The 57006-nt window shown below is 42.0% G+C and carries 60 protein-coding genes, 1 tRNA gene and 1 pseudogene; 23 read left to right on the top strand and 39 right to left on the bottom strand.

The window, feature by feature from the left end:
* Positions 1 to 668: 668 nt before the first annotated feature.
* Both pyrE and rph read right to left on the bottom strand, forming a co-directional pair.
* A complete protein-coding gene (gene pyrE / locus C2M33_RS16355; protein WP_054554229.1) occupies positions 669 to 1313 on the bottom strand; it encodes an orotate phosphoribosyltransferase in 645 nt (214 codons plus the stop codon).
* A gap of 22 nt (positions 1314 to 1335) precedes the next feature.
* Positions 1336 to 2049 carry a ribonuclease PH gene (gene rph, locus C2M33_RS16360; RefSeq protein ID WP_063699765.1) on the bottom strand — a complete coding sequence of 238 codons (714 nt, stop codon included), beginning with the start codon at positions 2047 to 2049 and terminating at the stop codon, positions 1336 to 1338.
* A gap of 181 nt (positions 2050 to 2230) precedes the next feature.
* Here rph and C2M33_RS16365 point away from each other — a divergent pair, with 181 nt between their 5' ends.
* The 6 genes from C2M33_RS16365 to C2M33_RS16390 all read left to right on the top strand — a co-directional run bounded on the left by C2M33_RS16365 (position 2231) and on the right by C2M33_RS16390 (position 8658).
* Entirely contained in the window at positions 2231 to 3091 is an 861-nt protein-coding gene (locus C2M33_RS16365) for a YicC/YloC family endoribonuclease (protein ID WP_105174924.1), read from the top strand.
* Between the two features lie 171 nt (positions 3092 to 3262).
* On the top strand, positions 3263 to 3883 hold the full coding sequence (gene gmk, locus C2M33_RS16370) for a guanylate kinase (protein ID WP_105174925.1): 621 nt from the start codon (positions 3263 to 3265) through the stop codon (positions 3881 to 3883).
* Positions 3884 to 3985: 102 nt separating this feature from the next.
* On the top strand, positions 3986 to 4261 hold the full coding sequence (gene rpoZ / locus C2M33_RS16375) for a DNA-directed RNA polymerase subunit omega (RefSeq protein WP_036973056.1): 276 nt from the start codon (positions 3986 to 3988) through the stop codon (positions 4259 to 4261).
* Positions 4262 to 4391: 130 nt separating this feature from the next.
* Positions 4392 to 6497 carry a bifunctional GTP diphosphokinase/guanosine-3',5'-bis pyrophosphate 3'-pyrophosphohydrolase gene (gene spoT / locus C2M33_RS16380; protein ID WP_063699773.1) on the top strand — a complete coding sequence of 702 codons (2106 nt, stop codon included), beginning with the start codon at positions 4392 to 4394 and terminating at the stop codon, positions 6495 to 6497.
* 11 nt (positions 6498 to 6508) lie between these two features.
* Complete coding sequence (locus tag C2M33_RS16385; RefSeq protein WP_054554223.1) at positions 6509 to 6901, top strand: RidA family protein; 393 nt, start codon at positions 6509 to 6511, stop codon at positions 6899 to 6901.
* Positions 6902 to 7053: 152 nt separating this feature from the next.
* On the top strand, positions 7054 to 8658 hold the full coding sequence (locus tag C2M33_RS16390) for a DUF342 domain-containing protein (protein ID WP_063699775.1): 1605 nt from the start codon (positions 7054 to 7056) through the stop codon (positions 8656 to 8658).
* A gap of 46 nt (positions 8659 to 8704) precedes the next feature.
* Here C2M33_RS16390 and asnA read toward each other — a convergent pair whose 3' ends face one another.
* Complete coding sequence (gene asnA, locus C2M33_RS16395; protein ID WP_105174926.1) at positions 8705 to 9700, bottom strand: aspartate--ammonia ligase; 996 nt, start codon at positions 9698 to 9700, stop codon at positions 8705 to 8707.
* A gap of 197 nt (positions 9701 to 9897) precedes the next feature.
* On the opposite strand from asnA, the gene asnC reads away from it, so the two are divergent.
* Genes asnC through recG form a run of 3 tightly spaced genes read left to right on the top strand, consistent with a single transcriptional unit; the run spans position 9898 to position 13239 of the window.
* On the top strand, positions 9898 to 10356 hold the full coding sequence (gene asnC, locus C2M33_RS16400) for a transcriptional regulator AsnC (RefSeq protein ID WP_062567385.1): 459 nt from the start codon (positions 9898 to 9900) through the stop codon (positions 10354 to 10356).
* A 44-nt stretch (positions 10357 to 10400) separates the two neighbouring features.
* Positions 10401 to 11117 (top strand): tRNA (guanosine(18)-2'-O)-methyltransferase TrmH, encoded by a 717-nt coding sequence (gene trmH / locus C2M33_RS16405; protein ID WP_105174927.1) that lies wholly within the window; start codon positions 10401 to 10403, stop codon positions 11115 to 11117.
* Positions 11118 to 11157: 40 nt separating this feature from the next.
* The gene (recG, locus tag C2M33_RS16410; protein ID WP_105174928.1) at positions 11158 to 13239 is read left to right on the top strand and encodes an ATP-dependent DNA helicase RecG; all 2082 of its coding nucleotides are present in this window, start codon (positions 11158 to 11160) and stop codon (positions 13237 to 13239) included.
* A 105-nt stretch (positions 13240 to 13344) separates the two neighbouring features.
* Here recG and C2M33_RS16415 read toward each other — a convergent pair whose 3' ends face one another.
* Together C2M33_RS16415 and C2M33_RS16420 are read right to left on the bottom strand one after the other, a co-directional pair.
* The gene (locus C2M33_RS16415) at positions 13345 to 14277 is read right to left on the bottom strand and encodes a porin (RefSeq protein ID WP_063699784.1); all 933 of its coding nucleotides are present in this window, start codon (positions 14275 to 14277) and stop codon (positions 13345 to 13347) included.
* A gap of 196 nt (positions 14278 to 14473) precedes the next feature.
* Positions 14474 to 15328: a LysR family transcriptional regulator gene (locus C2M33_RS16420; RefSeq protein ID WP_063699786.1), complete on the bottom strand. Its 855-nt coding sequence runs from the start codon at positions 15326 to 15328 to the stop codon at positions 14474 to 14476.
* 90 nt (positions 15329 to 15418) lie between these two features.
* Between C2M33_RS16420 and C2M33_RS16425 the strand changes: the two genes are divergently transcribed.
* Together C2M33_RS16425 and C2M33_RS16430 are read left to right on the top strand one after the other, a co-directional pair.
* A complete protein-coding gene (locus C2M33_RS16425) occupies positions 15419 to 15793 on the top strand; it encodes a DUF413 domain-containing protein (RefSeq protein ID WP_063699788.1) in 375 nt (124 codons plus the stop codon).
* 78 nt (positions 15794 to 15871) lie between these two features.
* Positions 15872 to 17107 carry a diguanylate cyclase gene (locus tag C2M33_RS16430; RefSeq protein ID WP_105174929.1) on the top strand — a complete coding sequence of 412 codons (1236 nt, stop codon included), beginning with the start codon at positions 15872 to 15874 and terminating at the stop codon, positions 17105 to 17107.
* Between the two features lie 2 nt (positions 17108 to 17109).
* Here the strand turns inward: C2M33_RS16430 and rarD are convergent, their stop codons facing one another.
* A complete protein-coding gene (gene rarD, locus C2M33_RS16435) occupies positions 17110 to 18033 on the bottom strand; it encodes an EamA family transporter RarD (RefSeq protein ID WP_105174930.1) in 924 nt (307 codons plus the stop codon).
* A gap of 225 nt (positions 18034 to 18258) precedes the next feature.
* On the opposite strand from rarD, the gene recQ reads away from it, so the two are divergent.
* The 4 genes from recQ (at position 18259) to C2M33_RS16455 (ending at position 22794) form a co-directional block, all read left to right on the top strand.
* Complete coding sequence (gene recQ / locus C2M33_RS16440; RefSeq protein ID WP_063699795.1) at positions 18259 to 20082, top strand: DNA helicase RecQ; 1824 nt, start codon at positions 18259 to 18261, stop codon at positions 20080 to 20082.
* A 7-nt stretch (positions 20083 to 20089) separates the two neighbouring features.
* Positions 20090 to 20386: a DUF3630 family protein gene (locus C2M33_RS16445; protein WP_063699797.1), complete on the top strand. Its 297-nt coding sequence runs from the start codon at positions 20090 to 20092 to the stop codon at positions 20384 to 20386.
* A 124-nt stretch (positions 20387 to 20510) separates the two neighbouring features.
* Positions 20511 to 22169 (top strand): BamA/TamA family outer membrane protein, encoded by a 1659-nt coding sequence (locus tag C2M33_RS16450; RefSeq protein ID WP_105174931.1) that lies wholly within the window; start codon positions 20511 to 20513, stop codon positions 22167 to 22169.
* Positions 22170 to 22233: 64 nt separating this feature from the next.
* Positions 22234 to 22794, top strand: a complete 561-nt coding sequence (locus tag C2M33_RS16455; protein WP_105174932.1) for a mechanosensitive ion channel domain-containing protein — start codon at positions 22234 to 22236, stop codon at positions 22792 to 22794.
* A gap of 341 nt (positions 22795 to 23135) precedes the next feature.
* Here C2M33_RS16455 and C2M33_RS16465 read toward each other — a convergent pair whose 3' ends face one another.
* From C2M33_RS16465 to C2M33_RS16475, 3 genes are read right to left on the bottom strand one after another with little or no spacing between them, the layout of a single operon-like run.
* Positions 23136 to 24194 (bottom strand): succinylglutamate desuccinylase/aspartoacylase family protein, encoded by a 1059-nt coding sequence (locus tag C2M33_RS16465; RefSeq protein ID WP_063699801.1) that lies wholly within the window; start codon positions 24192 to 24194, stop codon positions 23136 to 23138.
* Between the two features lie 38 nt (positions 24195 to 24232).
* Positions 24233 to 25138 (bottom strand): 30S ribosomal protein S6--L-glutamate ligase, encoded by a 906-nt coding sequence (rimK, locus tag C2M33_RS16470; protein WP_063699803.1) that lies wholly within the window; start codon positions 25136 to 25138, stop codon positions 24233 to 24235.
* Between the two features lie 57 nt (positions 25139 to 25195).
* Positions 25196 to 25618: an ATP-dependent zinc protease family protein gene (locus tag C2M33_RS16475; protein WP_063699806.1), complete on the bottom strand. Its 423-nt coding sequence runs from the start codon at positions 25616 to 25618 to the stop codon at positions 25196 to 25198.
* 148 nt (positions 25619 to 25766) lie between these two features.
* Between C2M33_RS16475 and zntB the strand changes: the two genes are divergently transcribed.
* Positions 25767 to 26738 carry a zinc transporter ZntB gene (zntB, locus tag C2M33_RS16480; protein WP_105174934.1) on the top strand — a complete coding sequence of 324 codons (972 nt, stop codon included), beginning with the start codon at positions 25767 to 25769 and terminating at the stop codon, positions 26736 to 26738.
* On the opposite strand, the gene C2M33_RS16485 is transcribed toward zntB, so the two are convergent.
* Entirely contained in the window at positions 26733 to 26954 is a 222-nt protein-coding gene (locus C2M33_RS16485) for a Rho-binding antiterminator (RefSeq protein ID WP_105174935.1), read from the bottom strand. The two genes, zntB and C2M33_RS16485, sit on opposite strands and share 6 nt — an antisense overlap.
* A gap of 62 nt (positions 26955 to 27016) precedes the next feature.
* Positions 27017 to 27091 (bottom strand) — tRNA-Arg (locus C2M33_RS16490).
* A 220-nt stretch (positions 27092 to 27311) separates the two neighbouring features.
* On the opposite strand from C2M33_RS16490, the gene C2M33_RS16495 reads away from it, so the two are divergent.
* On the top strand, positions 27312 to 27494 hold the full coding sequence (locus tag C2M33_RS16495; RefSeq protein ID WP_054563404.1) for a helix-turn-helix domain-containing protein: 183 nt from the start codon (positions 27312 to 27314) through the stop codon (positions 27492 to 27494).
* On the opposite strand, the gene C2M33_RS16500 is transcribed toward C2M33_RS16495, so the two are convergent.
* From C2M33_RS16500 to C2M33_RS16510, 3 genes are read right to left on the bottom strand one after another with little or no spacing between them, the layout of a single operon-like run.
* Positions 27491 to 28297, bottom strand: coding sequence for a phosphotransferase family protein (locus tag C2M33_RS16500; protein WP_105174936.1), 807 nt, complete (start codon positions 28295 to 28297; stop codon positions 27491 to 27493). The two genes, C2M33_RS16495 and C2M33_RS16500, sit on opposite strands and share 4 nt — an antisense overlap.
* The gene (gene pnuC, locus C2M33_RS16505) at positions 28298 to 28921 is read right to left on the bottom strand and encodes a nicotinamide riboside transporter PnuC (RefSeq protein WP_058583797.1); all 624 of its coding nucleotides are present in this window, start codon (positions 28919 to 28921) and stop codon (positions 28298 to 28300) included.
* 20 nt (positions 28922 to 28941) lie between these two features.
* Positions 28942 to 29199, bottom strand: coding sequence for a YkoF family thiamine/hydroxymethylpyrimidine-binding protein (locus C2M33_RS16510; protein WP_054563401.1), 258 nt, complete (start codon positions 29197 to 29199; stop codon positions 28942 to 28944).
* A 115-nt stretch (positions 29200 to 29314) separates the two neighbouring features.
* Here C2M33_RS16510 and C2M33_RS16515 point away from each other — a divergent pair, with 115 nt between their 5' ends.
* The gene (locus C2M33_RS16515; protein WP_054554201.1) at positions 29315 to 29554 is read left to right on the top strand and encodes a DUF2960 domain-containing protein; all 240 of its coding nucleotides are present in this window, start codon (positions 29315 to 29317) and stop codon (positions 29552 to 29554) included.
* Between the two features lie 5 nt (positions 29555 to 29559).
* On the opposite strand, the gene alr is transcribed toward C2M33_RS16515, so the two are convergent.
* The 17 genes and pseudogenes from alr to radC form a co-directional block, all read right to left on the bottom strand.
* Positions 29560 to 30639: an alanine racemase gene (gene alr / locus C2M33_RS16520; protein WP_105174937.1), complete on the bottom strand. Its 1080-nt coding sequence runs from the start codon at positions 30637 to 30639 to the stop codon at positions 29560 to 29562.
* Positions 30639 to 32018, bottom strand: a complete 1380-nt coding sequence (dnaB, locus tag C2M33_RS16525; protein WP_063699817.1) for a replicative DNA helicase — start codon at positions 32016 to 32018, stop codon at positions 30639 to 30641. The genes alr and dnaB overlap by 1 nt, the downstream gene beginning before the upstream one ends.
* Positions 32019 to 32310: 292 nt before the next feature.
* Positions 32311 to 33251: pseudogene (locus tag C2M33_RS16530) on the bottom strand (DUF4097 family beta strand repeat-containing protein).
* Between the two features lie 11 nt (positions 33252 to 33262).
* Positions 33263 to 33748: a hypothetical protein gene (locus C2M33_RS16535; protein WP_082873943.1), complete on the bottom strand. Its 486-nt coding sequence runs from the start codon at positions 33746 to 33748 to the stop codon at positions 33263 to 33265.
* Complete coding sequence (locus C2M33_RS16540; protein WP_054554197.1) at positions 33735 to 34286, bottom strand: RNA polymerase sigma factor; 552 nt, start codon at positions 34284 to 34286, stop codon at positions 33735 to 33737. The genes C2M33_RS16535 and C2M33_RS16540 overlap by 14 nt, the downstream gene beginning before the upstream one ends.
* Before the next feature lie 142 nt (positions 34287 to 34428).
* On the bottom strand, positions 34429 to 36177 hold the full coding sequence (locus C2M33_RS16545) for a DUF7305 domain-containing protein (protein WP_233999234.1): 1749 nt from the start codon (positions 36175 to 36177) through the stop codon (positions 34429 to 34431).
* Entirely contained in the window at positions 36170 to 36694 is a 525-nt protein-coding gene (locus C2M33_RS16550; protein ID WP_105174938.1) for a prepilin-type N-terminal cleavage/methylation domain-containing protein, read from the bottom strand. Before C2M33_RS16550 ends, C2M33_RS16545 begins: the two co-directional genes overlap by 8 nt.
* The gene (locus C2M33_RS16555; protein WP_063699823.1) at positions 36691 to 37092 is read right to left on the bottom strand and encodes a type IV pilus modification PilV family protein; all 402 of its coding nucleotides are present in this window, start codon (positions 37090 to 37092) and stop codon (positions 36691 to 36693) included. Before C2M33_RS16555 ends, C2M33_RS16550 begins: the two co-directional genes overlap by 4 nt.
* Positions 37089 to 37541, bottom strand: coding sequence for a GspH/FimT family pseudopilin (locus C2M33_RS16560; RefSeq protein WP_082873944.1), 453 nt, complete (start codon positions 37539 to 37541; stop codon positions 37089 to 37091). Before C2M33_RS16560 ends, C2M33_RS16555 begins: the two co-directional genes overlap by 4 nt.
* Before the next feature lie 5 nt (positions 37542 to 37546).
* A complete protein-coding gene (locus tag C2M33_RS16565; protein ID WP_325050858.1) occupies positions 37547 to 37978 on the bottom strand; it encodes a type IV pilin protein in 432 nt (143 codons plus the stop codon).
* Between the two features lie 303 nt (positions 37979 to 38281).
* Positions 38282 to 38734: a 50S ribosomal protein L9 gene (rplI, locus tag C2M33_RS16570; RefSeq protein WP_054554192.1), complete on the bottom strand. Its 453-nt coding sequence runs from the start codon at positions 38732 to 38734 to the stop codon at positions 38282 to 38284.
* A gap of 35 nt (positions 38735 to 38769) precedes the next feature.
* Positions 38770 to 38997, bottom strand: coding sequence for a 30S ribosomal protein S18 (gene rpsR / locus C2M33_RS16575; RefSeq protein WP_002962753.1), 228 nt, complete (start codon positions 38995 to 38997; stop codon positions 38770 to 38772).
* A gap of 12 nt (positions 38998 to 39009) precedes the next feature.
* Positions 39010 to 39312, bottom strand: coding sequence for a primosomal replication protein N (gene priB / locus C2M33_RS16580; RefSeq protein ID WP_036973732.1), 303 nt, complete (start codon positions 39310 to 39312; stop codon positions 39010 to 39012).
* A gap of 67 nt (positions 39313 to 39379) precedes the next feature.
* Positions 39380 to 39721 (bottom strand): 30S ribosomal protein S6, encoded by a 342-nt coding sequence (gene rpsF, locus C2M33_RS16585; RefSeq protein WP_036973113.1) that lies wholly within the window; start codon positions 39719 to 39721, stop codon positions 39380 to 39382.
* Positions 39722 to 39948: 227 nt separating this feature from the next.
* Positions 39949 to 40104 (bottom strand): 50S ribosomal protein L33, encoded by a 156-nt coding sequence (gene rpmG / locus C2M33_RS16590; protein ID WP_022946036.1) that lies wholly within the window; start codon positions 40102 to 40104, stop codon positions 39949 to 39951.
* Between the two features lie 11 nt (positions 40105 to 40115).
* Positions 40116 to 40352 (bottom strand): 50S ribosomal protein L28, encoded by a 237-nt coding sequence (rpmB, locus tag C2M33_RS16595; protein ID WP_036973115.1) that lies wholly within the window; start codon positions 40350 to 40352, stop codon positions 40116 to 40118.
* Positions 40353 to 40625: 273 nt separating this feature from the next.
* Positions 40626 to 41300, bottom strand: coding sequence for a RadC family protein (radC, locus tag C2M33_RS16600; protein ID WP_105174939.1), 675 nt, complete (start codon positions 41298 to 41300; stop codon positions 40626 to 40628).
* A gap of 144 nt (positions 41301 to 41444) precedes the next feature.
* On the opposite strand from radC, the gene coaBC reads away from it, so the two are divergent.
* Positions 41445 to 42638 carry a bifunctional phosphopantothenoylcysteine decarboxylase/phosphopantothenate--cysteine ligase CoaBC gene (gene coaBC / locus C2M33_RS16605; protein ID WP_063699829.1) on the top strand — a complete coding sequence of 398 codons (1194 nt, stop codon included), beginning with the start codon at positions 41445 to 41447 and terminating at the stop codon, positions 42636 to 42638.
* Between the two features lie 112 nt (positions 42639 to 42750).
* Positions 42751 to 43338 (top strand): nucleoid occlusion factor SlmA, encoded by a 588-nt coding sequence (gene slmA, locus C2M33_RS16610; protein WP_063699831.1) that lies wholly within the window; start codon positions 42751 to 42753, stop codon positions 43336 to 43338.
* 177 nt (positions 43339 to 43515) lie between these two features.
* On the opposite strand, the gene C2M33_RS16615 is transcribed toward slmA, so the two are convergent.
* The gene (locus C2M33_RS16615; protein WP_063699841.1) at positions 43516 to 43869 is read right to left on the bottom strand and encodes a four helix bundle protein; all 354 of its coding nucleotides are present in this window, start codon (positions 43867 to 43869) and stop codon (positions 43516 to 43518) included.
* Between the two features lie 257 nt (positions 43870 to 44126).
* Between C2M33_RS16615 and C2M33_RS16620 the strand changes: the two genes are divergently transcribed.
* From C2M33_RS16620 to C2M33_RS16630, 3 genes are all read left to right on the top strand, one after another.
* Complete coding sequence (locus C2M33_RS16620) at positions 44127 to 46889, top strand: S9 family peptidase (RefSeq protein WP_105174940.1); 2763 nt, start codon at positions 44127 to 44129, stop codon at positions 46887 to 46889.
* A gap of 189 nt (positions 46890 to 47078) precedes the next feature.
* A complete protein-coding gene (gene katG, locus C2M33_RS16625; protein WP_063699846.1) occupies positions 47079 to 49292 on the top strand; it encodes a catalase/peroxidase HPI in 2214 nt (737 codons plus the stop codon).
* 187 nt (positions 49293 to 49479) lie between these two features.
* Positions 49480 to 51126: a diguanylate cyclase gene (locus C2M33_RS16630; RefSeq protein ID WP_233999236.1), complete on the top strand. Its 1647-nt coding sequence runs from the start codon at positions 49480 to 49482 to the stop codon at positions 51124 to 51126.
* 44 nt (positions 51127 to 51170) lie between these two features.
* Here C2M33_RS16630 and C2M33_RS16635 read toward each other — a convergent pair whose 3' ends face one another.
* From C2M33_RS16635 to C2M33_RS16665, 7 genes are all read right to left on the bottom strand, one after another.
* Positions 51171 to 52436 (bottom strand): sensor domain-containing protein, encoded by a 1266-nt coding sequence (locus C2M33_RS16635; protein WP_063699850.1) that lies wholly within the window; start codon positions 52434 to 52436, stop codon positions 51171 to 51173.
* A 329-nt stretch (positions 52437 to 52765) separates the two neighbouring features.
* Positions 52766 to 52975 carry a hypothetical protein gene (locus tag C2M33_RS16640; RefSeq protein ID WP_105174941.1) on the bottom strand — a complete coding sequence of 70 codons (210 nt, stop codon included), beginning with the start codon at positions 52973 to 52975 and terminating at the stop codon, positions 52766 to 52768.
* Positions 52976 to 53280: 305 nt separating this feature from the next.
* Positions 53281 to 53634, bottom strand: a complete 354-nt coding sequence (locus C2M33_RS16645; protein WP_105174942.1) for an immunity protein Imm33 domain-containing protein — start codon at positions 53632 to 53634, stop codon at positions 53281 to 53283.
* 106 nt (positions 53635 to 53740) lie between these two features.
* Entirely contained in the window at positions 53741 to 54088 is a 348-nt protein-coding gene (locus C2M33_RS16650; protein WP_062565971.1) for an immunity protein Imm33 domain-containing protein, read from the bottom strand.
* Positions 54089 to 54279: 191 nt separating this feature from the next.
* Positions 54280 to 54927, bottom strand: coding sequence for a HEAT repeat domain-containing protein (locus tag C2M33_RS16655; RefSeq protein WP_105174943.1), 648 nt, complete (start codon positions 54925 to 54927; stop codon positions 54280 to 54282).
* Positions 54928 to 55206: 279 nt separating this feature from the next.
* Positions 55207 to 55488 carry an Imm27 family immunity protein gene (locus C2M33_RS16660; RefSeq protein ID WP_105174944.1) on the bottom strand — a complete coding sequence of 94 codons (282 nt, stop codon included), beginning with the start codon at positions 55486 to 55488 and terminating at the stop codon, positions 55207 to 55209.
* A gap of 173 nt (positions 55489 to 55661) precedes the next feature.
* The gene (locus tag C2M33_RS16665; protein WP_054563381.1) at positions 55662 to 56846 is read right to left on the bottom strand and encodes an NAD(P)/FAD-dependent oxidoreductase; all 1185 of its coding nucleotides are present in this window, start codon (positions 56844 to 56846) and stop codon (positions 55662 to 55664) included.
* Between the last annotated feature and the right edge of the window lie 160 nt (positions 56847 to 57006).

Below are 57006 nucleotides of genomic sequence, written 5' to 3' on the forward strand. Positions count from 1 at the left end.
CTAACTATACAAGTTTTAAAAAGCGATGCCAAAGCGTAAAGGATTCAAAACAACCTAAGTTACTAGCTCGTTTTGTTGGTGGGATGAGTAAGTATAAATCAAAGGGAATACCTTTTGAGTTAAAGTCATACCTGTTACTGGTCGAGCAAACTGGGCGTTGTATTTGTACGGATAAGCCCGGATATATAGAGCATTTGCTCCACTTAGTAAACTAAGCTTCGCTGTTAGAACTCAATCTGTACGAGTGCCCACACAGATGATTGCTTTATATTGTTAAAGAACATTTGATTCACTTTCGCGCCTCAAGGGCTGTGCATTCTACGCAAGCCGTTATTTTTGTCAACACTTAATTTTGAGAAAAGTTTATTTTTTCAAAACTCAGTCTTACTTGACTCAACCAACTCGTCGTTTTGCTTTTCTGTAAGCAGTCCGCCGTGTCGGTGGATGCGCATTATAGGGATGCGGCGAATTAACGCAAGCACTTTTTTGAGAAAACTTTAAAAAAACTGCCTTTTGTATCCTTTTTACTCTAAACACCACAAAAGAGAAACTTTATTAACGCTTCAGTAACTTTTTAACCGTATTTAAGGCCATAAAAGTACAATACTCTAAAAACAAAAAAGCCCAGCAATATAGCTGGGCTTTTAAAAAGTTCGCGTAATTAATTGTTAAGCAATGCCGTATTGATCACGGTATGCTTTTACGGCGGCTAAATGCTCATCCATTGTGCCTTTGGCTTCTAGGTAACTAATTAAGTCAGCTAGTTTTACAATCGAGATAACTTTAGTGCCAAAGTCACGCTCGACTTCTTGAATAGCAGATAACTCAGCTTTACCTTTCTCTTGGCGATCAAGTGCAATTAAAACACCACTTAAGTCTGCACCATTATCCGCAATGATTTCCATCGACTCACGAATAGCTGTACCCGCAGTGATCACGTCATCAACTAACATGATCTTACCTTTAAGTTCAGAACCTACTAATGTACCACCTTCACCGTGTGCTTTTTTCTCTTTACGGTTAAAACAGTAAGGTACATCTTTGTCGTGATGATCAGCTAAAGCAACCGCTGTTGTTGTTGCGATTGGAATACCTTTATAAGCAGGACCAAATAATACATCGTAGTCAATACCTGCATCTTCAAGTGCCGCTGCATAAAAGCGACCTAAACGTGCAAGGTCACGACCAGTATTAAATAAACCAGCATTGAAGAAGTAAGGACTAGTGCGGCCAGACTTTAAAGTAAACTCACCAAATTTAAGCACCTGCTTTTCAAGTGCGAATTCAATAAACTCTTTTTGATAATCTTTCATAACTAATAAACCCACTTCTTTATTATGCTAATGCTTGCTTTTGAACGTCGATAATTTCACGAATTGAGTGCTTAGCTAATGTAAGTAGCTCATCAAGTTCGTCAAATGAGAAAGGCTCGCCTTCAGCTGTACCTTGAATTTCGATAATTTTGCCGGTTTCAGTCAAAATCACGTTCATATCAGTTTCTGCTTCAGAATCTTCTAGGTACTCAAGATCTGTAATTGGCTGACCTTTATATACACCGACTGAGATTGCCGCAATCATATGCTTAAGTGGGTTTGAATTGATCATACCTTTACTACGCATGTAAGTAAGTGCATCAACTAATGCTACGCACGCACCACTAATAGATGCTGTACGTGTACCGCCATCAGCTTGAATAACATCACAATCGATAGTGATGGTGTTTTCTCCTAACGCTTTTAAGTCAACCGCAGCACGAAGTGCACGTGCGATTAAGCGTTGAATTTCCATAGTACGACCGCCCTGCTTACCGCGCGATGCTTCACGGCCATTACGAGTATGTGTTGAACGAGGTAACATACCGTATTCAGCCGTAACCCAACCTTTACCTTGGCCTTTCATAAAGCGTGGTACACCAGCTTCAACCGTTGCTGTACACAAAACTTTAGTGTTTCCAAACTCTACTAATACTGACCCTTCAGCATGCATAGTGTAATTACGTGTAAATGTAACCGGTCTAATTTGGTTAGGTGTTCTTTCGCTTGGACGCATTAACGATCCCCTTAATTCTGAATTTGACACATTATAAGTCGATGTGGTGCTAGATGCCATGTTCATTTACATAATTAACTGCATCAGAAAAGCACATTTCAGAAAATTTACGCTAGAGGTTAAAAGCTGATTCGGTATAATCAGTCAACTTTGTAAATTTAATAACACTAGGAAATCATCCATGATCCACAGCATGACAGCTTATGCGCGTCGCGAAATTAAAGGCGAATGGGGCACTGGCACTTGGGAAATTCGTTCAGTTAACCAACGTTACCTTGAGACTTTTATCCGCGCACCTGAGCAATTCCGTGGCATGGAACCGGTTATTCGTGAGCGTTTACGTAAGCATTTACAACGCGGTAAAGTTGAAGTTTTCTTAAAATTTGCAGCAAACCCAGCTCATGTTGGCGAGTTAACCATTAACGAATCTCTTGCTGAGCAATTAATTAAAAGTGCTCAATGGGTGCAAAATCAAAGTAAAGGCGACATCAACCCTGTTGATATTTTACGTTGGCCAGGCGTTATGGAAGCTGAAGAACTCGATATGGATAGCGTAAATACAGCGCTAATTGCTGGCTTCGATGAAGTCATTGAAGATTTCAAACAAGCTCGCGGCGATGAAGGCGCAAACTTACAAGAAATGATCGCCACTCGCCTTGATGCAATTTTAGAGCAAGTTGCGATTGTAGAAAGCCACCTACCAGAAATTTCTAAATGGCAACGTGAAAAGCTAAATCAAAAGCTTGAAGAACTAAAAACAGACATCGATGAATCTCGCCTTGAGCAGGAACTTATTTACCTTGCGCAAAAACAAGATGTTGCTGAAGAACTAGATCGCTTAAAGTCGCACGTTAAAGAAACCAAAAAGATCTTAACTAAAGGCGGTGCATGTGGTCGACGCCTCGACTTTATGATGCAAGAGTTTAACCGTGAAGCAAACACTTTAGCGTCAAAGTCTATCAACAGTGACATCACAAACGCTGCGGTAGAGCTAAAAGTGTTAATCGAGCAGATGCGCGAACAGATCCAAAACATCGAGTAAACGCGATTTACAGCATTTTTATAAGACCCAGCACCTGCTGGGTCTTTTGTTTTTGAAAAGTCTAAAAGCAGGCAAACTTGAGCACTTTTAGCGAAATAAAGTACAATAGATTAATTAAAGGCTTGGATTAGCGATAGTCCGAGCCTGTTTATTTTTTATTAGAGACAGATCATGGCGCAAACTCGCGGAAATTTATTTATCTTGTCAGCTCCATCAGGGGCTGGTAAATCAAGCTTAATTGGTGCTTTATTAAAGAAACACAGCGATATGAAGGTATCGGTTTCGCACACCACACGCTCACCTCGTCCGGGTGAAGAAAACGGTGTGCACTATCACTTTGTTTCTGTTGAAGAGTTCAAAGCGCTAATTGAGAAAAATGACTTTTTTGAATGGGCGCAAGTTTTCGATAACTACTATGGTACGTCTAAGCAAGCAATCGAAAGTCAACTTGCAGCAGGTATTGATGTATTTTTAGATATCGATTGGCAAGGTGCTCAGCAAATTCGCAAATTAGTTGATGATGTTGAAACTATCTTTATTCTTCCACCATCAAAAGAAGAACTTGAATCACGCTTAAATAACCGTGGCCAAGACTCTGCTGAGGTAATCGCGGGAAGAATGGCAAAAGCACAATCAGAAACATCACACTATATTGAATATGATTATGTGGTTGTGAACGATGACTTTGATACTGCACTTGCTGAAATCGAAATGATCGTAATGGCTAAACGTCTATCGTTACAAAGCCAAGCAGTGCGCCATCAGGCGTTATTAGAAAACTTGCTTAAATAATACTTTTTTAAGAAAAGATAAAAATTAACCACAAGCTATTGGCGAATTTAACTTGGTACAGTAAACTACGCCTTTGCTTAAGAATTTATTTGGAGTGCTAAGATGGCTCGCGTAACTGTTGAAGATGCAGTAGATGCAATTGGTAATCGTTTTGACTTAATTTTAGTTGCGGCTCGTCGTGCCCGCCAAATCGCGGTTGGTGGTAAAGATCCACTCGTTGATGCTGAAAATGACAAACCAACGGTTATTGCTTTACGTGAAATTGAGAAAGGGTTAGTAAATAGCTCTTCTATGGATTTAATCGATCGTGAAGAACAACAACATCAAGAAGCAGCAGAAATGGCTGCAGTGGCTGCTATCGTAGGTGGCAACCAGTAATCAAGCTCCCCGCTTTGATTTAGCTATACGGCTAGTATTTCTACACTAGCCGTTGGCAAGCCCTTCTTTTCATCGTATATTCTATTCATACCGTTACCGATTTACTTCATTAGCGCATTGGAGTGTGACTTTGTATCTTTTTGAAGGTCTAAAAAAGAAAATATCTGAATACTTACCAGCAGCTGAAATTGAGCTGGTCCAAAAAGCATACGTGGTAGCTCGCGAAGCCCACGAAGGCCAAACTCGTTCAAGTGGCGAGCCCTATATCACCCACCCTGTCGAAGTCACGCAAATACTCGCTGGTATGCGCTTAGATCACGAAACACTAATGGCTGCATTAATGCACGATGTGATTGAAGATACTGACTTCAGCCAACAAGATTTAGCTGAGATTTTTGGCGACACCGTTGCCGAGCTTGTTGAAGGGGTGAGCAAGCTAGATAAACTTAGCTTTAAAGATAAAAAAGAATTCCAAGCCGAAAACTACCGTAAAATGATCATGGCGATGACACAAGACATTCGCGTGATCTTAATCAAACTGGCTGACCGTACTCATAACATGCGTACTCTAGGCGCCCTTCGCCCTGATAAACGTCGCCGTATTGCCCGTGAAACGTTAGAGATTTATGCGCCAATTGCAAACCGCCTTGGTATTCACGATATAAAAAATGAATTAGAAGATTTAGGTTTCCAAGCGTTATACCCAATGCGTCATCGCGCATTAAGATCTGAAGTAATTAAAGCCCGCGGCAATCGTAAAGAAATTATCAGCAATATTAAAACTGAAATTGAAGCGCGTTTAGAAGAGTCAGGCATTGCAGCGACCATATCTGGCCGCGAAAAGCACCTTTATAGCATTTACAAAAAAATGCTTAATAAAGAGCTGTCATTTAACGAAGTGATGGATATCTACGCGTTCCGTATCAATGTTGATAATATGGATACCTGTTATCGCGTATTAGGTGTCGCACATAACCTTTATAAGCCCATCGAAACACGTTTTAAAGATTATATTGCCGTACCAAAAACCAACGGCTATCAATCACTTCATACCTCATTAGTGGGTCCTCATGGTATTCCTGTGGAAATCCAAATTCGTACCCACGATATGGATCACATGGCAGACAAAGGGGTTGCTGCTCACTGGATGTATAAAAAAGCCGGTGATAGTGCAGGCCATACAGCACAACAACGTGCTCGCCAATGGATGCAAAGCTTACTTGAATTACAGCAAAGTGCGGGCTCATCATTTGAGTTTGTTGAAAACGTTAAAACAGAGCTATTCCCTGAAGAAATTTATGTGTTCACCCCAGATGGTCGCATTGTTGAGTTACCAATGGGCGCAACGGCTGTCGATTTTGCGTATGCAGTACACACTGATGTAGGTAATACCTGTGTGGGTGCACGCGTAAATCGCAAACCTCACCCACTAAGCAAACCGCTTGATACAGGGCAAACCATCGAAATTATTACCAGCTCTGGGGCACACCCAAATGCAACTTGGTTAAACTTTGTTGTAACAGGTAAAGCACGTTTAGGTATTCGTAATTACCTGAAGAGCCAACAACATGAAGAAGCCATGTTACTTGGCCGTCGCTTACTGGATTCTGCTTTAGGTGAAACTAAACTCGATGATATCCCAGATGAGAACATTCGCCGTGTACTTCAAGAACATGAACTGAATACCGTACTTGAGCTTTTAGTCGAAATTGGCTCAGGAAACCTCATGAGTGTGCTTATCGCAAAACGCCTCATGCAAGTTGATGCCGACGACCTAAACGACCTTGCTCAAAAAGCAAAAGCGACGATTATCGGCACCGAAGGTATGCTGGTTAACTATTCTAAGTGCTGTCGCCCGGTACCTGGCGATGCTATTACTGCTTATATCAGCCAAGGTAAAGGCCTAACTGTTCACCGCCAAGAATGTAAAAACATTCGTGGTTGGGAAAATGACCGTTCGAAATACTTAGTTGTTAAGTGGGACGATAACCCAGAGAAAGAATATATTGCAGCCCTTCGTATTGAAATTATCAATCACCAAGGCGCATTGGCTAAATTGACAAATGTAATTGCCTCAACCCAAGCAAACATTGTTGAGATAGCGACTGACGAAAAAGAAAGTAATTTATACATGATAGATTTAGGCATCACGGTTAAAAACCGCGTTCATGTTGCAAACATTATGCGCCGCATTCGTGTGATGCCTGATGTGCAAAGAGTCTATCGTAAAAAGTAACAAGGATAATCATGAACAAATCTTTTATTTCTACTGATAATGCACCTGCTGCAATCGGTACGTATAGCCAAGCAGTTAAAGTGGGCACGGCTGTTTATTTATCAGGTCAAATTCCACTTGTACCAGAAACAATGGAAGTGATCTCTGAAGACTTCACTGAACAAACTCACCAAGTTTTCAAAAACCTAACAGCAGTTTGCCAAGCTGCCGGTGGTCAAATTCAAGACATGGTGAAAGTAAACATCTTCCTTACTGACTTATCTAACTTTGCTATCGTTAACGAAGTGATGAGCCAGTACTTTAAACAGCCTTATCCTGCACGCGCAGCGATTGGTGTACGTGCATTACCAAAAGGCGTACAAGTTGAAATTGACGGTATCATGGAGCTACCTTCAACGAACTAACCCCCCTGCCAGCGACCTCAGGTTGCTGGCACTTTTTTAGAAAAAGTTATTACTTCCCTCATCCGAAATTCTTGACTCATCAGCAATTCTCTAGCACTCTGTTGTTATAATAAGTAAAACCTTTAGCTAATGTAGTAAAAAAGGATCTCCACGTGTTTAAGCTCGCTCACAACGGCAACGTTTTATTAGATGTTCATGAAAACTCGCCTCCTAGTGCTGCGTTTATTATCGAGGCATTAGAAAAATCACCATTTTGTGAATGCAGAGTGGATCATGATGCTATCAATAATTTCTTCAAAAGCGATTCTAATGAACGCATGCTTGTTGTTGCTTCTAAACATGATGCCAGCTTAGTCGTCACTCTAAGCGATGATAAAATGCTAGCCACTGGCGAATTGACTGTCGCCGAGGGCGGTAAAGTCATGACTCTTGACGAAGCTAAAAAAGAACTAATAAAAGCAGGAGTAGCGCGAGGCTACAAGCAGGCTTTCTTAGAGCAGTTATTACAACAACAGTTCGAGTTACCAGCAGGTGAGATTGCTAAAGGCGTGCTAGCGAAAGGCCGTTTACCGATTGATGGCCAACCTTCCAAGTTTGTACCACAGGTTGAAACTTTAAAAGACCGTTTAAAAAAGCCAAAATTGCGTGAGGATGGCACTGCCGATATGCGCGACTTTGGTAAGCTCGCCAGTGTCGAACCCGGCGTATTACTTATCAAACAAATTCCAGCGACCCCTGGCAAAGAAGGCTTTACTGTTACTGGTGATGTACTACCTGCTAAACCGGGTGAAAACAGCACATTAGTGGCCGGTGAAGGGACTGAGATATCTAAAAACAACCCGCTAGAACTTATTTCGGTGATTGCTGGTGTACCCGTTGATATTGCCAATGGTATGCGCGTTGATGATATTTTTACCATTGCCGATGTAAACGTAAAAAGTGGCCACGTAGATTTTGAAGGCAGCGTCATTGTGACTCATAATGTTGAGCCTGGCATGCGTATTCACGCAAAAGGCGATATTACGGTTATGGGCACAGTTGAATCTGGTTATTTATCAGCAGTGGGTGATATCACCATAAAACAAGGCGTAATTGGCCACCAGCAAGAAGATAAAAAACTGTCGTGTAATATCATCAGCCAAGGCGATATTCACTTATCACATGGTCAGTATTGTTATCTTGAAGCGAATAATATTCTGATAGAACGCCAAGCCAGCCACTGTGTTATGAAAGCCACTAAGCTCTTACAAGTTGGCCAAGAAGATAACCCTCAGGGTAAACTATTTGGCGGTGAGGTTTTAGATGCGCAAATGCTCATTGCTGGCGAAATTGGCAATGAATCTGGCGCAAAAATGGTAATTAACTTAGCGGCTTCAGGCGCTGATGTAACCGCGCAAACGGATCAGTGTTTAAAAGAATTAGCACAAACAGACTCACAACTTGATACCTTGCAAGAAGCAATCGAAAAAGCAGATCAAGTAAAAGACGCCGAAAAGAAAAAACTCCTACTGGCCAAAATCGGCGCTACACAAATGCACTATTGTGAGCAAGCTGAAATGCTTGAGAAAAAGCTCTCTAGCTTAGAGCATCATCTGCATGATCTCTTGGAAGATGCGCAATTAGTCGTTAATAAAAAACTGCACTCAGGCGTCGAAATTCATATTTTCGAAAAGGTGCTACTCACTAATCGCCAATACCCGCCGTGTAAGGTGAAGCTTGAAGAAAACAAGGTTGAAGTAGAATTTAAAACCACTTAATAAAAAAGAGGCTTATAGCCTCTTTTTACCAGGGTCATTAAATCTATTAAAGAATACCTTCCACTTGCTGTTTTAGCTGCTCAGGCCAAACACCAACTTGTACTTGCCCGATATGCTGTTTTTGTAACAGCAACATAGCAAGACGCGATTGACCAATGCCACCACCAATTGTTTGCGGAAACTTCTTCGCAAGTAGCTGTTTGTGCCAATCAAACTCTAACCGAGCTTGGTCACCTGTAATTGCTAATTGTGTAGCTAATGCATCTGGGCTTACACGAATACCCATTGAAGAAATTTCAAAGGCATCTTCAAGCACTGGGTTCCAGACTAAAATATCACCGTTTAAACCTGCAAATTTGCTACAGGTTTGTGTTGACCAATCGTCATAATCAGGCGCTCGTACGTCATGAATTTTACCATCGGCAAGCGCGCCGCCAATGCCAATTAAAAATACCGCGCCGTATTCTTGTGCTACCGCTTTTTCGCGTTGTTTCGCAGTAAAGTCTGGATACATCTGACGTAACTGTTCACTGTGTACAAAGGTGATTTTTTCTGGCAAAAACGGCGTTAAATCAAACTCACTCGCTACAAAGCGTTCGGTTGCTTTAATCGCCTCATATAGTGATGTTACGGTATCTTTAAGCTTGTCTAAGGTGCGTTCAGTGCTCTCGCAAATTACTTTTTCCCAATCCCATTGGTCAACATACACCGAGTGAATTGGGCTTAAAGATTCTTCATCAGGGCGAAGCGCTTTCATATGCGTATAGAGCCCCTCACCTACCGAAAAATCGTAATCCGCTAAGGTTTTGCGTTTCCACTTAGCTAACGAGTGAACCACTTCAAATTGACTACCCGGAATTGTTTTCACTGCTACCGATACAGCATTTTCAGTCCCGCTTAAGTTATCTTGAATGCCATCGCCTACCTTTGCCAAGATCGGCGCTTGTACTTCGACTAACCCTAATTGCTGCTCTAATTGGCTTGAAAAAAACTGTTTTACTTTACTAATTTGCTGCTGTTGCTGCAGGTAGTGTGAACTCATAATAATTGGCCTCATTCCCAGTTATTGTTACTTGCTAAATTAGAGAAACCCGCTGCTTGGTCTCTCTCGATAAAACAATCCTCAACCAAATAAAGGTAATTTTCAATAACCATCAATAAAAAGAACTTAACATTGAAATTTCCATAAAAATAATGCTATAAAAATTATCGATTCATCAATTAACAAGAAAAAATAGCATGGAAAATTATCAAATCGATAATCTCGATAAAAACATCCTTAACGCTTTAATGGAAAATGCACGTACTGCGTATGCAGAACTGGCTAAACGCTTTGCAGTGAGTGCGGGTACCATTCATGTCAGAGTCGAAAAAATGAAACAGGCGGGAATTATTACAGGTACCCAAGTCAGTATTAATGCAAAGCAGCTTGGTTATGATGTCTGTTGTTTTATCGGTATTAATCTCAATAATGCCCGTGATTACCCGCAGACCTTGCTACACCTAAAAGAGCTAGAAGAAGTCGTGGAAGCCTATTACACCACGGGTAATTACAGCATATTTATCAAAGTGATGGCTCGTTCAATAGATCATCTACAAGACGTTTTAATTAACAAGATTCAAGCTATCGAGGCTATTCAATCAACAGAAACGCTGATCTCACTACAAAACCCAATTAGCCGTGCCGTTGTTCCGTAGGGTATAATCTGCACCAATTAGAATCCGTCAACGAGCACACAACTATGGATACAACTCGCTTTGAGCGTGTTAAGCGCGTGTTAGATCGCCGCCAAACGGACCTAACGGTTTGTTTAGAAGATGTACATAAACATCATAATTTATCAGCCATTGCCCGCACAGCTGACGCAACAGGCTGCCATCACGTTCATGCTGTATGGCCTGAAAACCAAAAATGGTTAACCAACAATACCTCTGGCGGCAGTAAAAACTGGCTCGAAACTCACTTACATCGCAATATTGATGATGCCGTTGCCATGATGCGTGCGCAAAACCCTGAGGTACAAGTTTTAGCAACTCACCTCAGTGATGACGCTGTCGACTTTCGCGAAATCGACTACACCAAACCAACGGCTGTTATTGTCGGTCAAGAAAAAGACGGGATTTCGCCGCGCGCCCTTGCCCATGCAGATAAAAACATCATCATCCCGATGCAAGGAATGGTGCAATCTCTGAATGTATCCGTCGCCGCAGCGCTTATTCTATTTGAAGCGCAGCGCCAACGTGAAGCTGCAGGCTTATATAACCGCGATATGCTCGATGCGAAAATAAAACACCGCATCTTGTTCGAAGGGTGTCATCCAATTATTGCCGAGCAGTGTCGTGAAAAAGAGTTGCCATACCCTGAGCTTGATGAAAATGGTGAAATTGTTGCTGATGAAACGTTCTGGAACATTTTAAAACACACGCAACCGCTTGAAGCCACTAACGAGTGCAAGTAAACTGAAAAAACAGTCTACTAATTAACAATTTGAGTCACCTTTGAGTCATCCTAGCTTAGCGTTATATCCAATCACAGAATTAAAAGGCGTCGGCCCGAAAATGGCCGAGCGTCTTGCTAAGCTAAATATTCACACGGTGCAAGACATGCTGTTTCATTTGCCTCACCGCTATGAAGACCGCACCCGTATTCACCCAATCTGTGAACTTCAACCGCATAGCCATGTTAGTGTTGAAGCCACCATAGAAACCAGCCAAATCACCTTTGGTAAAAGGCGTATGCTGGTTTGCCAAGTAAATGATGGTACAGGCAGATTAACGCTGAGGTTTTTTAACTTTAGTGCGGCTCAAAAAAATGCCTTGAGTGCAGGTAAAATCATTCGCTGCTTTGGTGAGATCCGCAGGGGTCGTGTTGGCTTTGAAATGACACATCCGGAATACAGTTTATCGGATACCCCGTCTGAGCAACCAACTAATACCACGCTGACGCCTGTGTATCCTGTTACTGAAGGGCTAAAACAGTTATCTATTCGTGCACTGAGTGATCAAGCACTTGCACTGTTAACTAAATACCCTGTAGAAGAATTACTGCCAGAGCAGTTTCAGCCAACCGGAATGCGTTTAGCCGACGCACTCATGACCTTACATCGCCCACACAACGATGTTGATTTAACCGCGCTTGAGCAAGGTATACATCCTGCCCAGCAACGGTTAGTGTTTGAAGAGTTGCTCGCACAGAACTTAAGCCTTTTAAAGCTACGTCAAAAAGGGCAAACCGTAAAAGCGGTTGCTTTAAAGCCTCATAACCAACTTGAGCAACAGTTTTTAGCTAATTTAGCCTTTAGCCCAACCAACGCGCAAAGTCGTGTGGTGGCTGAAATCAAAGGCGACTTACAACACCCGTTTCCGATGATGCGCTTAGTACAAGGCGATGTTGGCTCGGGTAAAACCTTAGTTGCAGCACTCAGTGCGCTCACCGCAATAAGCGAAGGTTACCAAGTAGCGCTAATGGCACCGACTGAAATTTTATCAGAGCAGCATGGCATCAACTTTAGCCAGTGGTTTAATCAACTAGGTATTGAAGTTGCTTGGTTAGGTGGCAAAAGTAAAGGCAAAGAGCGTACTGCAACCCTAGAGAAAATTGCCTCTGGGGAAGCACAAATGATTGTTGGCACCCATGCGTTATTCCAAGAGCAGGTTGAGTTTAACAATCTCGTTTTAATTATAATTGATGAACAACATCGCTTTGGTGTTCATCAGCGCTTATCACTGCGTGAAAAAGGCCGCTTTGGTGACTGTTACCCGCACCAATTAGTGATGACGGCAACCCCTATTCCGCGAACCTTGGCAATGACAGCCTATGCAGATTTAGAAACCTCAGTGATTGACGAGTTACCACCCGGTAGAACGCCTATCACAACGGTGGCTATTCCTGATGCACGTCGAGACGAAATCATTCAACGTGTGAGAACAGCGTGCACTGAGCAAGGCCGTCAAGTGTATTGGGTTTGCACCTTGATTGATGAATCTGAAGTACTGCAATGCCAAGCCGCCGAGGATAGCGCTGAGCAATTAAAAGCAGCACTGCCAGAGCTAAACGTTGGCTTAGTGCATGGCCGGATGAAAGCTGCAGAAAAACAAGCCATTATGAGTGAGTTTAAAGCGGGTAATATTCATGTACTCGTTGCCACCACCGTGATTGAAGTGGGTGTTGATGTGCCCAATGCCAGCCTTATTATCATTGAAAACCCTGAACGATTAGGGCTTGCTCAACTACACCAGCTGCGCGGCCGTGTTGGTCGTGGGGCAACGGCATCACATTGTGTTTTACTCTATCACGCGCCACTGTCAGCCACAGCGCAAAAACGTTTAGCTGTGCTGCGTGAAAGTAATGATGGTTTTGTGATTGCTGAGCGAGATCTTGAAATTCGTGGCCCTGGTGAAGTACTTGGCACCAAACAAACAGGCTTGGCTGAATTTAAAATCGCCGACCTAAACCGCGACAAACAAACACTGAATCATGTCAGACCCATTGCCTTCAAAATATTGAACGACTACCCAGCGCTTACCGATAAACTGATTCAGCGCTGGCTTGCTGGCAAATCAGACTACGCACAAGCATAACCACTACTCAACGCGCGATCTGCTGTATAAATTTATTTTTAGAGAAATAAAAAAGCCCAGCTAATTAGCTGGGCTGACAAGTTAGGGAGTTATCCAAGGGTTGGATTAGAACTTGTATTCAATACCAACACCTAGGTAATCTTGGTCAACTTGATTGTCTGTATCAAACGTTGAGTAGAAACCAAATACTTTAGTGTTTTTGCTAAGCTTGTGGTCAACACCTGCAGAAATAGCCGTTTTCTTATCGCCTTCATCAAAGTCGATTACTTGATACTGTACTTTGAAAGTATTGCTATTCATTTGGTAAGCAGCATTTACTAAGTAACCATCGGCCTCTGCGCTACCATCTACTTTCTCTTGTGTTTGGTACATAGCGCCTAGTTTAAAGTCACCTAGTTTACCTTGTACGGTTGCACGAACAATGTCGTAGCCTTTAACTTCGCTATCAGCTGCTACTGATGCGTAGATGTTGCTTTTCTTAAGACCAGCATCACCGTAAGTTACAGCTACAGAGTAACCGTTGTCTGCATCAACTGAGTCTTCAGCTACGTAAGTCGCTAGTACTTTGAAGCCGCTAAAATCGTTAGAAGCATAAGAAATTGTGTTACCTAAACGGTTTTCACCTTTGAAACCATTTTTGATATCCGCTTCAAGGTCATTGAATAAATCAACTTTACCTTGAGATTGCTTCATAGCTGTATCGTTACGACCGATAACAACTTGACCAAAGCTGCCTTTAACACCAACATATTGGTTACGTGCAGTGATGTTGTCTTCGTTGTCGCCTTTTGAATCAGCGTCAGATACGTCAACACCAAACTCAAATTTATAAACCGCTTCTAAGCCTTCAGAAATTTTTTCTGAACCTTTTAAGCCAAAACGTGAGTTATTGCTTTTAATTTCAGTGAAAGACCCTTCGCCATCATCTGATGATTGAACAGTCACGTTTGCTTTACCATATACATCTACATCAGCTAATGCAGAAAAAGATAAACCACCAAATAAAGCTAGGAATAAGCTAGACTTTGCAAATTTCATGTCGTTTCCTCAATAATCGCAACAAAAAACACATGTTGTGTTTCAATGCGCGCAGTGTGACAGCGAAAAATGACAGAAAGATGACAATTGAAATAAAAACGTCAATTTACCTTCATAAATTGTAATTAATTTTGAAATAAAAACGTAACTAACTGTTCCCGCATTAAATTTTTATGAAAGCTAGTTTAAATTTAATTTAAGCTTTTATTTGCAGTTCGGTTAATAGCGTTACTAACTTCTCTAATAAAGGCGTTTGTTCGTTATCTCTGTGGTACGCTACAAACACGTCTCGCGAGGTATGTGCTACATCTTTAACATGATAGAGGTCACCCGCTTTGAGTTGCTCTTCTACTAATAACTGAGGAATGAACGCACTGCCGCCACACTTCAAAATTAAATCAAGCGCAATACGACCCGTACTGGTTCTGAAATAAGGCGGTGCGTGGCCGTTGAATTCACGCGCATGCCAAAGTGAAAATGATGTGCCCCAATCAACATAGACATATTGATTATCAAAAAAGTTATCACTGTTAGCTGTTTCGAATGCACTCACCGGAATAATAGGTAACTCACAAATTCGCTCAACAACTAATTCGTCTACTTTAGGTGGATCGAATAGCACCGCTAAGTCTAATGTACGCTCCAATAATAAGCGGGTGCTTTCTTGTTGGGCTTTTACTTCTGCGACCAAAGAGACACCCGGCATAGCAGAAACAATATTTGTGATCCCAAACTGTAAAAAAGCATCCCAAATATTAGGTGTACCTGCTAAACTGATTTGCTTATGCATGTTATCAGCAAGAGCTACATCGACTTTTGCCCGCTGCATACCGGTTATGATCATTTGTGCGTGCGGCAGAAGTCGCTCACCCGGTGCCGTTAACTGAATGTTGTTACGCTGACGAATAAATAAGTTAACGCCTAAACCTTGCTCTAATTGTCGGATCCGAAAACTCACCGCAGACTGTGTAATATATAAATTTTCAGCTGCTTTACCGAAATGGCGAGTACGGACCACTTCGACAAAAGTCTTCAATAAATCGATATCCATTTTTTACCCTTACGATAAAAATAACTTGTTTAATAAAATCGGCAACTTGATCCATACTCCTGCAAGAAAATAGGGCATGAGGATAAAGCCATGAGCAATGACATTTCATCACTTCGTCAGGCATTTGCAAGCCAACGTCAATTTTATGATGATCAAAACTTCCCACGCGGTTTTGGTCGTAGTGGTCACTTCACTTTGCTAGAAGCCGACATTCTCGAACAGCATGGTGTTGTATTAAAGGGTTTATACAACAAAACCCTAGAACCACAAAATGAATTTCAAACTCAATTTGTGCAAGTTGTTACTGGTAACCTTGAAGCAACAAACGCAGTAGAGCGAGCTTGGATCAAATACCTAAAACAAACAACCTGTAAAACCAAGTTTCACACGTTATTTGGACGCTCACGTATCGCGAGCCCAACACCACAAAGTGTTGAATATTATTCTGAGTCAGACAGCCTATAACGATTTGCTTTTTTACCCTTTTAGGGTTAAAACTGGTAATAACTTTTGTTTCGCCAATAAGTTATTACAAGGCACGTTGTGACTCGAAGAATATTAATAATTGAAGATACGCCAACCATTGCGCGAGTGCAAAAACATATCGCGCAAAAAGTTGGCTATGAAGCTGATATCGCAGGTTCTTTAGCAGAAGCAAAAGAGCTAATTAGCAAGCACAGCTATTTTTGCGCCGTGGTTGACTTTATTCTTCCTGATGCACCAACCGGTGAAGCAGTGCCCTGCACGATTGCAGCTGACATTCCTACCATCGTAATGACCGGTAACCTTGACGAAACAACGCGCAACATCGTTGAAAAACACCCCATCATTGACTACATCACCAAAGAAAATAAACAAGCCTATCAATATTTAGAAAAGCAACTCGCTCGCTTACCTCGTAACGAGCAAATATTGGTATTGGTCGTCGATGATTCAGCGGCAACACGCCATCATATATGTAACTTATTAACTCGGCACAAATACCAAACTCTCGAAGCCGTTGATGGTATTGATGCTTTAAAAGTTCTAGCAGAAAACCCCAAAATTTCGGTGATCATCACTGACAATGAAATGCCAAATATGAATGGTGATGAGCTGTGTGTCGAAATTCGCCGTTTATACTCAAACGATGAAAAAGCAGTGATTGGTATTTCGGCTTACGATACCTTGCACCTTTCAACACGTTTTTTAAAATCAGGCGCAGACGATTACCTTCGAAAGCCATTTAACAATGAAGAGTTTTATTGTCGGCTTAGCCAAAACGTCGACATGCTTGAAAACATCAAGACTATTCGTTTACAAGCTAACACGGATTACCTTACCAAACTTCCCAACCGCCGCTATTTCTTTGGTGAAGCAAACAGCCAGTTAAAAGCCGCTAAATTGGCAAATACCTCAGTTTCGCTAGCCATGATTGATATTGACTACTTTAAATCGATTAATGATAACTATGGTCATGATGCCGGTGATGAAGTGCTTAAAGGCTTATCGCAATGTATGGCAAAGTATTTTGAAGAAAACTTAGTAGGCCGCTTTGGCGGTGAAGAATTTGCCGTGTATTTTGCTGATCAAGACGCCAATGAATCGTTGCAGCGTTTAGAAAAATTCCGCTTATTTGTTGAAAAACACAGCCCTGAGTTCAGTAAAGACCGTATTAAGTTTACGTTGTCGATTGGTTTTCATAATGGGCCTGTTTACAGTTTAGATGAACTAATAAAACAGGCCGATTTAAAGCTTTATCAAGCAAAAGAGTCAGGTCGAAACAAATTAGTAAACTAAGCCTATACAGGCTTAGTTACCGCCTCTAATTTCGCTTTGCGTTGCTTACGACTTTGACGGTACGAATCCCAACTGAATAATGCCAAAGCACTCCAAATACACGCAAACGTAACAACACGCTCAGCATCAAATACCTCACCGTAAAACGCCACCGCAAGCATAAACATTAAGCTTGGGCCAATGTACTGAAAAAAGCCTAATGTACTGTACTGAAGGCGTTTTGCTGCACCGGTAAAACATAACAGCGGTAAGGTCGTCACCACACCAGCACTAATGAGTAACACGTTAATATGCCAATCATTCGCGGTTAGATCAGAGCTTGCAGAAGGTGCCATCAACCACCAGTAAATAAGCGCAACGGGCAATAAAATAAGTGCTTCAAGCAATAACCCTGGCAATGATTCGATTGGTAACTTTTTACGTAGTAACCCATAAATAGCAAACGATCCTGCTAATGAGAAAGCAACCACAGGGAATGAACCAAAGCTCACTAGCTGTAGCAACACACCACAAAGCGCTAGACCAACCGCAACGCCTTGCCATTTACGCAGTCGCTCACCTAAAAACAACATACCAAGTAACACGTTTAGTAGTGGGTTGATGTAATACCCTAAACTAGCATCGAGCATGTGATTATTGTTCACTGCCCAAATAAATAAGCCCCAATTAAAGCCGAGTAAGCTTGCTGTGATCACCAGCATCAGTAACAATTTGGGTTGCCCAAGCACGACTCGAATACGTTGCCATTGATGACGAGCAGCAATAATAAGAAGTAAAAATAACACCGACCAAATAACACGGTGCATTAAGATTTCAAACGCAGATATCTGCTGTAAAAGCTTAAAGTAGATGGGTGCAAGACCCCACATAAAAAAGGCTAAACACGCGAAAATAACGCCTTTTCGCTGCTCAATGTTGGTAGGCATAAGTTTGGCTTTATAGTTTAAAAACGCTATTTTACGCCCCCTCTGCAGTGACGCAACCAAAACCCGCTAAATAAACCCATGTATTTACTTCTTAAAAGGGACTGCCATTGTTGCAAACTAACGCCTTGATATTAAGCACCTGTGAAACGCTGAATTCTGCATCTTGAGGTCGTTTGTGTATATTGCTAAAGACATCGCTATAAAAAACCACTAAAATGTTCGGCGATGAATACCAATACCGCAACGTCCAACACACCCATTCGATCACCACAAGCTGTACTCAAACAAGTGTTTGGTTACAAGGATTTTCGTGATGGCCAAGAAGCGATTATAGCCGCTGCGCTAGACGGACAAGACTCGCTTGTTCTTCTACCAACCGGTGGAGGCAAATCATTATGCTATCAAGTACCCGCTTTGATCCTCGATGGTGTAACTGTGGTTATCTCGCCGCTTATTTCTTTAATGCAAGACCAAGTTGCTCAACTAAGAGCACTCGGTGTACAAGCGGCGTACATCAATAACAGCCTGCCTTTTGAAGAGCAACAAGCTGTCTATCAGCAATTGCATTATGGGCAAATAAAGCTGTTATATGTAGCACCAGAAAAAGTACTGCAACACGAATTTTTAGAGCGCTTGAGCCACCTTAAGCTCGCACTTTTTGCGATTGATGAAGCCCACTGTGTGTCGCATTGGGGTCATGACTTTAGGCCACATTACTGTCGACTCAACGAGTTAAAGCAACGCTTTATGCATGTGCCTATGATGGCACTCACAGCAACAGCAGATAAAGCAACTCGTTACGATATAATTGAGCAGCTACAGCTTAACCATCCTTACGTGCACACTGGCAGCTTCGATAGACCGAACATTCGTTACACCATCGAAGAAAAATTTAAACCTATGGTGCAGCTACTTCGTTATTTAAAAGAACAGCAAAATCAAAGTGGTATTATCTATTGCACCAGCCGTAAACGGGTTGATGATGTCGCTGAAAAACTTGCTGACGCAGGGTTCAATGCTGCCGCCTACCATGCGGGTATGAGTAATGAACAACGACAGTTTGTGCAAACAGGCTTTGCCCGTGACGATATTCAAATTGTGGTTGCGACTGTGGCCTTTGGCATGGGAATTAATAAACCAAACGTACGTTTTGTGGTGCATTACGATATTCCAAAAAGTATCGAAGCCTATTACCAAGAAACCGGCCGTGCTGGTCGTGATGGCTTGGCAGCTGAAGCGATTATGTATTTTGATCCAGCAGACATAGGCCGCGTACGCCGCTTTTTTGAAGACATTGAAGACGAGCAACGTCGTCGTGTTGAAGAACAGCGCTTTAATGCCATGGCAAGCTTCGCCGAAGCACAAACATGCCGCAGACAAATCTTGCTCAATTATTTTAGTGAATATAAGCGCGAAACCTGTGGTAACTGTGATATTTGCTTAAACCCACCCACCAGCTTTGATGGCACGCTTGTCGCACAACAAGCCTTGTCGTGTGTGTATCGTGCTGAGCAACGTTTTGGGATTGGTTATATTGTTGAGTTACTGCGCGGCGCAAACACGAGCCGTATTCGTGATAACAATCACCACCAGCTCAGCACCTATGGCATAGGTAAAGAGCACAGTGTGGAATTCTGGCTAAGTATTTTAAGGCAGCTTATCCATCAAGGATTATTGAGCCAAGATATTACCCAAGGTTCATCATTACGCTTAACCGAAGCCGCCCGAGCGGTACTTAAAAGTGAATATGCACTGCAGCTTGCTGAGCCTCGCTTACAAGCTAAGCACGTTTACCAAGATAAACTCGCTCAGTTTAATTACGATAAAAAGCTGTTTGCGAAATTACGTGCCTTACGTAAAGAACTGGCCGATGCCGATGATGTACCACCTTATGTGGTATTCAATGATAAAACCCTTGCTGAAATGGCGCAGCTCATGCCAACCAACGACAGTGAGTTTTTAAAAGTGTCGGGTGTTGGCTTTACCAAACTTAACAAGTACGGCGCGCCGTTTTTAAACGCCATTCGCGACTACTTAGCCGCTAATTAGGACTGCTATGACTGAACTCAAATATGATGCCGAACATGCGATCATCCTTGTTATACCAAGCGAGCTTCCACACGACGAAGACTTTGAGCTTTGGGCGACGCTTTTCTTACACGCTCCAGCCATAACTACGGCCGACTTTGATGCCGGTGCTGATCGCCACCAATTACGCTTTCACTTTACAGATCATAGTTTTAATCTAAACTTTGAACATTACAGTGAAAGTATTTGGATTAATGCTGAGGGCATCGAAGCCAGTGCTGCATTACCGCAACTTCAACAATATTTGGTCGCGCAATTACAATAATAAGCTAGACTTTCTTCCACGCTTAGTATGTAGTAGTTGCATAGGACATACTCAACTAAGGGTGTAAATGGGATTTAAGCAGTCGCACTTTGTTGCAAGGTTAATAACATTGTTGCCAGTCTGCATGGCAGCTAATGTTCATGCAGAGCAGTTGTTTACTGACGATAGTAATTATTGTCAAAACCAACGTACGCTTAAATCACAAGATAATAACCTACGCCGACAGCTCGATGCCGATAATCCCCTACCCGATGCCGCTAATAATCGCAAAATAGCCTCTATTGAACTTGAACAGCTGAACGTATTTAACACTGAGCTTGAAGAAGAAAATAATTTTTTATTCCGCTTTGCCAATCGCGCTCATATGACCACTGAACCAGAGGTAATACACAGCGTTTTATTGTTCGAAGAAGGTGATGTTTACAATCCACGTAAATTGCTAGAGTCAGAGCGATTACTGCGTAAACAAGGCTACTTATATGATGCGCGTATCAACGCAAAGCTTGATTGTGACGGCAACGTACATGTAAAAGTCATTACGCGCGATTTGTGGACTTTATTACCTGAAATAAGCTTTAGCCGCAGTGGTGGTAAGAATGAGTCGAGCATTGGCTTTCGAGAATCTAACTTTTTAGGCTGGGGTAAACGGGTATCGTTTACCCGTACTCGAGATGCAGACCGCACAGGTTACCTGTTTGTGTATGATGACCCGCATATATTCTCTAGCCGCTATCAAGGCCGCTTAGAATATTCAGACAACGACGATGGCAAACGTCATTATATTGATGTGAGCTACCCATTTTTCTCGATTGATACGCCCTACAGTTATGGCGCAACGAGTTACTCAGATCAGCGCCGAGAATCACTTTACTATCGCGGCGATGTAGTTAGCGAGTTTGAGCAAAAAACCTTATTAAACCGTGCTTACTTTGGTCACTCATCACAACTTGGTAATAATTGGACCCAGCGTATTAAGCTTGGCATCGAAAACCGCGAAGAAACCTTTAAAGAGACACCATTTACGCGCTTCCCCATCGCTGAAGATAGAACGCTAAGTTACCCTTATGTTAGTGGCCAGTGGTTTGAGGATCATTACGTTAAAGTCAGAAACTTTGATAGCATCTACCGTACAGAAGATTTAAACCTGGGTTGGAATATCCATGCCTTACTCGGTTATTCAAGCAAAGATTTTAGTGACGATGCCAGCCGTACTATTTATTCGTTATCTTTATCAAAAGCACATTACTCGGGGGATAACCAGTTATGGCGCTTTAAGGCAGACCTTGATGGCTACTGGAATGAAGAAATCGATGATGTCGAAAACCTATTTGCCAGCACACAGCTACAGTATTATCTCAATACCACACTAAGACAAAGCTGGTACGCTAAAGTACGTCTTGAGTATGCTGAAAATCTCACTGCTGATAAACAACTCACTATTGGTGGTGAGAATGGTCTACGTGGTTACCCGCTTGACTATCAAGTAGGCGACCGTAGCTTTTTAGTGACTTTAGAGAAACGCTACTACTGGGAATATGACTTACTGCAATTGTTTAAAGTCGGTGGGGCCGCGTTTTATGATATTGGTAGAGCTTGGTATAACGACAAAGATAATGGCGCCAATGGTAACGTACTACAAAATGTGGGTGTAGGCCTTCGCTTAGCGCCAAGCCGCGCCAATGCCGGTACGGTTATTCACCTAGATATTGCCGCACCCATTAATAAACAAGATGACGACATAGACTCAGTGCAATGGCTAGTAACGGTTAAAAATACCTTTTAAAGTGGTGTTATTGTTAAGCTAAAAAGCTAAAATCAAAACATAAAATATTAACTTAGGAACCCTTTTGGACTTCGTCGAATTCTTTAACGAGCAATACCACTTAATCGTGACTATTATCGCGATTTTGCTTTACCCGCTGCTTCGTAAAACCACCAAAAAACTGCTGTTAAAAGCAATTAAAGGCAAAGCGGATCCACATCGTGAATACCGCGCTGAGCTGTTACTCAATATCATTCTTGCCATTGTTATGCTGTGTTTAGTGCTGGTTTTTTGGGGTATTGAGCTACGAGGATTATTAGTACTTGGATCGTCCATTTTTGCTATGCTGGGTGTCGCGCTTTTTGCTGCTTGGTCGTTGCTAAGTAACCTAACAGCCTTCTTGCTAATGTTTATTCAAAACGATTGTCGCGTTGGTTTTTGGGTGAGAGTAATTGACGGTGCAAACTTCTTAGAAGGCCGCATTATAGAAATGGGCTTGATGAACGTCGTGCTTGAGCATGTTGATGGCCACAAGGTCATTTACCCAAACAACATCTTTGTTACCCGCCCTGTAATGGTGTTAAAGAACCCACCAACAGCGACTAAAGCGCCAACCATAAAGCGCATTTTAGGTCCAAAAAAATAGCCGCTTAAAATTAACGCAAAGAGCAGTTAAAAGGGTGTTTTTTTCTGCTCCCATAGGCGATTAATATAAAACTAAATAAAATGACTAAAGGGTGAAATAACACAATGTGAACAACACTTTGCTCTGTAAAAAAGCCGTGCGTAAGTGAAATAACAAGCGTTAATAAACCTGTGTAAAATAGAAATATTTTCATCTTTGATCTGTTCGTTAATCGACAACTATTAAGTAAGTAAAAGAACTATAAACCTTGTACTTACTCTAAGGTCAAGTAATAGATCAGGAGGAGCGGATACAAAAAAGCCAAACAGATAGTTTGGCTTTTTTAATAACACAAGATGGTACTAGTTATTTAAATCTGCGGTTTTTAACTCGTCTTCAATATCGCTTATTTCATCAATAAAGTTTTCAAGTTGCTGCTCTACAATACTATTTGCATGAGCAAAGTAAGCAAGATGGAATACAGCATCCCCCTCGTTTACAAGCGGCATGGTTTGTTGACCAATCACAATACCACTGCGCGGCGCGAGTAGTTCAAGCTCAGCATCGCCAAGCGGGCTGCTAATATACGCTAAAACCTGCCCTTTCATCACTCGCTCACCCAGTGATACTTGTGCACGAACAATGCCGTCAACTTCGGCACGTATCCAGCTCGTCGAGCTTGCAATCACTGGCTCTGGCAGTTTCTTAGCGCGCTTACCACGCACCATTTTTAAATGACGCATGACATAATCAACACCTTGCACACCTGCAGCAATCGCAATTGGGTCAAAGCGAAGCGCTTCACCCGCTTCATAAGTAATCACTGGAATACCTAAGTTAGCCGCTTCACTGCGTAATGAACCATTACGAAGTGACGCATCAATCACCGCTGGAGTACCAAACGCTTTCGCCATGGCTGCTGTTGCAGGGTCGCTCAAATTAGCACGAATTTGCGGCAAGTTCGTACGGTGAATTGCACCAGTGTGTAAATCAATAATGTGCGTACAATGCACTGCAACTTGCGAGAAAAAGGCATTGGCCATACGCCCAGCTAATGAACCACGGGTTGAACCCGGAAAACTACGGTTCATATCACGTCGGTCAGGTAAGTAGCGTGACTTATGAATAAAACCAAACACATTCACAATCGGCACCGCAATAATAGTACCGCGCAATTGCTCTGGCTCGATTTTAGCCAGCAATTGCCTAACAACCTCAACACCATTGAGCTCGTCACCATGAATTGCAGCACACACCATTAATACAGGTCCTTGCTGCACACCATTTACCACTTCAATAGGAATATTCAACGGCGAGTGGGTATAAAGCTTGGCAGCTTCAATCGCAAATGTCTTACGTTCACCAACTCCCACCGTATCACCTAAAATTGAAAACGATGTATTTTTCTTAACCTTAGCCACGCACTGTTCCTTTTAATAGAGCGCTTATACCAAAAGGCCTAGCCTTTACCACGCGTTGCTGTTCTTTTTGATGCCGCTGTTTTTTCAATAAACTCAACGATCATGCCAGCAATATCTTTACCAGTTGCCACTTCAATACCTTCTAGGCCTGGTGATGAGTTAACTTCCATCACCAATGGACCACGTGCAGAGCGAAGTAAATCAACACCTGCCACGTTTAAGCCCATTGCTTTAGCAGCTGCAACCGCCGTTCTTCTTTCTTCAGGAGTAATACGAACCAACGTCGCGCTACCACCACGGTGTAAGTTAGAGCGGAATTCACCTTCTTGCGCTTGACGCTTCATAGCAGCAATTACTTTGTCACCTAAAACGAAACAACGAATGTCTGCACCACCGGCTTCTTTGATGTACTCTTGCACCATGATATTCGCTTTTAAACCCATAAACGCTTCAATTACGCTTTCTGCTGCTTTACGTGTTTCCGCTAATACCACACCGATACCTTGCGTACCTTCAAGTAGTTTAATAACGACTGGCGTGCCGCCTACCATGCTTAATAAGTCTTTAACGTCATCAGGCTTACTCGCAAAGCCTGTCACTGGCATACCTACGCCTTTACGTGACAATAATTGTAATGAACGTAACTTGTCACGAGAGCGGCTAATAGCGACCGATTCATTCACTGGGAATACACCCATCATTTCAAACTGACGTAAAACCGCACAGCCATAGAAAGTCACCGACGAACCGATGCGCGGTACGATGGCATCAAAATCTTTTAAATTTTCACCGCGGTAGTGAATTTCTGGTTGCTCTGAGTTGATGTTCATATAACAACGAAGTGCATCAATTACTTTCACTTCGTGGCCACGTTGCTCTGCAGCTTCGATTAAGCGACGTGTTGAATATAAATTTTGGTTGCGAGATAAAATACCAAGTTTCATAGTTAAAAACCTTAACTGATAAACTCACACACGTAGCAACGTGTGAAAGTCTTTTTCCTATAATAAATGAGATAAAGCCGGGTCAACGACTATGCGATTTTCCATTGCTGTACGCCCTAACAACATTCTAAACTTCATTGTTGAACGGTTACTTAAAGTTACCCTTACAGGCCAGCTTTGGTCACCTGCGACTAATTTTGTTTCGATAAAGTAGCGAAGTTCACGCTGACCGCTTGAACTGGTCACGTATTTACGCTCAACCACTTTGGCACGGCACTCTACCGTTGTTTCTACATCTTCTTGCAGAGGATGGGTAGTAAATTTCACCCATGTTTCGCCATTTTCTGAAAATTCCTCAATGTCAAAAGCATGAATGCATGAAGTTCTTGCCCCAGTATCAACTTTTGCTTTGATTTTTTCTATTCCCAGTTCAGGCAGGCCAAGCCATTCTCGCCAGCCAACAATAATTTTTGCGCTCATTAATGTGCCCTCTTTAAAAAAGTGTCTTATACGCTACAGAGCTAGAAACACCAACGAAAATAATTTATCCCCTCGATAAATCGATTTAATTGACGTAGGCTAAACTATAATCAACTATATCGCACTATTTGTAAAACGAGAGTTCAATATGATCAATGGGTTACTTCATGTCTTAATTTTAGACGAACAAGGCGGCGCACGTGCTATAGAAAATAGTACTGAGCTGCAAAATTGGCAACCTGAGCACGGTAAACTTTGGGTGCACATGGATTACAGCCAAGCTGAAGCCGTTGCATGGCTTGAGCAAAGTAACTTATTAACTGATTACGAGCTTGAATCTCTGATTGCCGATGAAACACGTCCGCGTCTGACCAAGGTCACTAATGGTAACATGCTGTTTTTACGAGGTGTAAACCTAAATCCAGCACAAAGCCCTGAAGACATGGTCTCGTTGCGTTTATTCATCAATGAAAACATTCTGATCACAACACGTAAGCGCCGTTTGCTATCCGTGCAGGATGTTGTTGAATCATTTGATGGCAGCAATGGTCCTTGCTCAATCTCTGAATTAGTATGCCAATTGGCACAAAACCTAACCTCACGTATGCAAGCTGTTATCGACAGTTTAGATGACACACTCGATGGTTTTGAAGATGAAATTGACGAGCCAAACAAAGGCTTTGATCATCAATCATTAGCGCAAATTCGCCGCCAAACAATCGCATTAAAACGTTATTTAAGACCACAGAAAGAAGCCCTTATCACTTTATTAAACAATAAATATAAGTGGTTAGATGAAGACGATAAAGCACGCCTAAACGAAACAACCAATATGTTGATCCGTTACTTAGAAGAGCTAGATAGCTCAATTGAACGCGCGCAAATTATTCAACAAGCGATTACTAGCCAAGTGTCTGAGCAACTAAACCAGCGCATGTATGTGATGTCGGTGGTTGCTGCACTGTTTTTACCACTTGGCTTTTTAACTGGCTTACTAGGTGTAAACGTAGGCGGTATTCCGGGCACTGAAAGCCCTTACGCATTTAGCTTATTTATTATTTTCTTGGTGGTGCTCACCGTTGGGATTGGCATTTACTTTAAAAATAAGAAGTGGCTATAACTCGACAACCTTTTTAATTAAATCAAGGCGGACGGCATGTTCGCCTTTTTTTGTTGCCAAAATCAGGTGCTCACCATCGGGGTTCAGTATCTTCAAGGTCTCTGCCTTACCTTCTAACTGTTCACCAGAGTCTAAGGAAATGCGTAAAAAGGAGTTATGCATGCACCATAATTCGTATTTATCGTAGTCACCACAGGCGATGGGTTGATAAGTCATTGGCTTTTTGAGATTGCTAAAGGAATAAATCGAGCTTAGAAGATATTAACGTGAAGAGCAAATGGCGCTCTCGGCAGGGATCGAACCTGCAACTTAGCCTCCGGAGGGCCACGTGATATCCATTTCACCACGAGAGCACATTTGTCGTCATCAATACTGACTCGCGATATCAGCATGACAACCCGGCAATGATAATGGCATCTTGCACTAAATGCTAGCGTCGAGGCCTTTATATGCGCACAAATTCAGCAATTTGCATTAAAATGCTTCACATTAGTGCAGAACCAATGTATTAACGTATACTTAATAAAATTAATAACAAGGTGGCAGTCATTGCCATGTAAGGGGAATTTGATCATGAGTTTAATGTCTACAGAGCAAGTCGCGGAGTTTTTAGGTGTAAAAGTCGAACGCGTAAAACGACTCGCTCGCGAACATTTACTGATCTCGAAATCACAAGATGACAAAGGTGAGCCTTTGTTTGATCCAGAAGACGTAAAAAAATATAAAGAACTTGCCGAACGAATTGGCGGTCTTTAATTTTTAACTTTTTCTATAAAGTGGTTAAGCTGTGTAAGCAGTGGCGCCACTTTATCCATTGCACCACGTTGTTCGTACCAACAAATACATAAAAGTAAAAACAGCGCATGAAACGCTGCGAGCTTTTCAACTGATAAGTTAAATTCGTGATGTTCGCACACTAATGCTTGATAGCGTTCAAGCAACACTAGTTGCTGCTCATCATTTAACGCAAAGCTCACCACCAGCGCAGCTAAGTCGAAGTAAACATCGTTACTTTTGGCATATTCAAAGTCGATTAAAAACATACCCGTCTCATTCACAATGATATTTTCTTTCACTAAATCATTATGACAAAAACCCATGTCTTTAGGCGCTGAAGCAATATAAGCCAGAGACTGCTTAATTAGCTCAGCATGTTGCTGATAACGCGCTGTTTGCTGGTAGTAGTTAATTTCGTAGGCAATATCCATCGGCTCGGTTAACACAGGATAACGATGTAAATTAACTAAGTCGGGCAATAAGCTACTACAAAAATCACCGCTGGCAATACTGCCTGCCACGTATTCGAAAATAGCCGTATCGGTTGCTTGCTCTAACCAAAGTGGGGCTGGGCAGCAGCTTTGCTTTGCAAAATGCGCTTGCGCTGCAAGGCCTATCGCCGGCCAGTGGTCGCGATAGTGCTTAACCAGAAAATCTTGGCTTGCTGTTTTAACTAGGTAGTTATCATTGCTTAGCCCCTCAACCAGCGGGCTGATTGAAGTAATAACTAAACGTGAGTTGAAGCGCGTAAAGAGCGCGTGAATTTGTTGCTCTGTCTTCATCTATAGCTGTGCAAGCGGCTTAGCCTGATGCTGCTCGTATTCTTCATACCAAGTTTTAAAGCCCCACGCGGCCATAATGGTGTAAAACACGAAAAGTACTAAGGTTGGGTAATACCCTTTTTCAAAGTATAGATACATAGAAGCTGCATCAATTACAATCCAGTACAACCAGTTTTCCAGCACCTTCTTGGCAACAAGGTAGGTTGTCACCACTGCAAAACAGGTGGTAAAACTATCTAAATAAGCAAAATCGGCGTGAGTGTAATTGGTCATCACAAATCCAATGGCAACTGAGGCCAGTGAGGTGGCAAGCAAAATCACCGCATGACGCTTTAACGACCATGAAATAATGGGCAGATGATCTTTATTGTTCATTCCCCTGCGCCAAACCACCCAACCATATACCGCCATATACATGTAGTAAAAATTAAGGAGCGACTCCATCAACAGTGCGCCATTCCAGTACATTACGGTATAAATAAAGGTGCTCACAAACGCGGCAGGCCAACACCATAAGCTTTCTTTAATCGCTAACAATAAATACGCCATCGATAAGGCAACGGCAATATATTCCCAATGCGACATGGCAGTAAAGCCTGAGAAGGTTTCGCTCAAAAATTCCATAACACGCGCTACTTTAGGGTTTAGTCTTCGCTAGGCGACAAGTCACCATGTAAGAATTTACAGACAAAAATAGCTTTACCAAACTCTTCATAAGAACGTTTGATTTCAGTATTAAGTACAGACATCACTAAATCATAGTCACCAAAAATCTGAGTAGATAAGGTATTGGTGATCACTTTAAGCCCTTCGTAACTGTTTACACGGTCAATAAAGCCCTTGATAAACGGAATGTAGTCTTGATGTAGTGGGTACTTACTGATCTCTACTGAAAGTTTCATTATGAGTTACCGAGTCTTTGAAAAGTATTGCATTGTAACCCGCTTGTACTAACAAGTCATGGCTATGACTATTTTTTAGTGTAAAATCAGCCCCGATAAACATTGAGGATTCATTATGGCACGCCGCATCACTTACAAATTTAAAAACCAGCCTCGCGAAATCAATTTTGCAAAAGATAAATACCGCGATATGTACCATGCAATCGCAGCGGCTGAAGGCATTGATTTAACGAATTATTTAAAGATGGAACAGCAAGTCGAAATGACTTCAAAAGGCTCTGCGGCAGTACGTAACTTTCGTGATCAAGAATTCGCACGAATGGGATTCAGTGACGTGTATTTTATTAAAGAGTAACAAAGTTACTCTTGATACTCGTAACTTACGCGTGGGGTGATATTACACAGTAACTCGTACGGAATGGTTGTTGCGCACTGGGCAATCTCTTCAACGGGAAGCTCTGGCCCCCACATGATCACCTCGTCACCAACCTTGATGTTGTCGCGGTTATCACCAATATCCACCGTGATCATATCCATCGCTACACTGCCAACAATACCATAGCGTTGTGATTTGATAACCACAGGTGTGCCCTGCTCGGCATGGCGTGGATAACCATCCCCATAGCCCATCGCAACCACTGCAAGCTTAGTCGGTTTATCGCTATGCCAACGCCCACCATAGCCAACACACTGTTCAGCATCGACATCGCGTATTGCGATAACACGCGTTTTTAAACGCATAACAGGTTCTAAGCCATGTTGTTGACCAACACCGTTGAGCATAGGCGATACACCATACAGCATCAATCCTGGGCGCACCCACTCACCATGACCTTTTGGCCAGGCAATAATGCCAGCAGAGTTTGCAAGGCAATGTTGCTCTGTCTTGTCACTCGCTAGTGAGTCAAATAAGGCTATTTGCTGGGCTGTCTTTTCATCATTGATGTCGTCGGCGCACGAGAAATGCGTCATTAACTTAATGTCATCACGCGCATTTGGGCTTGCTTTTAAGCGATTGTAGAAAGACTCGAATTGCGAAGGAGCAATACCCAGTCGATGCATACCCGTATTCACTTTTAACCAGCATGCAATTGGTGCATCAAGGCTTGTGTTTTCAAGCGTTGTCAGCTGATTTTCATCGTGAATAATGGTTTGAAAGTTATTGGCAAGCAAGATCGGTAAATCGTCTTGATGAAAAAAGCCTTCAAGCAACACAATCGGTTTTGTCAGTCCGCCAGCACGCAGTGCTAATGCTTCGTCAATACGTGCAACCGCAAAAGCGTCGGCATCATTTAAGTATTGGGCAATTTTTACTAAGCCATGGCCATAGGCGTTGGCTTTTAGCACCGCCATAACTTTACAACCAGGCGCAAAGCGTTTCACTTGCGCTAAATTATGAGCGAGTGCTTGTAGGTTGATTTCGGCAATGGCTAAGCGCATTAGTATTCGTCGTCTATCGCTGGGCCCGCGTAGTTATCAAAACGCGAGAATTGACCTTGGAACGTTAAGCGTACTTTACCGATTGGACCGTTACGCTGTTTACCGATGATGATTTCGGCCACGCCTTTTTCTGTACTGTCTTCGTTATACACTTCATCACGGTAAATAAACATGATTAAGTCGGCATCCTGCTCGATTGAGCCTGATTCACGTAAGTCGGAGTTGATTGGGCGTTTATCAGCACGTTGCTCTAGGGTACGGTTAAGCTGCGATAGTGCAATAACCGGACACTGCAGCTCTTTTGCCAGTGCTTTTAATGAACGAGATATTTCAGCAATCTCTAAGGTACGGTTATCTGATAAGCTTGGTACACGCATTAACTGCAAGTAGTCAACCATGATCATACTAATACCGCCATGGTCGCGGGCAATACGACGTGCACGCGAGCGTACATCCGTTGGTGTTAGGCCTGATGCATCATCCACATACATTTTACCTTTTTCCATCAACAAGCCCATGGTTGACGACAGACGTGCCCAATCATCATCATCAAGCTGACCGGTACGCACCTTAGTTTGGTTAATACGACCTAGTGATGCCAGCATCCTCATCATGATTTGCTCTGAAGGCATCTCTAGTGAGTAAATGAGTACAGGCTTATCTTGGGTCATCGCAGCGTGTTCGGCTAAGTTCATCGCAAAGGTCGTTTTACCCATCGATGGACGTGCCGCCACAATGATAAGGTCAGAAGGCTGCATACCCGCCGTCATTTTATCCAGATCGGTATAACCCGTACTTACGCCGGTCACACCATCTTGCGGCGACTGGTAAAGCTCTTCAATCTTATCAACGGTTTTTTCTAAGATACTATGTAAGCTTTGCGGACCTTCAGTGCTTTTACTGCGCTGCTCAGCAATTTTGAATACTTTACTTTCGGCAAAGTCGAGCAGGTCATGGCTGGTACGCCCTTCTGGGCTAAAACCCGCTTCTGCAATTTCGTTCGCAACACCAATCATTTCACGAATAACAGCACGCTCTCGTACGATATTCGCGTAAGCATCAATGTTCGCCGCACTTGGCGTGTTCTTGGCAATTTCAGCAAGGTAAGCAAAGCCACCAACACTACTTAACTGATTGTTTTTCTCTAAGCTCTCAGAAATAGTGATCAAATCGATTGGATCGCCACTTTCAGCAAGGCTCACCATTGCTTCAAAAATTAGCTTGTGGGTGCGGGTATAAAAATCCTGTGCAACCACTAACTCAGCAACACGGTCAAACGCTTGATTATCAAGCATTAAACCACCTAAAACAGATTGCTCAGCTTCAATTGAATGGGGAGGAACTTTTAACGTGTCGACTTGCTTATCTGGTTTGGCCATAACTTCACAAAACTTAAATTGAATGGCTCTATTCTATCGACTTGCTAAGGCTGTGCAAATAGTTAATACCAATCGACTTAAATATTTGGTCATTCTAGCGTGCTAAATAAAGCGCTAACTGCGTTAGAAATGTCTAAAGTAGAGTAACTACATGTCAAAATTTCTGCCTTGTTATCACTTCATTTATCTGTCGCTATTTAAGACCAACAACTTAACACGATTGGTATAAGCGGGAAGTCTTCCCGCTTTATTGTAATTGAGTGAAATATTGTAATTGAGTGAACTGTAATCGTTATTTCTGTTTACGAAGTTCAATGCGTCCGCTAATGGTATCCATTTCGATATCAGCATCGCCACCGTTAATACTAAATTCTAAGTCGCTAGATGGGCCGTATTTCGCCTTCGTTGCTTTGTCATCACTTAGCTCATTAACGATTTTGCCGTTAGCATGAGCTTCAATTTCAAACTTTGCCGATACATCAGCTGGGAAGTAAAACTCGGCGTCACCACTGACTGATTCAAAACGAATATTAGCATCTTCAAGCAGCTTACTGATGTGAACTTCAGCTTCACCGTTAACGGTATTAATACGCAGTTTTTTAATTGCATCAAAAGCAAAGTCGATATCACCGTTTACGTTTTCAAGACGCACATCTTGCGCTTTGGTCTTTGACTTAATGTCTCCATTCACCGCGGTAAAACGTAAAGCACCTTGCGAGTTTTTATCGTTAATTTCACCATGACTGTTTCAAAGCGAATATCACCGTTCAGGTCGTGGGCATTCACATCACCATTGACCGTTTCAAAACTCATGTTGCCGCTAATATTTTGCACTGTGATATCACCGTTAACGGTATCGATCTCTGCGCCCGCCTCAAGCTCTTTGGCACTAACCGTGACATTCACCCCAGCAAATTCAAGCTCACTGCTTTTTGGCATATAAATGGTTAAGCGAGAGCCATCACCGCTATTCCAGCCACCTAAGTTACGCGGCATTTTTACGATAAATTCAACACGGCTGCCTTCAACCTCTAAACGATAGCCTTGTGCTTTATCGTCAAGCTCACCTTCGATTTTAAGTTGTGGTTTATCCCACCCTTCAATGCGTACATCACCACGTTGGTTTTCAATAAAAATGCGTTTATTTGCAGGTACATCAATTTGTTCATTAATGGTTTGTCCTGCCATTGCCATCAGTGGCAGTAATCCTAAAGTTAAGGCTAGTAATTTCATAATTGTCACTCCTAAATCGTTTGCCACTTCGGTGCATGCACCTTGTTAATTAAGTCCAGTTGTTGCTGATAAATCTGCGATAGCATTTGTAATAAAGCCGGGTTTTCAGGTTCATTCTCAAGTGCTTGCTTAATGGCACTTTCGGCTTCTTCTAACTCTTTTAGTTGTTGCTGCCAGTTATCGGTTAACGCAGGTTGATTTTGATACTGCACCAACAAACCTTGCTTTTGCTTGGTAAAATAATCGCTCATTGCCATCATACTGTTTGACTCGCCTTGGCCAACAAAAAGCTGTACGGTCAAAAGTGCTGCTATACAACAAGCGGCGATAGCTGCGAGTTTATTCCAACCATGCGTTGGCTTATCAGCTTGCTGTGTTTGCCCTGTTGCAATTGCTCGCTCAATCCCCGGCCAAAGATCTTTATCAGGGCTAATATCTTGCTGCTGGTTAAGCGAGTCATTTAAAAATTGTTCAAATTCTGGCTTACTCATTTTCATACCACTCTTTTAATAACTGCCTTGCACGGTGAAATTGCGATTTACTAGAACCGACCGCCATATCAAGCATGCTTGCTATCTCTTCATGGCGATAACCTTCAATGGCATGGAGCACAAACACCATACGTGCTCGCTCAGGTAGTCTCAGTACTAATTTATCGAGGCCGTTAAAGCCGTCACAATCTGCTGCGCTTTGCTCATCCATACCGCTTTGTTCAAAACTCACTACTTTTTGAAACCAGCTTTTATGTTTGCGAATGTAGCTAATCGCAATATTGCTGGTAACACTGTGTAACCAAGTCGAAAATTGTGAGCGTCCATCAAAGTTCGCGATTTTGTGCCACAACTGTACAAACACTTCTTGTGTTGCATCTTCGGCGTGCTCTTTGTCTGCAAGTAATCGCAAACAAAGGCTATAAACCCGCTTCACATGCAACTCATAAAGTGTTGCATAGGCTGCTTGATCACCGCTTTTTACGCGCTCTATCAAGGCATGCTCACTTTGCTGGGCGAACGCTTGTTCTGCATCTATCAACATCCTGGATGTTGTCCTTTATGATTATTGTTGTGAATTTAGTGTATTAGACGTAAGGAGGGATTCAAAAGGTTTAAATGAAATTAATTTTTTTTGTGTAAGCTACAAATAATTGAGCTTACACAATTTTATTTGGGGATTTGCGTTATTCGGCAGGGGATGCGTCGCTTTCTTCTTCAGTTGTTTCTGCAGTTTTGTAGCTCCAACCTAAAAATACGATACGTGCCGAAGAAGCAGGCGTGCCGCCATTTTGTACTTGTAGTAAACCCGCATCATAATGAGCACCACTGCCCCCTGTTGCGGTAATTGTTGAGCCACGTACGCTACCAAACAGCTCACCACTGCCCGATAGTTTCACCGTTGTCAGAGGTGCATAAATAGCTGCATATAAATTCGCAGCACCACTAAACTGCACCCCATTCACACCATTAAATGATGAGTAGAATGATAACGACGGATGACCACTGGTGGTTAAGCCTTCTTGCTCAGTAATAACTTTTGCGCCTGCGCCAATATTAACTTTTCCGGTTAATAACACCGTTAAGCTACTGTCTTTTTTAATTGTTAGGCTGGTATCCCCTTCCATCGAAAAGTCGCCATCAATCAGTAAAATAACATCACCACCAGAGACCTCCATTTTGCCGTCACTGGTCATCTTGAGTCTATCAAGTGCAAAAATATACTCTTTACTGTTACTGCCATTGGCTTGGTTTTGCGCTTTAGAGTTAAACAAGAAAACATCGGCAAGGCTTGGCAAAATTACTTGGCTACCACCGCTACTAAAAAAGCCCTTTTCAGTATTAAGTTTAAATTGTTGCGTAGGACCAATCGAAACAGAACTATAACTGCTCACTTGGTCTGTGATGTCTGTCATTTTCTCTGGCAAAATTAACGGGTCGCAACTGGTATCTGGGTTTGTAGGGTCATAATCGGGGGCAGCTGGGTCAGCAACGGTAATCGGTTCAACATTCGGGTTTACATTAAACTTACTATCACTGTAGTGCACACCATCTTGTTGATTATTGTAGGTATCTTTAAAATCACCAGAGCCACCATACATTATATCCAGCGCTTCGCCTTGGCTATTCGTAATGAATGTTGACCACTGCATTTTCGCATCCCCATTGGCTCGCACCACACCAGAAACTGTGCCGCCACGATGGGTATAATAACCTCGGGTATAGACATTACCGTCTACACGTAAACCGCTGCCAGGAGAGATATAAACACCGGTATTTGAATGGATATTACCAATAATTGGTGATGAACCATTTAAGTAGATAACCCCGGTCGCTTTTACATCACCCTTAATCGGTGAATGACCTGATAGCACCACGTCTGAATCGCCAGCAATCGTTGAAACATCACCATCATTCGACTTAGTTTCTTCGTACGTGCCTTTGCTAGAATCGTAGCTATCGATACTACCACTCCCCGACAGATTAACCCCTTTACAGCCCACCATCGCATTAGTGAAAATCGAGCTGCCTTTCGCGCCTTGTACAGCAAAACGGGCGACTAAATTACTTTGTGCATCACCATCAAATCGTTGACCAAGGCTTGCAATTTCAAGCTCACCAGCAGCATTCTTACTTAAACTGGCATTAAAAATGGCATCATCAGCAATCACACCTGAGCCCGATGCATTACTGGTTTTACTGATCAAATCTTCAACCGCTAATACACCTTCCTCATTCAAGGTTTGTTGTAATAACTTAGCTTGTTCAAACACACCTTTTTCAGCCATTAAGCGACTGTTTAATTTCTTTTGAAAGTTACCACTTAAGCGCTCTTGAACAATGTTTTCACGCAGCGAACTTAGCACCACGATGCTGGCCATACTGGTCAAGATCAACACTGTTATTAGGGTAAAACCACCTTGCTTGTTAGACACCGCCAGCTCCGTATGCTTTGACTAATATTGCATTGATTAAGGCAATATCAATGTTAATACCATTACCAAACTGCGTAGGTAAGTCATTTGGCTTCACACTCACAGTGACAAGTTCACCAGCGATACTAAAACTCAGCGTTTCGATACCTGTGAGTAACCGCTCTGAGGCAGCACCATCAAGTGAACACATTAAGTTACTGCCATTTAAGCTATAGACCTCAACCACCTGCGCTGTTGTTGCAGAGCCATCACAAGCAATCACCCCGCTAGGTTGAGTAATGGTAATCGTGCTTTTATCTGCACTGATGGTCGGTGTTAGTTGTGTTTGCTTAATGCTGCGGTTGAATACTTTGCTGGTATAACGGATCACTTCTTGCGCGTTTTCCAGCTCTTTACTCACCTCAATCGTGCTTTTAATCGCTGAGTACGACAAGCTCACTCCCGCTAATAAAAAAGCCCCGGCTGCCAATGCCACCATCAGTTCAACTAAGGTAAAACCCTGAACGCGTTTATTCATGAACATACCGCCGTTAAATCAGGAAAACTGGCATTTAGGCTAATTTGATTTTCTGCATTGTCTGTCATGCGCTTATCAACCCAAGCCACATTAATTTGCATATCATCACTGTAAGTAGCCGGGATGGTCAGTTGATAATCACTCACTTGCGGCGCGAGCGAAGCTCTAAACGTCGCATCTTGGAAAAGTGCGGTATTGGTTTTTTGAATTTCACAAATGCGCGGCCACAAACGCTCAATGGTGTTTTGACCTTGAATGAGTGACACGGTGTAATTAAAGCTATTAGTTGCATATTGCAGCGATTTTAGCTGCGCTGCCGCCAAGCCTAATAATGCGATGCCAGCGATCACCACTGAAATCATCACTTCTAATAATGAAAAGCCTGCCTGCTTATTCATGCACATCCTCGCTGTGAATTTTCTACTAACCAGTTTTGGCCACTTTTAAGCACACACATCACGTAATCTGTGGTATTTGTGTGTTCATCTTTCACTAAAATTTCAGCTTGTTTATCAACTTCGCCACTGGCACTAATGGCTAATGCGACTAAGTTGACAGTAACTCCGCTTTTAGTGACCGAAAATTCTTTTAAAACCGTGTCTACGCCCCCCTCGTTGAGGGTCACTTGCCAGCTACTATTATTAACAACCAGATTGATAGGTTTGTCGCGCTTGACCGCCTCACTACGTGCAAATTTATAAGCACTATTTAACTGATTTGCAGTAGTTACGACGCGATCTTGCAAGATTTGTTGGCTAAAAGACGGAAAAGCCACAGCTGCCATAATGCCGATAACACTCAGCACAACCATTAACTCAATTAAGGTAAACCCTGCAATTCGACGCAAATGTGTTACTCCCAGCAATCAGTAAATGAAGCGCTGTAACTACCATCATGTTTAACGGTTAAGTCTCCACAGCGATCACTTGCTTGCGCCGAGCCCGATTTAGGAGCGGCTTTTAAACTGTAGCCACGATTTTTAAAATCGCTTACAGCACCTGATACTTTATCTGTTGCTGTGTAAGTAAAGGTGTAATAGTCAGTATTTTGAGTTGCAAATGCATTTGGGTAGCCGCCATTTCGTGAATAAATACGTTCGAGGCTGGCGCTGTATTGCAGTAACTCTTGTTGAATATCAGCACGGCGACTACGTTGCATGTGCTCAGTGTATGCAGGCAGTGCTACGCTATACAGAATCCCTAAAATAGCGATCACGATAAGAATTTCTACTAATGTAAAGCCTGTTTGTTTACCCATTCCATGTGGTACTAATGCACTTTTCAACCTCAACCCCTTAATACTTTTTAACCAGCACAATATAAATGACAGCGTTGTCAGTGTCAATTTTAACCAATTTACTTTTACTCATTCGATTATACTAATAAGAAAAATAAAATTAAGAAAAAAGAACGTCTGTTTGTAAAATAGGTAAGATTATAGGATTGGTATTTATGTGTTTTAAATTTAGAAACCAATACTATTGAATGAGTATCGATGAACTCATAGTGGTACAAAACGCTACAATTCATAAATTTCAGGCACAAAAAAGCCGCACATAAGCGCGGCTTTTTTTACTTAATATTGCTATTAAGCTTCAGCGATAACGATTACTTTGATAGTAGCCGATACGTCTGAGTGTACTGCGATTGCTACGTCAAATTCGCCAGTCTCACGGATAGTACCTAGAGGTAAACGAACTTCTGATTTAGCAACTTCAACGCCAACAGCTGAAATAGCTTCAGCGATGTCGCGAGTACCGATAGAACCGAATAACTTGCCTTCGTCACCAGCTTTAGAAACTAGTGTAACTTCAGCTAATGCTTCTAACTTGTCAGCGCGAGCTTGAGCAGCAGCTAGATCTTCAGCGATCTTAGCTTCTAAATCAGCACGACGTGCTTCGAAAGTTTCGATGTTAGCTTTAGTTGCAGGAACTGCCTTACCTTGTGGGAAAAGGAAGTTACGTGCGAAGCCAGATTTAACTACAACCTGGTCACCTAGGCCACCTAGGTTTGCGATCTTGTCTAGTAGAATAACTTGCATGTCTCTACACCTTTTAAAAACTGTTAATCCGCTGCTTACTTATGTAAGTCAGTGTATGGAAGAAGGGCTAAGTAGCGAGCACGCTTGATAGCAGTTGCTAGCTGACGCTGATATTTAGCGCTAGTACCTGTGATACGGCTAGGTACGATTTTGCCACTTTCTGTAACATAGTTTCTAAGAGTAGCTAGATCTTTATAATCGATTTGTTGTACGCCTTCCGCTTTAAAGCGGCAGAACTTACGACGTCTGAAATAACGTGCCATGAGTAAAATTCCTCAAAAAATTCTTTCTATATGTTGAGCATGCAAGACCAATTGGCTTAAGCCGTTTCGGCCTTCGTGACGGTTTAAAAACCCCGTCACTTGCACTTGTTGCCCAACGTGCAATTGTTGAGTCTGTTGTTGCATTGGCGTGCCGCTGGCAACAACTTGAAGCCTGACATAACTATTACGGTTAAGGTCTGCTTCAACTTGCATCGATTTATGTTCAAGAACAAAAATACAATGCGGTATACCAGCAGGGCTTTGACTATATTTTGGGGTTTTACAAACAACCCCAGATAGTGTCAGCTGATTCATATAAGGATTAAGCGGTTGGCTCATCTTTTTGTCTCAACTGCAAGCGCCATGCTTGAACTCAAAACGATTAAGCAGCTGGTGCTTCTTTCTTCTCTTCTTTCGCAAGAGGAGATGCTTCAGTTACAGCGTCTTTAGTACGCATAACTAAGTTACGAAGCACTGCATCGTTGTAGCGGAAAGTAGTTTCTAGCTCGCTGATTACTTCAGTAGGTGCTTCAACGTTCATAAGAACATAATGAGCTTTGTGAAGCTTGTCGATTGGGTAAGCCAATTGACGACGGCCCCAGTCTTCAAGACGGTGGATAGTACCACCAGCTTCAGTGATAGAACCAGTATAACGTTCGATCATACCAGGTACTTGCTCACTCTGATCAGGGTGAACCATGAATACGATTTCGTAATGACGCATGGATATTCCTTACGGTTAATAGAGCCTTCTACCGTTTCGGCCAGTCGGTTTAAGGCAAGGAATTAAATTTAATAAGCCGAAATGAGCGCGCATTTTACGCTTAGATTGATAATTAAGCAAGATAAAACAGCAAACCAAACTAGATATTCTGCTCTAATAAAAATTTCTAAACGCTAAAAACAAAAAACCCAGCCGAGGCTGGGTTTTTGAAATTCTGAAAACTAAAATTACTTGATTTTAGCTTCTTTGAAAATCACGTGTTTACGAGCTTTAGGATCGTATTTTTTGATTTCCATTTTTTCAGGCATGTTACGCTTGTTCTTGTCGGTAGTGTAGAAAAAACCAGTACCAGCAGTTGAAACTAAACGGATCTTATCGCGCATGATTCAGTTCCTTAAACTTTTTCGCCACGAGCACGGATTTCTGTAAGAACCGCGTCGATGCCTTTTTTATCGATAATACGCATACCTTTAGTAGTAGTGCGTAGTGTTACAAAACGTTTTTCACTTTCAACCCAAAAACGGTGAGTTTGTAGGTTAGGTAGGAAACGACGTTTAGTCGCGTTTCTCGCGTGTGAACGGTGGTTACCAACCGCTGGACGCTTACCTGTAACTTGACATACTTTAGACATGTCTATATATCTCCAATAACTTCGCTCGAGCTTAATTTTCCCTTAGGCCAGTATTTGTGCCCCGGGATAAATCGAAGGGCGCTCTTTATACAGCTTATACAGGCAAAGATCAAGTAACAGATCTTATCCAATCAGCTCATGTGTAAATTTGATAGCGGCTAATTATAATGATCGAAAGCCCTTAGGGAAAGTAAAAACTGCATTTAAATTAAACTAATTTCTAAAATCAGCCTAAACTGCTCATTTTTAACACACTCTCTAAGCTATCAGGCTTTATATAAGCCCCCTTTCGGCAAACGACACACAATTTTCACCACCCACAATGATGTGATCCAGCACATTTATATCGATTAAGGCTAAAGCTTGCTGCAATTTAGTGGTGATCAATTTATCAGCCTGACTAGGCTCAGCAACTCCACTTGGGTGATTATGAGCAAGTATCAGTGCCGCAGCATTATTACGAAGTGCTGCTTTAACCACTTCGCGTGGATATACAGAAGCGGCATTTATAGTGCCGTAAAAAAGTACTTCGTCTTTAATTAGCTGGTTTTGACTATCTAAGTACAGCACCATAAATACCTCTTGCTGTAAGCCACGCAACTGAATAGTTAAATAGTCATACACAGCTTGCGGTGAATTAAATAATGCTTCGCGCTTACATTGCTCAAGCATATAGCGCCGGCTTAGTTCAAGTACCGCTTGAAGCTGTACATATTTAGCAGATCCTAAACCCTTTTGAGCGCAAAACTCTTGCTCAGATGCATTAAATAAGTCGTGCAACGTGCTGTTAATATTGAGTAGATGCTCCGCCAGCTCAATGGCATTCATACCCGGCACACCGGTACGTAAAAATATCGCTAGTAGCTCTGCATCTGAGAGTGCTTTGGCACCTTGGGCAAGTAACTTTTCCCGCGGCCTTGCTGATAAAGGTAAATCGGTTAATGGCATTGCTTCATCCTTAAAACAACTATTCCATTTATTAAACTGTACTATAAAATCCAGTTTTTGCCTGTCAGTAAAAAAGAAAACTTCATGCTATCGGTAAAGATTTGCTATCGTTAGCCCATATCGACAAAGGTTAAATTTCACGTAATGACAAAATCAGTAAATAAAAAAATCCTGCTAGGTATGAGTGGTGGTATTGCAGCCTATAAATGTGCAGAACTTGTTCGCCGTTTAAAAGATCAAGGCTGTGAAGTAAAAGTCGTCATGACCGACTCAGCAAAACACTTTATTACTCCTTTAACTATGCAAGCGGTTAGCGGTGAGATTGTTTCTGATTCATTACTCGACCCCGCAGCAGAAGCCGCAATGGGTCATATCGAATTTGCCAAATGGGCAGACCTTATTTTAGTTGCCCCTGCAACCAGCAATATTTTAGCGAAAATGGCGATGGGTATTGCGGATGACTTACTCACGACCCTACTACTCGCCACCCCAGCAAAAGTGGCGGTTGCACCTGCAATGAACCAACAAATGTATGCCCACCCTGCTACACAAGCAAATCTTGCCACACTTAGCGAACGTGGCGTGGCTATTTGGGGCCCAGGTAAAGGCGAGCAAGCCTGTGGTGATGTAGGCGCAGGGCGCATGTTAGAGCCTCATGAGTTAGTCGCGCTTTGTACACAACCTGAAGTAGAGCCATTACTTGCAGGCAAAACCATCACGATTACTGCAGGACCAACCCGAGAAGCCCTTGACCCAGTTCGCTATATCTCTAATCACAGCTCTGGCAAAATGGGCTATGCCCTTGCAGAGGCTGCGCTTGCGCTAGGTGCAAAGGTAAACCTGATTTCAGGTCCCGTGACAATTAAAGCACCTGCTAATGCCCTGCTCACTAATATAGAAAGTGCTGAGCAATTACTCGCTGCCTCAATGAAGCTAGCCGTGCAATCAGATGCATTTATCGGCTGTGCTGCAGTGGCTGATTACCGTGCAGCTGCAATTCATGAGCAAAAGATGAAAAAGCAAGGCGATGAGCTGACCCTCACTTTAGTTAAGAACCCAGACGTCATCGCTAACGTCGCTGCACTGAACGAAAATCGCCCTTATACCGTTGGCTTTGCGGCAGAAACTCAAGATGTTGCAAGCTATGCTCAAGGTAAATTAAAGAACAAAAATCTCGATATGATCTGCGCAAATGATGTATCAAAAGAAGGTCTTGGCTTTAATTCTGATCATAATGCTTTAACACTTTTCTGGCACAATGAGCAGCTAGATTTAGCAATGGGAAGTAAAAAAGATTTGGCCATGAGCGTGATGACTGAGCTTGCCAAGCGTTTGTAAAAATGCTGGAAAGAAACTGAATAAAACATTAACATAAGCCACTCATTTGCACAAAAAATGGCTTGTCTGACTCCCAACAGCGCAAGTAATAAATTATAAGAAAGGAATGGTCATGCCTGCGACAAAAAGAAGTAATCGCAAAGAGCAGATTCTGCAAGCACTCGCACAAATGTTAGAAACCAGCCCAGGTCAACGTATCACAACCGCAAAACTCGCGGCTGAGGTAGGTGTGTCTGAAGCTGCGTTATATCGTCATTTCCCGAGTAAAGCACGGATGTTTGAGGGCCTAATCGAGTTTATTGAAGATACCCTGTTATCACGCATTAACCTCATTTTAGAAAATGAGAAAGAAAGCCAAACACGTGTGTACAATATTTTACTGTTATTGTTAGCCTTCGCTGAGAAAAACCCGGGCATTACCCGCATTTTGACCGGTGATGCCTTACAAGGTGAACAAGAGCGCTTACGTGAACGTGTACAAGGCTTATTTGAAAAGCTAGAAACTCAGTTCAAGCAAGTGCTACGCGAGCGCAAACTACGCGAAGGCAAAGCATTCCAGTCAGACGAAACCACCCTAGCCAACTTCTTACTCGCCTATGTAGAAGGTAAGATGAACCAATTCGTGCGCAGCGACTTTAAAGCAAAACCAAGTGCACAATTTGAAAAACAATGGCCAGAACTACAAAAGATTTGGTTGTAGTGAGTTGCTAGGGGAAAGAGTAAAGTTAGCGAGTTGCTAGAGTAAACTTGGAGCTGTCAGCCTTCAGCCGTCAGCCGTCAGCCGTCAGCTATCAGATTGAATTCCAAACAGTTAGCGAGCTTCTAGGGGAAAGAGTAAAGTTAGCAAGCTGCTTTCTAACTTTCCCTTTTCTAACTACTACCTTTGATTCGCATTATTAATTGCTCTGATTAAGCCCGCTAACATCATTGATAATTCCTGCGTTTCTATTATCCATTTATTTGCCACCTCAGTGCTAACCTCACCAACCTGAAGCGATATATAGAGCTGTGATCTTAGCTCACCACAACTTCCTTTTGCATAGTAAAGAAAACGCACACAATCCTTTGAAGACATCCGCTCATAGCCCTCTGCTATATTCGATGAAATAGACAAGCTAGAGCGCTTAATTTGGTCTTTCAAGCAATATTCACGACTCGATTTAAAGTGTTGAAAAATTGCAATTGCTAACGTAGCAGAACGCTTCCAAACATCTAGGTTTTCAAATTTCATTTTAAATATCCTTATTTAAAACATATTTCTACTTATAGCCTAACAACTCCCATATTCCAACTCCCCTCTCACAACTTTCCCCTTTCCCCTTTCCCCTTTCCCCTCGAAACTTTCACCTAGCAACTTTCCCCTAGCAACTTTCCCCTAGCAACTTTCCCCTTCCACCTCCCCAAACACGCCACTTATCGTATCTACTCGAATTGTTTATTAAAAACGCTACACTGGGTGCGTAAATTTAAAAACAACGAGAAAGATGAATGAAAGCGCAATTATCACTTTTGAGCTTAGCCTTGGTAACAAGCCTTGGTAGTGCACAGGTTGGTGCGAAAGAAGCTCTGCAATTTAAAGACGTGTTTGATTTTAAATACGCAAAAGGCACCCAACTTTCTGAAGATGGCCAAATTCTTAGCTTTAGTGCCGACCCTTATCGCGGTAATGCACAAGGTCAGGTTTATACATTAAACAATAACACCCTGCTAACTAGCGTTGAGCGCGGTACTCGCCCAACTATTAATAAAGCAGCAAACTGGGTGGCTTTTACTCAAGTTCCAACCCTACTTGAAAAAGAAACCACCAAGAAAAAAGACGAGCTAAAAAACAACCTTGTTTTAGTAAATACTAACAATGGTGAGCAACAAACCTTTAACGATGTAAAAGACTATGCATTATCGGATGATGGTGTATGGCTTGCTTACCGACTCGATAAGAAAGCAGAAAAAGCAGATAAAAAAGACAGCGAAGAAAAAGACGAAAACAGCAGCGAAATAAAGCCAGACAAAAAAGATAAAAGCTTTGATTTAGTGCTTGTTAACCTTCAAGACAAAACCACTCACACCCTAAACAATGTATTCAGCTATGCGATTAGCAGCACCGGTGAGCAGTTATTAGCAAGCCAAAGCTACAGCTATGGTGCCGACAACCAAGTTGTATTAGTTGCGCTTAATAATGACTTTGCAACGAGTGTACTGATTGATGAGCCGGGCGTTGTGGCAAATAAAATTGCTTGGCAACCAAACAGCAATACCGCAGCGCTGTTAATTGGTAATTACGTTAATGATGACACACGCCGTCGTGACCACAGCTTACAGCTTTTACAAAACGGGGCGCTTTCAACCATTCACTCTGCAGATAGCAGCTGGACTATTGGCAAAACAGCATCGCTAAAATGGTCTGAAGATGGTGCTCGTTTATACTTTGAAAACCACCCTAAACTCGCTGCAAAAGTTGCCGCAAAAGAATACAAAGATGAAGCTTCTTTATATGATTTCGATACCATTCGCGACCAAAAGGGCCTCAACGTTTGGCACAATAAAGACGCTGAAATTAAGCCTCGCGAAGAGCAGCAATGGAACAGCACAAATAAGCTTCGTCACTACCAAGCGGTATATCATGTAAACGGTCAGCACGTTGTGCAGTTAAGCACGCCAAACATGCCTGAGGTTTCGCTTAATACTCATCGCGAAGCGCTATTAGGTTATTCAGATCTTCCATACCTAGAGCGTGTTATGTATGGCGGTTTCTACGCAGATTACTTCAGTGTTGATGTTAAAACCGGTAAACAAACCGCTATCGTCAGCGACTACCCGTTTAGACCAAGCCTTGCGCCAAATGGTCAATTTGCGGCATTTTTCCAAGACAGCCAAGTGCAACTTAAAGATTTAGGTAACAATAAGGTTTCGACCTTATCTAAAGCAATTAACGCTATTTTTGCTGATGATAAACATGACTACCCGTCACCTCAGCCGGGTTATGGTTTTGCAGGTTGGTTAAACGACAGCAGCCAAGTGCTGGTTTACAGTAAATTTGATATTTGGGCTTTTGATGTCGCAACACAAAAGGCAACACGCCTAACTCAAGGTAAAGAAAGCAATACCCAATATCGTGTTATTAAACTAGATAAAGACCAAGTGGGCTTTGCCAAAGACGAAACATTATTACTAAGCGCAACTAACCTGCAAGATAAGCAAACTGAAATTGCAAAACTCGACTTATCAAGCAATAAAGTAAGTAAAGTACTTTCGGGTAAAAAGCGCTATGATGTAGTGAAAAAGGCGAAAAATGCCGACAAATATCTCTTTACTGCACAAACATATCAGCAATTCCCTGATTACTACCAAGCTGATTTTAGCTTCAAAAAGCCACAGCGTGTTACCAACCTAAACCCACAAATTAGCAACTTTGCATGGGGTGAAAAACCTGAGCTTATTAGCTACAAAGGGTTTGATGGTGAAGATTTACAAGGCGTATTAATTAAGCCTGCGGGCTACAAAAAAGGCGATAAGGTGCCAGTGGTTGTGTACTTCTACCGCTATATGAGCCAACGCATGTATGACTTCCCGAAAATGGAATTAAATCATCGTCCTAACTTCCCGATGTTTACTTCAAATGGTTATGCGATTTTCTTACCTGATATCCGTTTTGAAATTGGTCATCCGGGCAAATCGTCAACCCAAACGATGATCAACGCCACTCAAAAGTTGATTGATTTAGGCATTGCTGATCCAGATAAAATTGGTTTACAAGGTCACTCATGGGCAGGCTACCAAAGTGCCTTTATGATCACCCAAACAGATATGTTTAAGGCTGTTGTATCAGGTGCGCCAGTATCTAACATGACCAGTGCATACAGCGGTATTCGCTTAAAATCAGGTCTTGCGCGTCAGTTCCAATACGAAACAGGGCAAAGCCGCATTGGTAAAACGTTATTCGAAGCCCCAGAGCTATACATCGAAAACTCACCAGTGTTCTTCGCCGATAAAGTGAATACCCCAATTCTGATTATGTTTGGCGACAAAGATGATGCTGTGCCATGGCACGAAGGTGTTCAATACTACCTAGCGCTTCGTCGTGCGGGTAAAGATGCCACCTTCTTACAATACGAAGGTGAACCACATCACCTGAAGAAATTCCCTAACCAAGTGGATTTCTCAGTACGCATGATGGAATATTTTGATCATTACTTAAAAGGCAAACCAGCCGCTGAGTGGATCAAAAACGGTGTACCCTTTATTGAAGAATAAGCAATAAGCTGAATTTAAGCTTACTGCACACCTCCCCCAGAGCCAGCATTTTTGCTGGCTTTATTCTATAAAATCAATCACACCATCTATTTTTTCGATTTTATCAATCGATTTAAACCCCAGTTTGTAAGTGGAAAGTTAACCAGAACATAACTATATTTCACCCAACTTCTAACTGGAGACAACACAATGTTTAAGAAATCAACTTCAGCTTTGTCTAAAGTAGCTGTTGCGGTATCACTGTTGGTGGCAACAGGCGTACAAGCTACAAACGACATCAAATCAAACCAATTCTGGTGGCCAGAGCAATTAGATCTTAGCCAACTTCGTGCCCATGGCGCAGAGTCTGATCCTATGGGTCCTTACTTTGATTACAAAAAAGAATTCTTAAAGTTAGACCTAAATGCAGTGAAAGCTGATATTGAGAAAGTATTAACTGATTCTCAAGATTGGTGGCCTGCTGACTACGGTCACTATGGTCCGTTCTTCATCCGTATGGCGTGGCACGCATCAGGTACTTACCGTACTTTTGATGGTCGTGGTGGCGCAGGCGGTGGTCAACAACGTTTCGACCCATTAAACAGCTGGCCTGATAACGCGAACCTTGATAAGGCGCGTCGTTTACTTTGGCCTATTAAACAAAAATACGGTCGCAGCATTTCTTGGGCTGACTTAATGGCGTTAACAGGTAACGTTGCACTCGAGTCAATGGGCTTCAAAACATTCGGTTATGCCGGTGGTCGTGAAGACGATTGGGAACCAGATTACGTATACTGGGGCCCTGAAGGCAAAATGTTAACTGACGAACGTCGTGACAAAAAAGGTAAACTTAAAGGCCCATTAGCGGCAGTTGAGATGGGCTTAATCTATGTAAACCCAGAAGGCCCTCACGGTAACCCTGATCCACTTCTAGCAGCAGAAGACATTCGTTTATCATTCGGCCGTATGGCAATGAACGATGAAGAAATCGTTGCGCTAATCGCCGGTGGTCACAGCTTTGGTAAAGCACACGGAGCGAAAAAAGCGACGTGTTTAGACAAAGAGCCAGCAGCAGCAGGTATTGAAGAGCAAGGTTTAGGTTGGAAAAACAAATGTGGTAAAGGTCACTCAGAAGATACCATCACTTCAGGTCTTGAAGGTGCATGGACAGTGACACCAACACGTTGGTCAATCAACTACCTACAAAACTTATTCAACTTTGAATGGGTTAAAACTAAGAGCCCTGCGGGTGCGACTCAGTGGATCCCAGAAAATGGTCAAGCGTCTAACCTAGTGCCAGATGCGCACATTAAAGGTAAGCGTCATGCGCCTATCATGTTCACAACTGATATCGCGTTAAAAGCAGATCCTGAGTTCCGTAAGATCTCACAGCGTTTCTTAAACGACCCGAAAGAGTTCGAACTGGCATTTGCTAAAGCATGGTTCAAACTAAACCACCGCGATATGGGTCCACGTGCTCGTTACCTAGGTGACTTAGTGCCAGAAGAAGTATTAATTTGGCAAGACTATATCCCTGCAGTTGACCACAAACTAGTTGATAGCAAAGATATCGCGTCACTTAAAGCTAGCATCTTAGATTCAGGTTTATCTGTATCTGAACTAGTGCGTGTTGCTTGGGCATCAGCAGCAAGCTACCGCGACACAGATATGCGTGGTGGTGCAAACGGTGCACGTATTCGCTTTGCTCCGCAAAAAGATTGGCCGGTAAACAACCCGAAAGAAGTGGCTAAAGTACTTAGCAAACTTGAGAAAATCCAAACTAAGTTCAACAAAAATGCATCTGGCGGTAAAGAAATTTCACTCGCAGATATGATTGTTCTTGGTGGTGCGGCTGCAATCGAAAAAGCAGCAAGCGACGCGGGTTTCTCTATCTCAGTACCATTTAAGCCAGGTCGTATGGACGCGTCATTAGAAATGACTGACGTTGAATCATTCGAAGTACTTGAGCCAACAGCAGATGCGTTCCGTAACTACTACAGCTCAGCATGGAAATCACCGGCTGAAATGTTAGTTGAACGTGCTGATTTACTAAGCTTATCAGTACCAGAAATGACTGCACTACTAGGTGGTATGCGTGCCCTTAACGCGAATACTGACCAAACTAAACACGGTGTATTCACGAAGAAACCTGGCACATTAAGCAACGACTTCTTCGTTAACCTATTAGATATGTCAACGAAGTGGTCTAAGTCTTCTGAGGAAGGTGTTTACGAAGGCCGTGACCGTAAGTCAGGCAAACTTAAGTGGACAGCAACACCAGTAGATTTAATCTTCGGTTCAAACTCAGAGCTACGTTCAATTGCTGAAGTGTATGCCTCTGACGATGCTAAACAGAAGTTCGTTGATGACTTCGTAGCAGCGTGGACTAAAGTAATGACGCTAGATCGTTTCGACCTACGTTAACCCATATTTTCGCAACCAACAAAGCCGCTAAGTTAGCGGCTTTTTTTATTTTCGTTGATAATTTACTCGACAAGGCAGCGGTTTACGTTAAAAATAAAACTTTATTATTATATTTATTTGGACACAGGCATTAGGGATGATTGCGCGCTTTATACTGCTTTTTGTTATCTACTCATTATGCCTTAGCATGACGACCCAAAGCCGTGCAGATAACTCCCCTATTGTTAATATCGATCAACGTAGCGTTGACCTCACTCAATTTGCTATGAGCTATTTTATTGATAGCACAGGCGCCATGTCTCTTTCGCAAGTTCAGCAGCAAAATTTTACCAACAGTCAAAACGAGCTTACTTTGGGCACTAACGCTAAAACTACGTGGTCAAAAATAGTTATAAAAAATAGCTACAGCGATACCCTACGCTTATTTGTACATAACCCTGATGCCTATCATTTAGAAGAAGTCAGCTTTTACGAAACACAATCAGCACAACTGATAAACCAATCGGTTATCCAACTTGATAAAACAGGCCCTAAAGCCAATATGTTTGGTGGCAGTGCCGTGTTTTCGTTTTATATTGCTCCTAACCAGCAAAAAACAATTTACGTAAAAAGCGTCACTTTTTCTCATCAGTGGTTTGCACTAACGATTTATGATGAAGAGCATTCAAAGCGAGCCCTTGTTGGGAATGGTAATTACATTGCGCTGCTTGTCGGGATGATGTTAGCGCTGATGATTTATAACTTCTTCTTGTATTTATCGGCCCGTAAAATCGAGAACATTGTTTACGCCCTGTATCTTATCTCTGGCACGGTGTGGGTGGCGCTGTCTTATGGTGTTGCTGCTAACTTCTTTGGTATTTTTAGTGCTGAGCTATTACAGCTCAATTCTAACTTACTGAGCATGCCAAGCTTTTTAGTAATTTTTGTAATGCTCATTTTCGAAACCAAAAAGCATTACCCTAAAGAGCATATCGCGCTGTCGATTATTTTGTTCTTACTGGTTGCTGATTTTATCTATAGCTTGTTCGATATTGTGGGGGCATTAAAACCTGCCAGTAGCTTGGCAGCTTTAATGATGACGGTGACATTTGGAGTATCTATTTCGCTGTGGCGAAAAGGTAACACACTGGCAAAATACTTTTTGCTCGGCCACTCTATGTTCGTTATTTTCAATATGCTGGCGGTGCTTTATTACAAGGGGATCAGCGACGCAAACGTGATAAATAGCCACGGTGTAGGCATAGGTATTTTGCTCGAAGCCTTAATGATGGCGTTTATTCTTTCTTATCGAATTAAGAGCCTCGAAAAAATTAAAGCACAGCAAACTGAGCTCAATCGCTTGGTCGATACAGATCCTATGACAGGCCTGTATAACCGCCGTTACTTTGACAGAAAAAGTGAGGAATTGATTGCCGCTATGGCAAGTAATCAGCAAGAGTTAACCCTACTAATTGCTGATCTCGACCACTTCAAAAACATTAACGACACATATGGTCACGATGTTGGCGATAAAGTCATTATCGCATTTGCCAACATACTCACCTCAGAGCAAGGCCTTGCTGATATAGCCTGCCGTTACGGCGGCGAAGAGTTTGTGTTATTACTCAATTGTAACCTACTTGATGCAAAACAAGTTGCCGAGCGAATTCGCCAAAAAGCTCAAGAAACCTACATCACCATTGATGAAGTACAAACCGTGCAATTTACCGTGAGTATTGGTGTACACAGCGTAGCTCATGCTTCAACAACCGTGAAAGAAACCCTCACCATTGCCGACAAAGCATTGTATAAAGCGAAAAGTAACGGCCGTAATTGTGTTGAAGTGGCTGCTTGAGGGGAAAGTTTCAAGTTTCAGAGCAACATAAGGCGTTAAAACCATTAGCTGAAATGAATGATGGTTGTTCCGGGTTGCTTTTTAGCTTGGTACATAGCCGCATCCGCTTCTTCAATTAGCTGGTTTGCTGCATACACACCATCGCCGAGAAAATGCGCTGTCACACCAATACTTGCTGTGACTTCAATTGACTTACCTTTACAACTAAAAGGGGCTGAAAATTGATCCGCAATTTTATGTGCCAAGCGATTCAGAATCGTCGTGTTAGTTACGCCTGAAATAGTCACTAAAAACTCATCTCCCCCCATTCTTATCACATAATCGGTACTTCTGACGGCAGCTTTAAGTTGCTTTGCAACCCATACCAAAACTTCATCGCCTAGTGCATGACCATGCTGATCGTTGATTTGTTTAAAATCATCTAAGTCGATATAAATAAAGCCCATTCCCTCAGCCACATCACCATTTTCACTAAATACATCATTTAATAATTGCTCTAGATAACGACGGTTCGGTAATTGAGTAAGCGGGTCAAGATTCGCAAGCTCAATCAAAGCCTGCTCTTTATTTTTTCGAGCTGAAATGTCACGCACAATCGCAAGAAGATAGCTTTTCCCTTGATGGTCAATATGACACACACTCACTTCTGTAGGAAAAACCTGACCATCTTTTTGTTTTAAGCACGACTCAAAAATAGTGGTTTCTTGAGCTTTTATACGCTCCACCCTTTCTTGCCATTTAGCCTTGGTATCGTAGTCAGGGTTAATGTCTGGAATGGTTAGTTTTAAAAGCTCCTCCTTTTCATAACCTAAGCACCTAAAAGCAAATTGATTACAATTAAGGATTTGACCAAACTGAGGGTTTGCAACAAAGATGGCATCATTCGATTTATCAACCAAATGGGTCAGCAAAATATCCGCGGCCGCCTCTTTATTGACTGTTGTTAAGTCAATAATTTGCGAAATATAACGCACAACATTACCGTCAGTATCCATCTCGGCAACAATATTCAGCTGACAATAAATAGCATGACCCAACTTATGCATGTAACGCTTTTCGATTTGTAAGGGCTGCTCAGGAAACTGATTAAGCTTGGCACGAATAGCTTTATTTAACTCTCTGTCATCAGCATGAGTTATAACAACATCATCGGCGTACACTTCATCGCCTTCGTAACCTAATAGTTGTTTTAGTGCCGGGTTTGCATATTCGAGTTTACCGCTAGGCGAGGAAACAATGACAGGGATAGGTGTAATTTCTATTAACCGATAAATAGGATTAACAAACATCTGTACGTCATTAAGTTTCATGGGCAACCCGAGTCCAATACATTATTACTACTCAGTAAAATGAAATAATAGACTATAAATTAGCTATCAGCTATCAGCTATCAGCTATCAGCTATCAGCTATCAGCTATCAGCTATCAGCTATCAGCTATCAGCTATCAGCTATCAGCTATCAAAATTATGTAGGGCGTCATTTGGGGTGGCAAGAATTGATTCTAGGTTTTGGGTGCTAGGTGCTAGGCGCAAATAAAAGACATCGTGTTTCTTCTTTGAGTCACTGTTTTTGAAAACAACCCCAGATTCCACTAAGAATATATTTGGATTCAAACTAAGGTAGAATCCTCTTAATTTTTAATCATCAATAAGGTCGTAAGATAATTCTGCTTTCTTAATCTCGAGTTCCAACTCTTTTGTGTATGGCAGCCTTACAATATTTCCCACAAGAATTTCATTCACAGTGGTCTTTGCCTCTGCAATCGTCATTTTCAACTCTCGACGCAATACCTTATTAAAAGATATTTTTCTAAAACCCGTGGACCACTTCGTAATTTCAATAATCATTTTCTTCCAGCTTTATACTTACTGATCTAGGTTATTTACATACACATGGGCTTTTGCTTTTTGCCACTACCTCGCACATGGCGTCAGAAAATGATTTAGCTTATCCCCAATGGTTTTACTTAACTACTTATCACCAATCATATGCATGAAAAATAAATGGGTAACATTATAGTTGTCTAGTTTAGTTACTAGGTGCTAGGTGCTAGGCTTTAGGTGCAAATATAAGATATCGAGTTTCTTCTTTGAGCCATGTTTATTAAGAACAAAGCCCGAGAGTGCGAAGCTCTGAATTAAAAAGATATTATCTATTTGTCGTTTGCTACTTTTTCATCAAACCAAACATGTTCTTGCTCTCCACCCAGCATGAATCGATAACCAGGTGGCAAAGCCATATAAATAGCTACTTCAGGTCTATATTTTACAATATGAGTAAAGTGAACCGTTTTTAAACTCGAAATATCTCCATTATATTCGTCAGTGGTTAACCACCAACCGCTCATATGGTCCGGTGAAGGGTAACGAACTCCTTCTAAAGGCAGCCCCTCATATACACCGTCAGATATTACTACCATTTGCTCCTCGTCAACTGGTGTATATTGTGCACTATAGTGTTCACAACACTTCTGTTGAACTTCTAGCAGATGAGTTATTCCTTTCATCTTAAATTGGATACCACACAATTAATTAATCTATCGAGAATATCATCAAAGTTGAAAACAACAAAAAGCTCCCGCGAGTGTGAAGCTTAGAATTCAAACTATGTCGTCAAATATTTAATAAAGACTCATCAAACCAAACATCAACATAATCTCCTGCGATTAAAAACCTATAGCCCGGAGGTAGCGCAAGAAATTTTTTGATATCAGGACACCACTCACCTAAATGAGCAACATGAAGAGGAACGAAAAAATCAGGTTCTTCAGAAAACTCTTCTCCACCCCAAATGTACCAACCTGTTGTATCTCCTTCAGGAGAGTGTCTTAGTCCATTAATAGGAATAACCCCTTGCTTGACGTTACGAGAAATCCCAACTTTCATATCTTCGGGAGATGATACAAAGTCGGCATTAAATTCATTACAGACCAATCTTTGAATTTTTGTAATTTCAGTCATTAAAAATCATGCACCTTTTTCTGCGCTTTAAACACATGGGGTTAGGTCTTGCTTTTGTCACTACCTCACCCATGCCAGCAAGCGGTTCTTTCCATTGAGCAGCTTAGCCAGTCTTGAAAACAAAATCCAAGCCACCACAGCTAGAAAAAACAAAGCCCCGCGAGTGCGAGGCTTTGGATTTAAATCTCTGATCAACCTAATGAAGCTAAAAGTTCATCATATTTAGATAGTACAGATCTAAAATCATTAGGATTTACAATTTTATCTAGTTTCTCTTTTATCACAGGGATATCCTCTTCTCGGATTCCCTCTGCTAATAAGTTTAAAATAGCGCACCTATCTCGATAATCTCTGGAGTCAGAATAGCAAACTAATAGGTTCCCAATTGAGTATGTTGGATCAAGTTTATATAACGCATAGTGAATACTTAAAACAGTTCCACTCTTAAGCTGCTTATCTTTTAACTTATTAATCAAAAGTTTAATAACTTTTTCATTTTTAGAATTTAGCTCAGCTAGACTAATTACACATGAATCAACGACATAATGGCTTGGGTCATCTAATAATTCGCAAATCTTTTCTAAATTATCAAGTAAATCAAATTCAGCGAGAAATTCTATACAATCAGAGCGAATAAGTTCATCGCTATCTAATAATCCTCTGTTAAAAATATTTTTAATTTCTTCGGTATACTCAAAGCATGCCAATTTAGAAAATGATCTTTGTCTTATTTCACTATCATCAGATAATACACCTTTTTTAAGCTTATCAAATGATTGTGGGGTTTCATCACTAATAACTACTATATCATCCATATAAACGTTCAGCATATTAGTCATATCATTTTACTCCAGAGCTCATAGTGTCAGGTCTTTCTTTTGCCACTACCTCGCCCATGGCATCAGAAAATAATTTAGCTTAACCCAATGGTTTTATTTAACTACTTATCACCTATCATATGCATGAAAAATAAATGGGTAACCTTATAGTTGTCTAGTTTAGGTGCTAGGCGCAAATATAAGATATCGAGTTTCTTCTTTGAGTCACTGTTTATTAAGAACAAAGCCCCACGAGTGCGAGGCTTTTGATTCGACAGCGTTAGCTGTTCATTAATTCTCTTACTTGAATTTGTATTTGTTTTTCGCATTATCCAGCGTTAAGTGAATCAAACTCGGTGCACCTGCGCCATGAGAGCCTGAGTCGTCGTAGACTAGCTCCCAAAGACGCCCATCAGTAGGATCTCGTAGTAACGTTGACCATCCATCATCGGAATATGCAATGACTAACAATACGTTATTCTTTAAATAATCAATTCGCTGTGCCGTTTCATCTGCCACAACCTTACCGTTTAAAAAAACATGCTTACCGATTAATTTGTTTTCATCTTTCCTTAGATTCATGTCTTATCAACCTAAATACTGTTCTTCTGGTACTTTTCAGTTTCGGATTACAAATCCCTCAAGCGCGCTAAAGCACGACCTACAAGCAAGTGCTACCCTAGCACCTAGCTCCTAGAGCCTAGCCACTATGAACTAACCACTAACACCTTTCCCCTAGCAACTCGCAACTCAAATCAACAATACTGCCCTGCTGCAAAGCCGCAGCTCCAGGCGTATTGGAAGTTGTAGCCGCCTAGCCAACCGGTGACGTCGGTGACTTCGCCGATGAAATAGAGGCCCGGTGACTTTTTCGCTTCGAAGGTTTTTGAGCTTAACTCGTCGGTGTCTACACCGCCAAGCGTGACTTCGGCTGTTCTGTAACCCTCTGTGCCGTTTGGCTTAATTTGCCAATTGTGAATGTAGTCATGTAACGCGTCGATTTGCGCATGGCTTAGCTGGTTTACATTACAATCAGGGATCGCTTTAGTATCGTGCAGCATTTCAACAAAACGCTTTGGTAAAATGGTCGCTAGGGTATTTTTCAGTGACTTTTGCCCTTGGCTTTGACGCCACTGCTCAAGCTGCTGTTTTAAATCGAGCTCGGGTAACAAGTTGATGTACACAGTTTGCCCTGCACGCCAAAAAGAGCTGATTTGTAAAATAGCTGGGCCCGAAAGGCCGCGATGAGTAAACAAGATGTTTTCTTTAAACTGGGTGCCATCTTCACTGGTAACCAGACAAGGAATGCTGATCCCCGATAACCCATCAAAGCGATCTTTATCATGCTGGTGTAACGTAAATGGCACTAATGCCGCCATGGTTGGTAGCACTGTTAAACCAAATTGCTCTGCAATTTTATAACCAATTGGTGATGCACCGAGCTTAGGCATGGTTAATCCGCCCGATGCGACAACTAACGACTCACATTGATAGCTGTCTTGCTCAGTAATAACTTCATAGCCCGCATCGGTTTTTGTCACGCTGAGTACTTCGTTACGCAGCGCTATGTTAACACCCGCCCACTCACACTCAGTTAAAAGAATGTCGACGATATCTTGTGCGCTGTTATCACAAAATAACTGGCCCAGCGTTTTATGGTGATAGGCCAAGCCGTGACGGTCCACCAGCTCTATAAAGTCATGCTGGGTATAACGACTTAAACACGATTTTACAAAGTGAGGATTACCACACAAGTAGTTGTCTGGGCTTGCGTTTTCATTGGTGAAGTTACAACGCCCGCCGCCGCTGATTAATATTTTACGGCCCGGCTTTTTGCCCATATCAAGCACAGTAACATTGCGACCACGGTAGCCTGCTTGTGCAGCACACATCAAACCTGCGGCACCGGCGCCAATCACAATTACATCTACTTGGGTCATTACTCATACTCACTAAAAAAATTTAGCTGATTATAACAAGTTATTGTCGCTGCTGTGTTAACACTGAGGTGTTTTTACAAAAAAGATAAAACCAAAAAACGAAATAAAGTAAAAACTCAAAACCGTAAAATTATAACTTTATTATGAGAAATGCGTAGAA

Source organism: Pseudoalteromonas sp. T1lg122, assembly GCF_002964825.1.
GTDB lineage: Bacteria > Pseudomonadota > Gammaproteobacteria > Enterobacterales > Alteromonadaceae > Pseudoalteromonas > Pseudoalteromonas gelatinilytica.

What these genes read in the sequence shown, in the direction of transcription:
- pyrE (WP_054554229.1), bottom strand. Translation starts at nt 1,313, where the DNA reads ATGAAAGATTATCAAAAAGAGTTTATTGAATTCGCACTTGAAAAGCAG.
- rph (WP_063699765.1), bottom strand. Translation starts at nt 2,049, where the DNA reads ATGCGTCCAAGCGAAAGAACACCTAACCAAATTAGACCGGTTACATTT.
- C2M33_RS16365 (WP_105174924.1), top strand. Translation starts at nt 2,231, where the DNA reads ATGATCCACAGCATGACAGCTTATGCGCGTCGCGAAATTAAAGGCGAA.
- gmk (WP_105174925.1), top strand. Translation starts at nt 3,263, where the DNA reads ATGGCGCAAACTCGCGGAAATTTATTTATCTTGTCAGCTCCATCAGGG.
- rpoZ (WP_036973056.1), top strand. Translation starts at nt 3,986, where the DNA reads ATGGCTCGCGTAACTGTTGAAGATGCAGTAGATGCAATTGGTAATCGT.
- C2M33_RS16385 (WP_054554223.1), top strand. Translation starts at nt 6,509, where the DNA reads ATGAACAAATCTTTTATTTCTACTGATAATGCACCTGCTGCAATCGGT.
- asnA (WP_105174926.1), bottom strand. Translation starts at nt 9,700, where the DNA reads ATGAGTTCACACTACCTGCAGCAACAGCAGCAAATTAGTAAAGTAAAA.
- asnC (WP_062567385.1), top strand. Translation starts at nt 9,898, where the DNA reads ATGGAAAATTATCAAATCGATAATCTCGATAAAAACATCCTTAACGCT.
- trmH (WP_105174927.1), top strand. Translation starts at nt 10,401, where the DNA reads ATGGATACAACTCGCTTTGAGCGTGTTAAGCGCGTGTTAGATCGCCGC.
- C2M33_RS16415 (WP_063699784.1), bottom strand. Translation starts at nt 14,277, where the DNA reads ATGAAATTTGCAAAGTCTAGCTTATTCCTAGCTTTATTTGGTGGTTTA.
- C2M33_RS16420 (WP_063699786.1), bottom strand. Translation starts at nt 15,328, where the DNA reads ATGGATATCGATTTATTGAAGACTTTTGTCGAAGTGGTCCGTACTCGC.
- C2M33_RS16425 (WP_063699788.1), top strand. Translation starts at nt 15,419, where the DNA reads ATGAGCAATGACATTTCATCACTTCGTCAGGCATTTGCAAGCCAACGT.
- rarD (WP_105174930.1), bottom strand. Translation starts at nt 18,033, where the DNA reads ATGCCTACCAACATTGAGCAGCGAAAAGGCGTTATTTTCGCGTGTTTA.
- recQ (WP_063699795.1), top strand. Translation starts at nt 18,259, where the DNA reads ATGAATACCAATACCGCAACGTCCAACACACCCATTCGATCACCACAA.
- C2M33_RS16445 (WP_063699797.1), top strand. Translation starts at nt 20,090, where the DNA reads ATGACTGAACTCAAATATGATGCCGAACATGCGATCATCCTTGTTATA.
- C2M33_RS16450 (WP_105174931.1), top strand. Translation starts at nt 20,511, where the DNA reads ATGGCAGCTAATGTTCATGCAGAGCAGTTGTTTACTGACGATAGTAAT.
- rimK (WP_063699803.1), bottom strand. Translation starts at nt 25,138, where the DNA reads ATGAAACTTGGTATTTTATCTCGCAACCAAAATTTATATTCAACACGT.
- C2M33_RS16475 (WP_063699806.1), bottom strand. Translation starts at nt 25,618, where the DNA reads ATGAGCGCAAAAATTATTGTTGGCTGGCGAGAATGGCTTGGCCTGCCT.
- zntB (WP_105174934.1), top strand. Translation starts at nt 25,767, where the DNA reads ATGATCAATGGGTTACTTCATGTCTTAATTTTAGACGAACAAGGCGGC.
- C2M33_RS16485 (WP_105174935.1), bottom strand. Translation starts at nt 26,954, where the DNA reads ATGACTTATCAACCCATCGCCTGTGGTGACTACGATAAATACGAATTA.
- C2M33_RS16495 (WP_054563404.1), top strand. Translation starts at nt 27,312, where the DNA reads ATGAGTTTAATGTCTACAGAGCAAGTCGCGGAGTTTTTAGGTGTAAAA.
- C2M33_RS16500 (WP_105174936.1), bottom strand. Translation starts at nt 28,297, where the DNA reads ATGAAGACAGAGCAACAAATTCACGCGCTCTTTACGCGCTTCAACTCA.
- pnuC (WP_058583797.1), bottom strand. Translation starts at nt 28,921, where the DNA reads ATGGAATTTTTGAGCGAAACCTTCTCAGGCTTTACTGCCATGTCGCAT.
- C2M33_RS16510 (WP_054563401.1), bottom strand. Translation starts at nt 29,199, where the DNA reads ATGAAACTTTCAGTAGAGATCAGTAAGTACCCACTACATCAAGACTAC.
- C2M33_RS16515 (WP_054554201.1), top strand. Translation starts at nt 29,315, where the DNA reads ATGGCACGCCGCATCACTTACAAATTTAAAAACCAGCCTCGCGAAATC.
- alr (WP_105174937.1), bottom strand. Translation starts at nt 30,639, where the DNA reads ATGCGCTTAGCCATTGCCGAAATCAACCTACAAGCACTCGCTCATAAT.
- dnaB (WP_063699817.1), bottom strand. Translation starts at nt 32,018, where the DNA reads ATGGCCAAACCAGATAAGCAAGTCGACACGTTAAAAGTTCCTCCCCAT.
- C2M33_RS16535 (WP_082873943.1), bottom strand. Translation starts at nt 33,748, where the DNA reads ATGAAAATGAGTAAGCCAGAATTTGAACAATTTTTAAATGACTCGCTT.
- C2M33_RS16540 (WP_054554197.1), bottom strand. Translation starts at nt 34,286, where the DNA reads ATGTTGATAGATGCAGAACAAGCGTTCGCCCAGCAAAGTGAGCATGCC.
- C2M33_RS16550 (WP_105174938.1), bottom strand. Translation starts at nt 36,694, where the DNA reads ATGAATAAACGCGTTCAGGGTTTTACCTTAGTTGAACTGATGGTGGCA.
- C2M33_RS16555 (WP_063699823.1), bottom strand. Translation starts at nt 37,092, where the DNA reads ATGAATAAGCAGGCAGGCTTTTCATTATTAGAAGTGATGATTTCAGTG.
- rplI (WP_054554192.1), bottom strand. Translation starts at nt 38,734, where the DNA reads ATGCAAGTTATTCTACTAGACAAGATCGCAAACCTAGGTGGCCTAGGT.
- rpsR (WP_002962753.1), bottom strand. Translation starts at nt 38,997, where the DNA reads ATGGCACGTTATTTCAGACGTCGTAAGTTCTGCCGCTTTAAAGCGGAA.
- priB (WP_036973732.1), bottom strand. Translation starts at nt 39,312, where the DNA reads ATGAATCAGCTGACACTATCTGGGGTTGTTTGTAAAACCCCAAAATAT.
- rpsF (WP_036973113.1), bottom strand. Translation starts at nt 39,721, where the DNA reads ATGCGTCATTACGAAATCGTATTCATGGTTCACCCTGATCAGAGTGAG.
- rpmG (WP_022946036.1), bottom strand. Translation starts at nt 40,104, where the DNA reads ATGCGCGATAAGATCCGTTTAGTTTCAACTGCTGGTACTGGTTTTTTC.
- rpmB (WP_036973115.1), bottom strand. Translation starts at nt 40,352, where the DNA reads ATGTCTAAAGTATGTCAAGTTACAGGTAAGCGTCCAGCGGTTGGTAAC.
- radC (WP_105174939.1), bottom strand. Translation starts at nt 41,300, where the DNA reads ATGCCATTAACCGATTTACCTTTATCAGCAAGGCCGCGGGAAAAGTTA.
- coaBC (WP_063699829.1), top strand. Translation starts at nt 41,445, where the DNA reads ATGACAAAATCAGTAAATAAAAAAATCCTGCTAGGTATGAGTGGTGGT.
- slmA (WP_063699831.1), top strand. Translation starts at nt 42,751, where the DNA reads ATGCCTGCGACAAAAAGAAGTAATCGCAAAGAGCAGATTCTGCAAGCA.
- C2M33_RS16615 (WP_063699841.1), bottom strand. Translation starts at nt 43,869, where the DNA reads ATGAAATTTGAAAACCTAGATGTTTGGAAGCGTTCTGCTACGTTAGCA.
- C2M33_RS16620 (WP_105174940.1), top strand. Translation starts at nt 44,127, where the DNA reads ATGAAAGCGCAATTATCACTTTTGAGCTTAGCCTTGGTAACAAGCCTT.
- katG (WP_063699846.1), top strand. Translation starts at nt 47,079, where the DNA reads ATGTTTAAGAAATCAACTTCAGCTTTGTCTAAAGTAGCTGTTGCGGTA.
- C2M33_RS16630 (WP_233999236.1), top strand. Translation starts at nt 49,480, where the DNA reads ATGACGACCCAAAGCCGTGCAGATAACTCCCCTATTGTTAATATCGAT.
- C2M33_RS16635 (WP_063699850.1), bottom strand. Translation starts at nt 52,436, where the DNA reads ATGAAACTTAATGACGTACAGATGTTTGTTAATCCTATTTATCGGTTA.
- C2M33_RS16640 (WP_105174941.1), bottom strand. Translation starts at nt 52,975, where the DNA reads ATGATTATTGAAATTACGAAGTGGTCCACGGGTTTTAGAAAAATATCT.
- C2M33_RS16645 (WP_105174942.1), bottom strand. Translation starts at nt 53,634, where the DNA reads ATGAAAGGAATAACTCATCTGCTAGAAGTTCAACAGAAGTGTTGTGAA.
- C2M33_RS16650 (WP_062565971.1), bottom strand. Translation starts at nt 54,088, where the DNA reads ATGACTGAAATTACAAAAATTCAAAGATTGGTCTGTAATGAATTTAAT.
- C2M33_RS16655 (WP_105174943.1), bottom strand. Translation starts at nt 54,927, where the DNA reads ATGACTAATATGCTGAACGTTTATATGGATGATATAGTAGTTATTAGT.
- C2M33_RS16660 (WP_105174944.1), bottom strand. Translation starts at nt 55,488, where the DNA reads ATGAATCTAAGGAAAGATGAAAACAAATTAATCGGTAAGCATGTTTTT.
- C2M33_RS16665 (WP_054563381.1), bottom strand. Translation starts at nt 56,846, where the DNA reads ATGACCCAAGTAGATGTAATTGTGATTGGCGCCGGTGCCGCAGGTTTG.